At 58.1% G+C, this 57,671-nt stretch carries 41 protein-coding genes, 1 tRNA gene and 1 pseudogene (1 of these 43 running past the window's edge); 16 read left to right on the top strand and 27 right to left on the bottom strand.

Annotated features, from left to right (window positions below; all coding sequences use genetic code 11):
* From gnpA to G1C95_RS11745, 4 genes are all read right to left on the bottom strand, one after another.
* Window positions 1–1,301: the 5' portion of a 1,3-beta-galactosyl-N-acetylhexosamine phosphorylase gene (gene gnpA / locus G1C95_RS11760; protein ID WP_169173144.1), read on the bottom strand. The gene continues 970 nt to the left of window position 1, outside the view; only the first 1,301 of its 2,271 coding nucleotides appear in the window; the start codon lies at window positions 1,299–1,301; the stop codon falls past the left edge of the window.
* Window positions 1,302–1,601: 300 nt separating this feature from the next.
* Window positions 1,602–2,564 carry a carbohydrate ABC transporter permease gene (locus G1C95_RS11755; RefSeq protein WP_169173143.1) on the bottom strand — a complete coding sequence of 321 codons (963 nt, stop codon included), beginning with the start codon at window positions 2,562–2,564 and terminating at the stop codon, window positions 1,602–1,604.
* Window positions 2,561–3,535, bottom strand: a complete 975-nt coding sequence (locus G1C95_RS11750) for a carbohydrate ABC transporter permease (protein ID WP_169173142.1) — start codon at window positions 3,533–3,535, stop codon at window positions 2,561–2,563. Before G1C95_RS11750 ends, G1C95_RS11755 begins: the two co-directional genes overlap by 4 nt.
* A gap of 196 nt (window positions 3,536–3,731) precedes the next feature.
* Window positions 3,732–5,048 carry an ABC transporter substrate-binding protein gene (locus G1C95_RS11745; protein WP_169173141.1) on the bottom strand — a complete coding sequence of 439 codons (1,317 nt, stop codon included), beginning with the start codon at window positions 5,046–5,048 and terminating at the stop codon, window positions 3,732–3,734.
* 266 nt (window positions 5,049–5,314) lie between these two features.
* Here G1C95_RS11745 and G1C95_RS12830 point away from each other — a divergent pair.
* From G1C95_RS12830 to G1C95_RS11735, 3 genes and pseudogenes are all read left to right on the top strand, one after another.
* Window positions 5,315–5,903: pseudogene (locus G1C95_RS12830) on the top strand (serine dehydratase beta chain); the annotation flags it as partial.
* A gap of 104 nt (window positions 5,904–6,007) precedes the next feature.
* The gene (locus G1C95_RS12825; RefSeq protein ID WP_417852282.1) at window positions 6,008–6,913 is read left to right on the top strand and encodes an L-serine ammonia-lyase; all 906 of its coding nucleotides are present in this window, start codon (window positions 6,008–6,010) and stop codon (window positions 6,911–6,913) included.
* Window positions 6,914–7,147: 234 nt separating this feature from the next.
* Entirely contained in the window at window positions 7,148–8,617 is a 1,470-nt protein-coding gene (locus tag G1C95_RS11735) for a right-handed parallel beta-helix repeat-containing protein (protein ID WP_169173140.1), read from the top strand.
* Here G1C95_RS11735 and G1C95_RS11730 read toward each other — a convergent pair.
* The 10 genes from G1C95_RS11730 to serS form a co-directional block, all read right to left on the bottom strand.
* On the bottom strand, window positions 8,614–9,093 hold the full coding sequence (locus G1C95_RS11730; protein WP_335341432.1) for a hypothetical protein: 480 nt from the start codon (window positions 9,091–9,093) through the stop codon (window positions 8,614–8,616). The genes G1C95_RS11735 and G1C95_RS11730 overlap by 4 nt on opposite strands.
* A 55-nt stretch (window positions 9,094–9,148) precedes the next feature.
* Window positions 9,149–10,018: a class C sortase gene (locus G1C95_RS11725; RefSeq protein WP_335341431.1), complete on the bottom strand. Its 870-nt coding sequence runs from the start codon at window positions 10,016–10,018 to the stop codon at window positions 9,149–9,151.
* Window positions 10,019–10,094: 76 nt separating this feature from the next.
* Entirely contained in the window at window positions 10,095–11,531 is a 1,437-nt protein-coding gene (locus G1C95_RS11720; RefSeq protein ID WP_169173138.1) for a Cna B-type domain-containing protein, read from the bottom strand.
* A 210-nt stretch (window positions 11,532–11,741) separates the two neighbouring features.
* Complete coding sequence (locus G1C95_RS11715; RefSeq protein ID WP_169173137.1) at window positions 11,742–13,412, bottom strand: isopeptide-forming domain-containing fimbrial protein; 1,671 nt, start codon at window positions 13,410–13,412, stop codon at window positions 11,742–11,744.
* Window positions 13,413–13,483: 71 nt separating this feature from the next.
* A complete protein-coding gene (locus tag G1C95_RS11710) occupies window positions 13,484–17,320 on the bottom strand; it encodes a SpaA isopeptide-forming pilin-related protein (protein WP_169173136.1) in 3,837 nt (1,278 codons plus the stop codon).
* 527 nt (window positions 17,321–17,847) lie between these two features.
* Window positions 17,848–19,176, bottom strand: a complete 1,329-nt coding sequence (locus G1C95_RS11705; RefSeq protein ID WP_169173135.1) for an ATP-binding protein — start codon at window positions 19,174–19,176, stop codon at window positions 17,848–17,850.
* 287 nt (window positions 19,177–19,463) lie between these two features.
* The gene (locus tag G1C95_RS11700) at window positions 19,464–20,618 is read right to left on the bottom strand and encodes a PfkB family carbohydrate kinase (protein ID WP_169173134.1); all 1,155 of its coding nucleotides are present in this window, start codon (window positions 20,616–20,618) and stop codon (window positions 19,464–19,466) included.
* A 7-nt stretch (window positions 20,619–20,625) separates the two neighbouring features.
* A complete protein-coding gene (locus G1C95_RS11695) occupies window positions 20,626–21,681 on the bottom strand; it encodes an ADP-ribosylglycohydrolase family protein (protein ID WP_240947553.1) in 1,056 nt (351 codons plus the stop codon).
* A 142-nt stretch (window positions 21,682–21,823) separates the two neighbouring features.
* Window positions 21,824–21,908, bottom strand: a tRNA-Ser gene (locus tag G1C95_RS11690).
* A 68-nt stretch (window positions 21,909–21,976) separates the two neighbouring features.
* Entirely contained in the window at window positions 21,977–23,263 is a 1,287-nt protein-coding gene (gene serS / locus G1C95_RS11685; protein ID WP_169173132.1) for a serine--tRNA ligase, read from the bottom strand.
* 125 nt (window positions 23,264–23,388) lie between these two features.
* Here serS and G1C95_RS11680 point away from each other — a divergent pair, with 125 nt between their 5' ends.
* The 4 genes from G1C95_RS11680 to rpiA all read left to right on the top strand — a co-directional run bounded on the left by G1C95_RS11680 (window position 23,389) and on the right by rpiA (window position 28,483).
* Window positions 23,389–24,561, top strand: a complete 1,173-nt coding sequence (locus G1C95_RS11680; protein WP_169173131.1) for a diacylglycerol/lipid kinase family protein — start codon at window positions 23,389–23,391, stop codon at window positions 24,559–24,561.
* A gap of 81 nt (window positions 24,562–24,642) precedes the next feature.
* Window positions 24,643–26,316 (top strand): phosphoglucomutase (alpha-D-glucose-1,6-bisphosphate-dependent), encoded by a 1,674-nt coding sequence (gene pgm, locus G1C95_RS11675; RefSeq protein WP_169173130.1) that lies wholly within the window; start codon window positions 24,643–24,645, stop codon window positions 26,314–26,316.
* 189 nt (window positions 26,317–26,505) lie between these two features.
* The gene (locus G1C95_RS11670; RefSeq protein WP_240947554.1) at window positions 26,506–27,489 is read left to right on the top strand and encodes a ribonuclease H family protein; all 984 of its coding nucleotides are present in this window, start codon (window positions 26,506–26,508) and stop codon (window positions 27,487–27,489) included.
* A 295-nt stretch (window positions 27,490–27,784) separates the two neighbouring features.
* A complete protein-coding gene (gene rpiA / locus G1C95_RS11665; protein WP_169173128.1) occupies window positions 27,785–28,483 on the top strand; it encodes a ribose-5-phosphate isomerase RpiA in 699 nt (232 codons plus the stop codon).
* A gap of 76 nt (window positions 28,484–28,559) precedes the next feature.
* Here rpiA and G1C95_RS11660 read toward each other — a convergent pair whose 3' ends face one another.
* Complete coding sequence (locus G1C95_RS11660; protein ID WP_004268639.1) at window positions 28,560–28,649, bottom strand: 30S ribosomal protein bS22; 90 nt, start codon at window positions 28,647–28,649, stop codon at window positions 28,560–28,562.
* 134 nt (window positions 28,650–28,783) lie between these two features.
* Window positions 28,784–29,422 carry a hypothetical protein gene (locus tag G1C95_RS11655; RefSeq protein WP_169173127.1) on the bottom strand — a complete coding sequence of 213 codons (639 nt, stop codon included), beginning with the start codon at window positions 29,420–29,422 and terminating at the stop codon, window positions 28,784–28,786.
* Window positions 29,423–29,543: 121 nt separating this feature from the next.
* Here G1C95_RS11655 and radA point away from each other — a divergent pair, with 121 nt between their 5' ends.
* From radA to G1C95_RS11620, 7 genes are all read left to right on the top strand, one after another.
* Window positions 29,544–30,974: a DNA repair protein RadA gene (radA, locus tag G1C95_RS11650; RefSeq protein ID WP_169173126.1), complete on the top strand. Its 1,431-nt coding sequence runs from the start codon at window positions 29,544–29,546 to the stop codon at window positions 30,972–30,974.
* A 35-nt stretch (window positions 30,975–31,009) separates the two neighbouring features.
* Window positions 31,010–32,482 carry an adenosylhomocysteinase gene (locus G1C95_RS11645; protein ID WP_169173125.1) on the top strand — a complete coding sequence of 491 codons (1,473 nt, stop codon included), beginning with the start codon at window positions 31,010–31,012 and terminating at the stop codon, window positions 32,480–32,482.
* Window positions 32,479–33,867: an amidohydrolase family protein gene (locus G1C95_RS11640; RefSeq protein ID WP_169173124.1), complete on the top strand. Its 1,389-nt coding sequence runs from the start codon at window positions 32,479–32,481 to the stop codon at window positions 33,865–33,867. Before G1C95_RS11645 ends, G1C95_RS11640 begins: the two co-directional genes overlap by 4 nt.
* Before the next feature lie 25 nt (window positions 33,868–33,892).
* Window positions 33,893–34,402 carry a cupin domain-containing protein gene (locus G1C95_RS11635; protein WP_169173123.1) on the top strand — a complete coding sequence of 170 codons (510 nt, stop codon included), beginning with the start codon at window positions 33,893–33,895 and terminating at the stop codon, window positions 34,400–34,402.
* Window positions 34,403–34,674: 272 nt separating this feature from the next.
* The gene (locus G1C95_RS11630; protein WP_169173122.1) at window positions 34,675–35,547 is read left to right on the top strand and encodes an ABC transporter substrate-binding protein; all 873 of its coding nucleotides are present in this window, start codon (window positions 34,675–34,677) and stop codon (window positions 35,545–35,547) included.
* A 20-nt stretch (window positions 35,548–35,567) separates the two neighbouring features.
* Window positions 35,568–36,458, top strand: a complete 891-nt coding sequence (locus G1C95_RS11625) for an amino acid ABC transporter permease (RefSeq protein ID WP_169173121.1) — start codon at window positions 35,568–35,570, stop codon at window positions 36,456–36,458.
* Complete coding sequence (locus tag G1C95_RS11620) at window positions 36,455–37,303, top strand: amino acid ABC transporter ATP-binding protein (RefSeq protein WP_169173120.1); 849 nt, start codon at window positions 36,455–36,457, stop codon at window positions 37,301–37,303. The genes G1C95_RS11625 and G1C95_RS11620 overlap by 4 nt, the downstream gene beginning before the upstream one ends.
* An 80-nt stretch (window positions 37,304–37,383) precedes the next feature.
* Here G1C95_RS11620 and ribF read toward each other — a convergent pair whose 3' ends face one another.
* The 8 genes from ribF to G1C95_RS11580 form a co-directional block, all read right to left on the bottom strand.
* Window positions 37,384–38,514, bottom strand: coding sequence for a bifunctional riboflavin kinase/FMN adenylyltransferase (gene ribF / locus G1C95_RS11615; RefSeq protein ID WP_169173119.1), 1,131 nt, complete (start codon window positions 38,512–38,514; stop codon window positions 37,384–37,386).
* Between the two features lie 201 nt (window positions 38,515–38,715).
* A complete protein-coding gene (locus G1C95_RS12450; RefSeq protein WP_205832834.1) occupies window positions 38,716–42,885 on the bottom strand; it encodes a DUF4978 domain-containing protein in 4,170 nt (1,389 codons plus the stop codon).
* 102 nt (window positions 42,886–42,987) lie between these two features.
* Window positions 42,988–45,051, bottom strand: coding sequence for a glycosyl hydrolase 115 family protein (locus G1C95_RS11605; RefSeq protein WP_169173118.1), 2,064 nt, complete (start codon window positions 45,049–45,051; stop codon window positions 42,988–42,990).
* A 64-nt stretch (window positions 45,052–45,115) separates the two neighbouring features.
* On the bottom strand, window positions 45,116–46,153 hold the full coding sequence (locus tag G1C95_RS11600; protein WP_169173117.1) for a LacI family DNA-binding transcriptional regulator: 1,038 nt from the start codon (window positions 46,151–46,153) through the stop codon (window positions 45,116–45,118).
* A 115-nt stretch (window positions 46,154–46,268) separates the two neighbouring features.
* Window positions 46,269–47,195: a carbohydrate ABC transporter permease gene (locus G1C95_RS11595; RefSeq protein WP_169173116.1), complete on the bottom strand. Its 927-nt coding sequence runs from the start codon at window positions 47,193–47,195 to the stop codon at window positions 46,269–46,271.
* Complete coding sequence (locus G1C95_RS11590; RefSeq protein ID WP_205832833.1) at window positions 47,185–48,096, bottom strand: carbohydrate ABC transporter permease; 912 nt, start codon at window positions 48,094–48,096, stop codon at window positions 47,185–47,187. Before G1C95_RS11590 ends, G1C95_RS11595 begins: the two co-directional genes overlap by 11 nt.
* A gap of 99 nt (window positions 48,097–48,195) precedes the next feature.
* The gene (locus G1C95_RS11585; RefSeq protein ID WP_169173114.1) at window positions 48,196–49,506 is read right to left on the bottom strand and encodes an ABC transporter substrate-binding protein; all 1,311 of its coding nucleotides are present in this window, start codon (window positions 49,504–49,506) and stop codon (window positions 48,196–48,198) included.
* A gap of 213 nt (window positions 49,507–49,719) precedes the next feature.
* Window positions 49,720–50,754 (bottom strand): LacI family DNA-binding transcriptional regulator, encoded by a 1,035-nt coding sequence (locus tag G1C95_RS11580; protein WP_169173113.1) that lies wholly within the window; start codon window positions 50,752–50,754, stop codon window positions 49,720–49,722.
* Between the two features lie 171 nt (window positions 50,755–50,925).
* Between G1C95_RS11580 and G1C95_RS11575 the strand changes: the two genes are divergently transcribed.
* Together G1C95_RS11575 and G1C95_RS11570 are read left to right on the top strand one after the other, a co-directional pair.
* A complete protein-coding gene (locus G1C95_RS11575) occupies window positions 50,926–51,747 on the top strand; it encodes a YesL family protein (protein ID WP_169173112.1) in 822 nt (273 codons plus the stop codon).
* Window positions 51,748–51,829: 82 nt separating this feature from the next.
* Window positions 51,830–53,143, top strand: a complete 1,314-nt coding sequence (locus G1C95_RS11570; RefSeq protein ID WP_169173111.1) for a glycoside hydrolase family protein — start codon at window positions 51,830–51,832, stop codon at window positions 53,141–53,143.
* Here the strand turns inward: G1C95_RS11570 and truB are convergent.
* The 3 genes from truB to infB all read right to left on the bottom strand — a co-directional run.
* Complete coding sequence (gene truB / locus G1C95_RS11565) at window positions 53,132–54,178, bottom strand: tRNA pseudouridine(55) synthase TruB (RefSeq protein ID WP_417852281.1); 1,047 nt, start codon at window positions 54,176–54,178, stop codon at window positions 53,132–53,134. The two genes, G1C95_RS11570 and truB, sit on opposite strands and share 12 nt — an antisense overlap.
* A complete protein-coding gene (gene rbfA / locus G1C95_RS11560) occupies window positions 54,175–54,750 on the bottom strand; it encodes a 30S ribosome-binding factor RbfA (protein ID WP_169173109.1) in 576 nt (191 codons plus the stop codon). The genes truB and rbfA overlap by 4 nt, the downstream gene beginning before the upstream one ends.
* A gap of 142 nt (window positions 54,751–54,892) precedes the next feature.
* Window positions 54,893–57,671 (bottom strand): translation initiation factor IF-2 (gene infB, locus G1C95_RS11555; protein WP_240947552.1); only part of this gene is annotated, 2,779 nt, incomplete at its 5' end.

The following is a 57,671-nucleotide window of genomic DNA, read 5'->3' as shown; positions in this document are numbered from 1 at the left end:
GCCACGCCTCCGGTGCGCTCGTGCATATCGCGGAATTCATCGGCGATATGGGTCACGGTGTCCACAAACTTCGGGAATTTGGCTGCTAGGCTCAGGTAGCCGCCATAGCCCATGCGGGCGATCGGCGAGCGCAGGATCGCGCGGCGGGCCTTGCGCCAGTTGTCAAGGCCTTCGATGCTTGGATCGTTGCCCTCGTAGAAGGTGTCGGGGAAGAAGTATGGCAGGAAGCGGCCTTCGGTGTATTTGACACCGGGAATATCGGCGATCATACGGGTGGTGGTGCCGTCGCCGATGGAGCCGACCACGGCATCAAGTCCGAGTTCGTCGAAACCATCCTTATATGGTTCGGTGCCGATCCACTGGTCGCCGAGGAACATCATGGCTTCCTTGCCAGCGGCGTGGGCCATATCGGCCATGATCTTGACGTTTTCACGCACGAATCCGGAGAGGAAGTCGATCCAATCGCGCTGGGCCTTGCGCGGCACACGCCAAGCGGAGTTGTAGGCGCCGCCATCCACGAAATCCTCCGGGCGCAGGCGGTAGCCGTACTTGGCTTCGAAATCGTCGAGCGACTTGGGGCTGACGGTGCAGGAACAACCGAACCAGTCGACCACCTTTTCGCGGTGTTTTTCGTCGAAGAGCAGCGTGAACTGGTAGAAGAAGGTGGTGAAACGCACCACGTCAACCTGAGGGTTGTTTTCGAGCCACTGCTTGAAAGTGTCCATCACGAAGCCGCGTGTGGCGTCGTGGTAGATGTCGAAGGGGATTTCGTGTTCCTTGTCGCCCCAATCGTTGGTCAGGTGGTTGTACATTTCCACCGGATCCCAGATGATGTAGGCAAGGAACGAGACCGTGTATTCGTGGTAATCGGTCACGCCGGCAACATGCACGGTGTCGGTTTCGGGGTTGAGGCTCCAGCAGGCGGGGTCCACAACATCACCGGTGGTGCGGTCTACAACTTCCCAGTATTTCTTGGGGTCGGCGTCACGGTTGGGCTTGAGCTGCTCTTCATAAAAGGATTCCATCAGCGGGATATCCGCCTTGCCGCCCTCGGCGAGCACACGATTGGTCAGCAAATAAACCTGCGGCGTCTCGTCCATGTGGAGCGTGATCCACTCGTTGTGCGCGCGGGTGGGGAAATATGCGGAATAGATCTTTTTGCCGAGGGCGAGCACGGCATCATCCAGATGCGTGCCGTCAGAGTTGCGGATGGCGTCCGCACCCCACAGGTCGGCGAGTTCTTTGGTTTTTTCAGCGAAGTTCTCTTCGCTGGGAAGGGTGAAACGACCGGTTGACGTCATGGAGACTCCTTTGTACCCGTTATGCATGAATGGCCGCGCACTCATCGCGCTGTGCCCAATCATATCATTTTGTTAAGACTATTTACTTGAATTTGGCGACACTCGCACACGACCATGTCGCGTCATTGCAACACAGCCATACCGCAACAAACGAAACGCCTCGAACGCAGTCGCACGTCCCCGACTGCACAGAACGCTCGACCTTGCTCGAGGCGAAGACCATCATCGGCACCGGCGCGGAGCCAGCCAAACCGAACGAACGAATCGGTCAGCCAGCTCCACCCGCGCGCCCAATCAGGATCAGCCCTTGACGGCACCGGCCGCCAGACCGGCCTGCCAGTAGCGCTGCAAACCGAGGAACAGCACGATCACCGGCAGCACGCCGAGCAGTGCGCCCATCATCAGAGCACCGCGATCGTTGAACGTGGCCAGCGAAACCATGCCGTAAAGACCCAAGGTGACCGGCTTCAAACTGTCGGACGACACCATCATCAACGGCAGCAGGAAGTTGTTCCATGTTGCGACGAACAGGAACAGGAAAATCGTCACCATGGCAGGTGCCAGCAGACGCAACACAATGGTGAAGAAGATCCTCGCCTCACCCGCGCCATCGATGCGCGCGGCTTCCAGCAGTTCGTCGGGCACCGAGGTCTGCGCATACACACGGCCCAGGAAGAAGCCGAACGGGCTCACGCAGCACGGGATGATAATCGACAGCATCGTGTTGGTCAGGTGCAGGGAGTGGAAGATGGAGTACTGCGGGATGGTCAGCAGTGCGGCCGGCATCAGCATGCAGCCCATGATGATGCCGATGGCGACGTTCTTGCCGCGGAAGTTGAACTTCGCGGTGGCGTAGCCGGCCATCACGGCCACGATGGTGCCCACAAAGGCGGAGACGCCCGAGTAAACCAGAGAGTTGAACACCCAGCGCCAGAACTGGCCACGGGTCCAGCCAAGCAGCTTGGAATAATTCGTGGCGATCGCATCAGGCAGCTGATCCAGCCCCACGGCGAACCACAGGCCGTTGGAGCCGGTCATCTGCGAGGGCGTTTTGGTGGAGGCGATAATCGCCCAGTAAATCGGAAACAGGAAGTAGATCAGCGCGGCACACAGCACCACAATGGTGATGATCTTGACCAGCAGCGAGGGCTGCATGGAGCGGGGCAGATCGTTCTTGGCCGCCTCGCGACGCTTCTCCAGCTGACGTTCGGCCTTCTTACGCGCGCGCTCGGCCTGCTTGGCGCTCATGGTTGCGGAGCTCATTGTTCGTTCACCTTCCTCTCGATAAGGGCGTAGGCCATGGCCAGCACGCCTGCGATCAGGGCCATAACGATGGCGATGGCCGACGCCGGTCCGTCACCGGACGGGGTGATGGTGCCCTGCGAGGTGTTCATGGCCATCATCATCGGCGTATAGGCCTTGGAGATGCCCGGATCGGAAATCTGCATAACCTGAGGCTCGTTGAACAGCTGGATGGTGCCCACGATGGACAGCAGCATGGCAAGCAGCGCGGCGGAGCGCACGTTGGGCAGCTTGATCTTCATGGCGATCTGCCAGCCGTTGGCACCGTCGATGCGCGCAGCCTCGTAGAGATCGTGCGGAATGGCCTGCAGCGCGGCGAGGAAGATCAGCATGTTGTAGCCGGTGAAGGTCCATGTGGTGATGTTGGCCATGGAGGCGAGCACTACATTGTCAGCGAAGAAGTCGACGTTGATGCCCAATGCAGCCAGGCCCTTGACGATGGGCGAAATCTGCCCGTTGTAGAGGTAGACCCAGATGATCGAGGCCACCACGCCGGGGATGGCGTAGGGCAGGAAGTATCCCAGACGGAAGCCGGTGATGTGCTTGACCACGAAGGAGTCAACCACCATCGCCAAGGCCAGGGCGGCGATAATCATAATCGGCACCTGGATGACGGTGTAAATCAGCACATGGCCCACGCCTGTCCAGAACTGCCCCGAAGTAATGACGTACTGGAAGTTCTCCAATCCGACGAATTTGTTGACCAGTTCACCGCCACCATAGGCGCCACCGCCTTCGGTGACCTGACGGAAGAAACTGTTGTACACAGCCCAGATGATGGGCAGGATGAATACGAATGCGAAAAGCAGACCGAAGGGGGCCATAAACGCCCAGCCGGTGCGGTTCTCGCGTTTGGCGGCCAAAGACGCCTTCGGCTTGGCCGCGCGGCGCTTCGCCTTGCCGGCCGCGACCGTTGAAGTTGTTGCAGTCATGATTGATACGCCTGTCTCTTAAAACAGCGGAAAGCAAACATATGCAGGGCACGTCACGCACATGCCCCATGCGCAGGGAGTAAAAGAAATCTCTGCGGATACACGAAAGGCCGGAGATTGCCCCGGCCTTTCGCTCAAACGATGCTTCAGCATCGGACGCTTACGCGTGGGGAGGGGCCCACTTGCAAGCTATGTGTTACTCCTTGACGGACAGGTTGAGGTTCTTCAACGTGTCCACGGAGGTGGTCTGCGCCACGGAGAAGACGTCGGCGACCTTGCCGGAGCCGTCCACAGCCTTGGCGGCGGTTTCCTTCATCGCGGCACCCACAGCGGAGAAGCCGGGCATGTAGGTGAAGTCGCCCATGTTGTCGTTGGCGGTAGCGAACTCGGCCATGATGTCCTGGCCGCCGAAGAACTCAGACCACTTCTGCGGGGTCTTGGCTTCCTCAGTGGTGGCGGCCACAACCAGGCCCTGGGAGACGAGGTCTTCGACCTGGGTGTTGAACCAGTCGAGGAATTCCATGGCCTCAGCCGGATGCTCGGAGCCCTTCAGCACGGCCACACCGGAACCACCGTCGGGGCCGGTCTTGCCCTTATTGCCGAACCAGTCGCCAAGCTGGGCAACCTGCCATTCGCCGGAACCAGTGCCACCGGAGGAATCCATGAACAGCGGGGCCTCCCAAGCGGCGGCCACAGTGCCGATCAGCGAGCCATCCTGCAGGGAAGCGTCGAAGGACGGATCCCAACGCGGATTGGTAGTGGTGGCCTTGGCGTCGAGCAGCTGCTGATAGAAGTCAGCCACAGCCTCGGAACCGTCGGTCTCGGTGTTGACTACCCAGGAGTCGCCTTCGACCTTGTACCAGCCTTCGGAAGCACCGGCCAGACCGGAGAGCATGTTGCCGGCCTCATCGGCCTGGTAGCTCATGATGTACTTGCCGGCGGCCGCAGCGGTCTTGGCGGCGGCGATAAAGTCGTCCTTGGTCTGCGGAACTTCGGTGATGCCGAGCTTATCGAACTCAGCCTTGTTGTAGAAGTAAACCAGCGGGCCGGTATCCTGCGGCAGACCGTAGGTCTTGCCACCCACCTGCATCAGCGAGAACGGGCCGGAAGCGAAATCATCCTGATACTTGGCGGCCTCATCGGTCACATCCTGCAGCAGGCCCTTGGTGAAGACCTCGGGGACCTCGGCGTAGCCGACCTGCGCCAGATCGGGGGCGTTGCCGGCCTTGACGTCGGTTTCAAGCTTCTTGATCATATCGGAGGCATTGCCGTCGAACTTGGTGGCCGTAACCTGAATGTTCGGATGATCCTTGTTCCACTTGGCCACAATGTCCTTGACCAGCGTCATGCCATCGCTATCAGGCAGACGGTGCATGTACGTAATGTTGACGACCCCTCCATCGGACGAGGGATTGTCGGTGTTGGCGGTGTCGTTGCCGCAGGCAGCAAGACCAACACCCATCATGGCGACAGCCGCCAAAGAGGCAATGATGCGCTTGTTGTGCGATACCATAATCTCTATCTCCTTCGATTGTGCGCTGCCACTTCGGCGTGACAACTGTGAACGATATTATTGCGAACTTTCTTAAATGTCAACCTTGCTAACAAATTCAGCGCGCCCCGTTGCAACGCCTAAGATTCGGCCAGCGTTCGCCACACACCCTGCAGCGTAATTACGAAACAAAGTTTACAATTAAGAAATAGATAGACTGGCAACTGTCGGCGAGCACAGATTATTCAGCGCTGCGCCACTGCAACAGCACCACTAACGGAGGCATGATGTTTAGCGTGCTCGATATGTTCACCATCGGCGTGGGACCTTCTTCTTCGCATACGGTCGGCCCGATGGTGGCCGCTCATGATTTCGTCGCCTCACTGCAGCGCGATCATTACCTGCCGCAGGTCAGCCGTGTGGCGACCACGCTTTATGGCTCTCTGGCGCTCACCGGTTTGGGGCACGGCACTGATCGGGCCATTATGGCCGGGCTTGAAGGTAACCTGCCGGCCACTGTGGATACGCAGCATATGTTGCGTATCCGCGAAACCTGCGCGCTGGATAATACGCTGAACCTCGGCGGCAGTCTTGGTGGCGATCTTGGCGCTGGTCTTGGCTCTGACGACGGCCACAACAGCGACCTTGGCAACAATTCCAACAGCAATCTTGAGACTGCTGATCAGAGCTCCCCCGGCGCTCATCGCATAGCCTTCAACTATGAGCGCGACATGACATTTGAAATGTGGCAGCGCATGGCCGCCCACCCCAATGGCATGCGTTTTCAAGCATTCGACGCGGATGGCCGTCTGCTGAGCGAACAGGTTTGGTATTCGATCGGCGGCGGTTTCGTGCGCCAAGGTAAACCGGATGATCCGATCATCGGCATTCATGATCAGCCGCCCGCAGGTACCAGCTTTGCCGACGTTGCTGATGCTGCTGACACCGACGCAGCTGATACTGGCACAGCTGGCGACGCCATGACGGCCGCGCCATATCCATTCTCTTCCAGCGACGAGCTCATGGCGTTGTGCCACACGCACAATATGAGCATCGCCGATATCGTGTGGGCCAACGAAACGGCCACCATGCCAGCCAAACAGGTGAACGACCGAATCGACAATATCTGGCGTGTGATGCGCGAATGCGTGAACCACGGCTGCACCTCGCGCGAGGCCACGCTGCCCGGCGGACTTGACGTGCCCCGGCGCGCGCCAAAAATGTACCGTCGTCTCGCCTCGAACTCCGACGTGCTGCGCCGCAATTCCCAGCGCATCGACGCGGTGCTTGAATCCTCCGACGCCGCATGGGTGAACCTGTTCGCACTGGCCGTCAGCGAAGAGAACGCCGGCGGCGGGCGCATCGTCACCGCACCCACCAACGGTTCGGCCGGCATCATCCCTGCGGTGCTCCATTATTATTGGCACTTCGTCGCCAACGCGAACATGCAGGGCGTGCGCGAATTCCTGCTCACCGCCGGTGCCATCGGATACCTGTTCAAACGCAACGCTTCCATCTCCGGTGCGGAGGTCGGCTGCCAGGGCGAGGTTGGTTCGGCATGTTCGATGGCGGCGGCTGGACTGTGTGCGGTGATGGGCGGCACTCCCAGCCAAGTGGAAAACGCGGCCGAAATCGGTATCGAGCATAATCTGGGGCTGACCTGCGATCCGGTGGGCGGGCTGGTGCAGATCCCCTGCATCGAACGCAACGCCATGGCCGCGAACACCGCCATCAACGCCGTGCGCATGGCCATGCTTGGCGACGGCTCGCACATCGTCACCCTTGATCAGGCCATCGCCACCATGAAGCAGACCGGCGAAGACATGATGGCCAAATATAAGGAAACATCCAAAGGAGGTCTCGCCGTCAACGTCGTGGAATGCTGATGCGACGCAGAGCTGGTGACATACAGCCGCACTAACAGCAGTACTATCTGCGACATCGGCATCATCCGCAGTACCGATACCATCCAAAGTACCGATACCATCCACAACCCACGGCTTACGAATCGTCGCGTAACGCAGCTTGTCCCGATTGTTCCCGACTCAGCCCCTAATCGCCCTCGACCAATCGCAGCTCTCTATATCCAAACTAACCAGTCATACGCAAAGGAGCGCCCCATGACCATCTATTATGTTTCTTCCCTCACCGGCAACGACGCCAATCCCGGCACTGATTCAAATCTCCCGTTCGCCACGCTGTCTGCGGTGAATGCGCTGACGCTCCAACCCGGCGATCAAGTGCTGCTGGAACGAGGTTCCATATTCCAAGGCCAATATCTGCATCCCACCGGTTCGGGCGCGCCCGGCCAGCCGATTGTGATTGGTGCTTATGGACCAGCGGATGCGCCGTTGCCGTCCATCCAAGCGGATGGTAGTGGCGTATGGCATCAGGATTACCACGCGCCAATCGGCGGCGCTCCGCACAAGAACAAGGGTGACGTGTCCACGGCACTGCTGTTGCGCGACATGGCGTGGGTCGAAGTACGTGATCTGGACATCACCAATCGTCGCATCGACGATGCTGACGGACTGGCCTATAACGATCTTGCCGTCATGGACCGCACCGGTGTGGCCGTTATTGCCGAAAACGCCGGCACTGTGCAGCATGTGGTGCTGGAACGGCTCAACGTGCACGATGTGGACGGCAATGTCTACAACAAACACATGGCCAACGGCGGCATCTATATGATGGCCCACTTCCCCACCGATCCGGCAACGGTCGAATCGAATATCGCACGCTTCGATGACGTTACGGTGCGCGACTGCCAGGTGCGTCAAACGTCGCGCTGGGGCATCGCCGTTGGATACACCGCATATCTCAACTACATTGACGGCGGGCAGCGCGACCGCCTTGGGCAGTGGACCAACAAGTTCGACTATGGCGACGGCACCATCGCTGACGCGACGATTGCGCGCTATGGTGCTACGAATGTGCTGATCGAAGACAATGTGGTCGAGGATGTCGGCGGCGACGCAATCACCGTGATGTATTGTGACAGGCCGATTATTCGGCATAATATTTCGCGGCGTGCGGCGAGGCAGATTTGCTCCGATATTTATTCGGCCACCGATGACGGGCGCGTGGCGGCGGCAATCTGGCCATGGCGCTGCAAGAACGCGCTGTTTGAATACAATCAGGCCTACGACACGCTCAATGCCGAACGCGGCAACGGCGACGGGCAGGCTTGGGACGCAGACTACGGTGATGGCACGGTATATCAGCACAACTATTCGTCGGGCAATACGGGCGGCACCGTGATGTTCTGCAATGAGATGGCCGTGAATTCGGTCTTCCGCCATAACGTGGCGCGTCATGATCTGATGGGCGCGATCGATATTCCGCGCAACCCGGATGCCCATGTGCACGACAACGTGTTTATCTTGGGCCCGGACTGCAATCCGCTGCGCGATCAGGATAATCGTGCCGACGGCGTGGCCCTGATCGAGCGCAACGTGTTCATCAATGATGAGGCTGGGGCAGGCGGCGATGTTGTTCCACGCACAGCCAACTGGCATCCGACCGGATCGCATGTGACCTGGCGGGACAACCTCTTCGTCGGTTTCGCCGACGAGCCGCAAGGCAATTAATAAGCCGGATCGCCTTCCGTTTCTTCACCGGTATACCCCAACGCGGCAAGCTGTTGGCGCAGTACAACAACTTGCCGCTCAATATCTCGGACCCGTGTAGCAAGTGCTTTTCCTGTGGTGTCGTCTAATTCATCCATATTGGGGTTGACTGTTGTGTTGTTGGTGTTGTTGTCGGTTGTCTGGCCGTCGGTTTCGCTGTCGGTGTCCTGGCCGAGGGCGCGGCGCATGATCGACTCGTCATGCCGCCACCGGTTCACGCAACGCTCCACACGCTTGGCACCCACCAGCTTCGGACCCAAACCCACCGAACGGAAAATCGCCGACGCACGCTCACCCGCGCAATACCGGCGCATACACTCCACCTTGAACCCGTCCGCATACACGATCCGCTCACGCGACACCGAGGCCACCACCGGCAAGGACGCCAGATACGCCACCACACCATCACTGAACACACCACGCCCAAACGACGACACTTTTACACCATCCTTCCAAAACCCATTTGGTACGTTTATTGTATCGCGGCGCTTATCACACCGTGTTCTTTGGTTGACGTTTCGTATGCCGCTTGTGTCTGGCCGCCAATATGACGGCCGCCACCGCGGCCAATACCAACAGCGCACCGGCAACGGCTACGACCTGGAGGATCATGTTGTCCGGCGAGGGATACGACACATCATCCGCGACGCTTGGGTTGGGGATGCGGTGCCCGCGCACGAGCAGACGATGCGAGTTCACCCCGTACGGCGTGCACGTCACCAACGTCGCATAATCCTTCCCCGGCACGATATCCAAGTCGTCCAATTCGTCCGGCAAGACCACGCTGACATGGTCCACCTCATACGTGTACGTCCCGTCCAGCACATGGAACGCGAACGTGTCACCTTCCGCCAGCTCGTCCAGACCGGTCAGCAGGCGCGCGCTCGGCAAACCCGTGTGCCCGGACACCACCGCATGCGTGCCCACGCCGCCCACGGGAAGCGAACTGCCCGGCAGATGACCCACAGCGATCTGCAAAACCGCGTCATCCGTACCGTGATAGATAGGCAACCTGACCTTCAATTTCGGAACGGTCACGTACCCCATAATCCCCGTACCGGTTATGTCCAGCACGGACTCATACCGCTTGAGAGCCTCCTCGTCCCCGTTGGCGCGCAGCAGGTCGTTCCAACGAGCCGACTGGTTTCCCTCCGCCGACTCCAACAGGCGCTCGTTATACGCATGAGCCTCCTCCAGCAATCGTTCGCGTTCGCGCGCAGTCATGTCATCCGCCCGCTCGATGTACGAGGCCACCGCATACGACTGATGCAACCTGTTCCACCAATCCGATACCGACGGATACGCCAACAGCCCAATCCCCGCCACCAACAACACAACGAAAAACACCACCAGCAGACGCAAACCCCAATCAACACGCCTACGATGGCAAGGATTATTCTTGTACATTTCCTGATAATTTACAAACAATACAGAAAACTCACATTAGAACAAACCCAACGCATAATGCTACAAAAATGGCCAAATAAGCAACTGACAACAATACATTCAACCACACCTTCCCAGCATTCTCCTTATCCTTACTAGCAATAAACTTGATAAAGCCAGGCAAAGCGTTAAGTATCGGAAGAATACACGCATAAATAACCTTGCCTATACCAAGACCCGTCACTTGGGTGGCATATATCCAGATGGTTAACACCAATCCCACAATCGCAAACAATAGCGGCATCCAAACATAAAGGACACGCTTCTTTACGCACTCATGCCCTATCCACAACAATGACAAATTCCAAATCGCCAGAAATGCTGCAGCGACGAATGGCGGCAACGCCACAACAAAATCTTGGGTCAAACACCCCATAAGCACAAGCGCCACATATAGGAAAAATACCAATACACCAAATGAATAAATCCAAACCATACGGCCATCAATAGATAGGCCCTTTTTAACAAAGATTTTCATTGTCACACCACAACCAATCAATCCAAAAATTATTACAACAGCACGAACAACATCAGCACCGGTTTTGCTGATTTCATCTGGAGAAGGCGGCGTCGTGGGAGGATTCTCCGATGGCGGATTCTCACCAGGCGTCGTCGTCGGCGGGGTATACGTGTTGGTGATGGTGTAGGTCAGACCTTCACGGTCGATGATGACCGTGTAACCGTCCGGCACACTCTTCTCCACCACGCTCCACTCGTGGCCCGGATCAAGACCCGTCCAGATATGCGCCCAGTTATTGGACTCGTCGAGCACGACCTCGTCGCACACTTTTCCATCCCTGAGCAACTGGACGACAACCTGCGACGGACGCTTGTGCTCCGAATCGTTGCCGTCATTCCAAACCTTGACGACCTTGATCTCGATATCCTTTTCGGGAGGAGTCGACGGTGTAGTCTCGCACTCGGTCTTCGGCTCGACCGTCACGTTGACGCCTTCGACCGTATTATCCTTGTCCGTGCTCGTCGGCAGGGAAACCAGCAGAGCACCCGCATCGCACGACAGATCGCCATCCTTGTACGAGCCGTACACCAGCAGATACAGGCCATCCGGCAGATCCGAGAACGTATACTCGCCATTCGCATCGGTCTCGCCCGAAGCCAACGGCTTGATACCGTCGCGCTGCGCGTACGAGGCGAGCGTATTCGCCAAATCACGCAACTCGTTCTGGCCCATGGTGGTCAGGTCGGGCCAAGCCACCTCATAGTTCTTGAAATCCTCGGTTGGCTGGGCCTGCCAATCCTTGGACCATGTGGCAACTCGGTATAGGTCGACCTTCACACCGGGCACGGGATCACCGTCATGCTTGTATTCGAACGTGATCGACCCGGAACCGGTCACGGCCTGGTCATCGGCATGGGCGACATTGCCCAAACCCGCTACACACAACAGGGAGGCGAGCAACGCGGCCATACACGCAAGCCACCCCCGCAGTCTCCTGGAACCAGCAGCCATCGAAACCCTCTCCCTCAACAATATGAAAAACTTGGAATGTGCCCTCTTCCCATGCCGAACCATCATCGTCCAGCACGGGAAGAGAGCGAACGCCCCGTCATAACCCCGACGGGACAAGGGGTTCAATTATTGCGATATGTGGCGAACCATGTTGGTTCAGTATTTGGTTCAGCGACGGCTCTGACGCTTACGCAACGTCACAGCCAAACCAAGACCCGCAAACACAACCACGGCAATACCAGCCGCATATAGGATCATGGTGCCCATGCCACCCGTGGACGGCAGACTCGAACCCGGCTGGTTCACCAACTTGTTGCTCATATTGGAGCTGCCCGTCAAATCGACCGTGGGAGTCTTGTCAGGATTAAGCTTGTGCTTTGCGACAATGGTGATCGTGCGGGTCGGAAGCCCATCGTAGCCGGGTAGGGGCGAGGTCTCCTTGAGATAATAGGTGCCCGCGTCAAGCCCCACGATATCGAACGTGCCATCGGAACCAGACTTCATCTCCACGCCCTCACCATTCGCCTGATCGGCAATCGGCGAGTAGGTGCCATCCGTATTCTTGGACAGCTTGATCTCTTGGGTCGCATCCTTATCCGAGTAAAGTCTGAACCCGACGTTCGCCAGAGCGGTATCGTCTCCGGTGTCTTCAGTGCCCTTGCCATCCATCTTGGTGTTGGCGATTTTGAAGGTGTAAACATACACGTCCGGCCCCTCGGTCTTGCCAAGACCATCACCGTTCGGATTGTTGGAGTACTGCAGGGAGACGCCGTTCTTATTGGTCGTGGCGCTACCGGTGGTGTCAGTCACCTGCGCGTCCTTGTTCAGGTGCGCGTTGTAGATGACCTCGATGGTCGCGCCATCAGTCAGATCCGGCTTTTTGCCACTCTCACCCGTGACGCTCTTGATGTCATTGATGGTCAAAGTCCAACTCGTGCCATTCGCGCCGGCGTCCGTGTTGTCGTTGATGGTCTTCTGGTACTGGTTGTTTGCTTCACCAGCAGACACTGCGATGCCGTCGACCTTCACGCTAGCGATGTTCTCGAAGGTGATGCCCGTGGACATCGTATCCGTGAACACGACCTTATAGGTCGGGTAGGCATCCCAGTTGTTGTCGGCGGGCAGGTTCGCGGTCAGCTTGAACTGGAAGGACTGGTTGATCGCATGATCGGCGGTCTCACCCCACCCATCAGTGCCGGTGTTGCCTTCCTCCTGCTCACTGGTGGCGCCGTCCTGCTTGGTGTCATGGACCTTCTTATCCACGGTCGGAGTCTCGGACTTCGGCTTCACCGTGACGTTATCGACCACATCGAGGATGTACGCGGAATTCGCATCATCCTGATCAGCCAGATTGGAATCATCCTTCACCAGGTAATAACCAGCGGAAAGGCCCGAAATAACATACTTGCCATCGCTCGGCACAGTCGCCTCCCCAGCAACGGTACCGAGATACCCTGCTGCGTTGCCCTTGCCGCCGATGAGTTCGGCGAACTCACGCACCACGCCCTTGTTCGCAGCAAGATAATCGGCGACATCCTTCGCCGTCTTACCCTCGGCACCATTCAAATACTTGGCGATCAAGGCCGTACGCCCAGCCTCGGTGATGCCGCTGCCCCACTGAATATTGCCAAGGGACGGATTCGCATCGTCCGAACCATTGCCGCCAAGCGTACCCGAGAAAATCTGATACGCCTTATAACTATGACCCGTCTTCTCATTCTCAATCGTGATCGAATACTTCGCATCCGCCATCGCGGTGCCGGCGAACACCACGCCACCGGCAAACAACATGGCCACAGCGGCAATCAACGCCGTCAAGGCCCTATAGAACTTCTTCATCTCATTTCCTTTCGCTGATATTGACATGAAGCATTACAAACATCGAAAAACATGAACTCAGGCTGCGAAGCCTAGGAAATACGCCCGCGCGACCTCCTTGCCCTCGCCACATCCCGCATCGCAATGGACAAACCACCCACCGCGACACTCACCGCAAGCAAACCGCCCACGACAAAACCAGAAACACCAACACCACCCGTCTCCGGCAACGCCACGTCACTGGTTTTCTTGTTCTTGACGTAGAAGAAATCACCTGAGTGGTAGCGATTGCCGTTAAAACCTTCCGGAGCGATTACCGGATACCGTTCCTCGTCATCGTCAACAACCATGAAGTAGTAGGCGTCATTTGATGCGATTTCATATCCATCGGGCGCTTTGGTTTCTACCAGCTTGTAAGCGATATTGAAATTCGGCTCATCAGCCTCAACCGTTTTGGCATCATGGATATCCACCTTGCCGTTACTGTCACTGATCAACGGAGCCGTATTAATCTTGCGATACCCATCAGCACCACTGTCAGAGGCATCTGGGTCGTACCGATACAACTCGAATTCGGCACCTGCAAGGAAATCACCTGAATTATCAGCATCTACCTTGTATAGGCTGACTCCGAACGTTGTGGCGTGGGCACCACTATTCTCAATTTCAACCTGCTGGTTATCCTTTGAGGCAGTTTTGCCAAGAATAGACGCACTATTGTTGATTGTGCCGTTGCTTCCCAATTTATCCGCCGACAAGCGATATGTATATTCGACAACCATTGCGGTCTTATTGGGAACAGTAATGTTTAGCGTTTCACGATACTGTTGTGCACTCGTATGATCGCTGTCGTAAGTGTAGGACGGTTTATCGTTAAGTAGGTCTCCCTTGCATGGAATGTTGACGTATTCCAAAGTGCAAGAATCCCATGCGTTACCGCTATTGTTCTTCGTCACGCTTTCGTCGTACCCATACAACTTCACGCTGCCAGGCACCAGCGTCGCTTCGATTCCCGCTCCACTGTTAGGGTCATTCCCGTAGCTGGAATACGACAACACATCCTTCACTGTTAACGTCTCAGGCGCACAGGATCCAGACGTATTGCCGGAAGCATCATCACCTGTTGCATCATCGGCATTTTCGGAAGTCAAGCACTTAGCATCAGGGTTTATCGTGACCCAGTAGGTAATTTCATTGCCATCTTCCTTGCTTGACTGCTTGCGGACAACGTTCTTGAGTTCCTCTGAATCGACAACCTGGGTCTGCGAATCTGACTTGGACTCGTCCTTGCCGTTCACTTGATACTGCACTGTTGCGGTATTGCCATAGACACGTTGCACAGCCTTGTCATCGCTGCCCGGGAACTGATCTGCATCAATGGCAGCATTAACACCAAGGTTGATGGTGCCATTACCTATAGCTTGCAGGAACGCTGCAGGTAAAGTAATCCTGATTGTCTGATCTGACTGGGCTGCGTTCAGCGTATACGATTTGCCATCAGCACCGGTCACCGTGACGCTACCATTGCCCGCAAACGCCACCGAATCACTATTTTGCAGGTTCTCTGAGGCAATCGTCAGGCCACCGGTAATGGTTTTTGACTCAGAGCCACCCCACTGATTTTTCACCTTGATTGTGCCCTGATCGGTATCGTCCAGTAACGTCAGCCCCTTGGGCAGAGTCTCAATGACAGTCACATCATTAACGCGTGCACCGCTCTGCACCTGAACAGCGATATTCCATGACAGGAAATGCTTTACTCGGGTGGTATTCGTTGTCACTCCCAGCGGCGAACAGTTATTTTGGTCTTCATTCGCACCGCAAGCATAATCATGCTGAGTTTTGTCTCCCGAAGCAGAAACGTCGGTTTTCTCGATGGTGGTTTCTCCGACTTCTTCCTCAGGCTTATAGTTCAGCGACGGATTGGTAGACAAACCACCAAGAGTGCCCTTGTTGCCGTAGTTAACTCCCCATTCGCCGACATTCGCGGGCAGAACGCCTTGTGACTCGTAATTAAACGAGACTTTCGTCCCCTTCGGAATAGCTAACGTATCGGATGACACAGTGAAACCTATAGCCTTATCAGTCAAATCACCAGTGCCATAGGTAAAAGCAACCTGAATATTGCTGTCGCTGGCAGCGGTGATCCCCGCCGCCCTAAACGCATCAATCACCGATTGCTTCAGCGCCTCCAAGGACGTCAACATGACATGTTGACCGTTTTGAGGCTGCTGCAGTTCGTCAACGTACTTCCACGGTGCGGTGATGTTGGCGTTCCGCGCATCGATGCCTACTGACCATGACATGGCGATTGTCTTAGAGTCCGGCTGCACCGGTTTAATATCACCGGTTTTTGTCAGGCCATTACCATCCTTCCAAATGTCACCGCTGCTGGAGCAGCCGTCTTGCCAAGGATTAGTAGTGCAATCATCCGGACCATTCGGTGGCGTCAGTATAGCGGTATTGCGCTCGTTATTTGCTTGACCATTGAAACTGGTTTTGTAGGTGATAGTGTACGTAGCTTTGGTGTTACTATCGCTTGCATTGCTACCAAACGTGTAAGGCAATATCGCAGTAAAAGACTGTCCATCGGACGGCGTGATGGTTACGTCGCCTTCAATCTTCATGCCGTCACCGAGAATGTCGCTGAGCGTGTAACCATCGATGTCGTATTGTTCTTTATTCACCGTAATGGTCCATGTGCGCAAGCCGTTGTCGTCAGGGTCGGAGCCTTGCTTACTTACGGAAGGTTTCTGCTCGAATGAAGTATCCACGCTGTGCTCATCGTGATAGTCCTTGCCGGAATCCACGCTGGCCTTGTTATTGACGGTGGTTTTGCCATCGGTGGGCAGGTTATCCAACTTGGCGGTGTAAGTAATGATGTATTTATCACCGGGATCCATCTTCGGCAATGTGAGGTTGAACTCCGAAGCCCCATCACTAGGAGCAGTCACCTGAACTGGCTGGCCATCCTCATCGGTAACAGTAAACGCTCCAGAGCCGTCAAACTGCAACGGATTGCCGTCTGGGCCTGTCATCACGTCCTTAAACGACACGTCTTCCTTGGTGCCGTACTTGCTGCTAACCTCCACCACATAGGTGACAGTGCCTTTCGTATTGTCCTGACTCTGCACCCGCTTAGATACGGTGACGTCATACTTATTTTTGATGATTACGGTATGGTCTTGTCCGCCAGGCACAGGAATCTCAAACTCGTCGTCCTTATCTCCAGCGTTAAAATCGACGGATCCCTCGAACGACAACGAGCCATCAATTTCCTGACCGTCACCGGCAGGCTCTGCCCAGTTCTTCTTGGCAAAATCATCATTGAAATCAATAGTGATCAGCCCTTTGGCAATGGTGTATGTGCCGACTTGTTCGTTATTCTGCATAACCTTGCCGGAAACCGCATTGGTTTTCACTGTTTTGGGCAACTCAAACACCATTGTGGTCGTGGTTGTGCCATCAGCCATTTTCAGGCCATCTTCGGGAACTGTATATTCCAAGCCGAAATACAAATCGTCGCCCTCATCCACCGAGGAATCACCTTGGCTGAGATCAACGTCTTGCCATTCGCTTTCTCCCTGAGCCTTGTGTTTCACCACCATATTGGTGCCCCATTGGCCGAAATGCGGGTAATCTTTCGCCTGCTCCGGAGTCATTGGAGTATCAGATTGCGCAGTAGCTATCGGTTGACCGGCTTGACTATCAGCTTGAGCCACCGCTTCGGCTTGAGTCGTCGCTTCAAGACGGGGGAATCGACCCTTACTAGGGCGTGCCTCATTCGTCTGTGCTGCGGAAGAGGAATTAGCTTCAGGCGACTCCATGGCCAAGGCCGTACCAGTCGTCCCCGTGCCCAGCAATAGTGCTACGGACACAGCAAGCGCCATCAATTTGTGACGCAAGTTTCCATGCCGATCATCGTTCATACCAGCTCTCCATCTTCCAATGCCTGAATCCCGTTATTCGCGTATCACATCGGAATTAATCACTGCATAAACAGATACCCCCCCCCGGACGCCTTTTTCAGAGGGGTGTTTAGGGGGGGGGTGACGAAGTTTTGAGCTGCAATCTCCATTAATCAGCTGCTGAAATCACCATAGAAATAATGGTTCGCGTATCACATGCGCCGCCGCATGTAGCTATATGTCTGGCGTCATTAAGACACCACTACGCGCTTATTGTCTGCGACACATACATAGTGCCTTCAGTGGCCCCGAATCCACATGTGGACTGAAAACCACGCTGACTGTGTTCGCAGCGTGGCTGTGAATCCACATGTGGCGTAAATGCCACACTGAGAGCGTGAGCGTGGTTATAACGCCATGCCGTGGAGCAGATACCACGCTCACGAAACGCTCAGCGTGGTCTTAAGACCACATGTGGACTGAAAGCCACGCTCAGATATTCAGTTTCGAAACAGGCCCATGTGAGCCTTCATGACGCATATGCCGCATTACAGAAAACACGTCATATAAGTGGGAACGCAAGTGATGGCCCCATCTTTACGAAGATCCTTAGTATGCACAAGATACTGCTTACCAACACGTGAATGGAACTTGATGGCAAAGTCATCTAGTGATGCATGCGTTCGATAATTCGATGACTTAACCTCGATAGGGCAAATCTTCTTACCATCGGGTACAATGAAGTCAATCTCATAATTACGATTTGCTCCGTCCTTGGGCCAAGTGTGATAGAAGAGGCCCTTGCCTTGGGAAGTAAGCTCCTGTGCAACAACGTTTTCATAGAGCATTCCCAGATTTGCGGATAACTGGTCGGATAGGAGTTTCTTATACACAATGTTGTCAGTGAACGACGCATCTTTGAATGCAAGCGTCACGAAAAGACCTGTGTCAGCCAGATATAATTTGAACTTCTCCAAATCGATACTTGAAGACAAACCTATATTGGGATCATCTACATGATAGGAAACAAGCACTGTTTTTGAATCGCGGAGCTGCGCAATCTCTTCAAGAATGTCTTTTGCTCGATAGTTCGCAAGAACACTCGACACTTGATAGCGTGAAGATTTTTTCGCAAGCTGCGCCGGTATCGCATCGAAAAGCATAGACAACATTCCTGAGGGACTAATCTTGTGAAAGTCCTCTTCATACAAATCGATAATTGTGCGCTTGACCGTATCTACATCCATCAGATTGTTCGTCTGTAGATATGCCTCGACAGCTTGAGGCATACCCCCAACAAGCATATATAGGCGAAAATCTCGCATAAGCTTACGGTTAAGCTGATCCCCCAGAGGTGTTCGAGAGTTGAATGCCTCGCGCAGCAACGGGACAGTGCTGTTATCGCCACGCGCCCAGGTGAATTCTTCGTAATCCATCGGACGCATCTGCACTCGCTGCTCTTCACTCGGGATAAGGATGTCCTGAGTATTTTTGCGAATCGAGATGAGAGAGCCGGTCTCGATGTAGTCATATCGACCATCTTTGACAAGTTTCTTGATCACCTGCCGTGCCGACGGACACAATTGCACCTCATCGAAGATGATAAGAGATTCCCGCTCAAATAGCCTAGCCGCATAGCGTAGCTGCAACTGCAGGAAAAGATAGCTCAAATCAGAGATGTCATCGAAAAGCTCACGAACATCACGAGGCGCCTCTGCAAAATCAATAAGAATATAACTACGATATTCTTTTTTGGCGAATTCCTCCACAACGGTCGATTTGCCCACTCGCCGCGCCCCCTCAACGAGCAGTGCCGTCCTGCCATTGGACTGAGCCTTCCAATCAAGCAAAGCCTGATATATCTTCCTCTTAAACATAGCCGCACCCTCATTTCCGCAGTTCGCCGTAGCAGGTTTTACCGCATTTCCGCAGTACAATGAAGTCCATTTTACCGCATTTCCGCAGTTCGATATAGTGCGATTTACCGCATTTCCGCAGTTCGCGGAGTTTGAGAGCACTGTTCGACAGTGCTTAATCGCGCTTAATCACACTCAAACGCGCTTGGCCGCAAAGCGACAGGACAACGAGGATCTCTGGTTATTGAGCCGAACCGTCGAAGGCTCGGCGTTCAGATTCTTCGAGCGTGGGACAGGTCGCCGGCACCTTAAATCGAGAAATGATTCGCGCACAATGCCTCAGCTTCTGCGCGTGTGGGGCAGGTAGCGGGGCCGTGTTTGGTGACGGATATGGAGGCGGCTGCGTTTGCCAGCAGCACAGCCTCGCGCAGTGAGCGGCCGGAGGCGAGTTCGGCGCATAGCACACCCGTGTGGCAGTCCCCCGCACCATTGGTATCCACCGCTTGCACTGGGAAGCCAGCTACCAGCGCAGCGGGGCGGCCGGGCTCGTCAACCACCCACGCGCCTGCTGCCCCAACACGCACGATTAGTGGCGCACCCAGCAAGGTAGCAAGTCGGGTAACCGACACAGCATTGATGGTATTGACCGTGTCGCCGGAATTGACAGCATTAACCGCAGCATCGGCAGCGACATCGATAGCATCGGCGGCATTGACGACGTCACCGGAATTGACAGCAGCACCTGCACCTGCACCGATAGCGTCATCAGCATTGACAACATTGGCAGCAGCATCGGCAGTATCGCCATTGCCGATGCCATTCGGAAGCTCACCCATATCCACGGACTCACCCATGCCCAATCGTGCGGCCAGCAATCCGGCCTCGCGTCCATTGCAGGACCAGATTGGACGATACGCCACCAATTGAGCGAAACGCTCGTTATCCACTTGCCCGATCACCGGGGACGGGTCGAATACCGCGGTGAATGCTCGATTACTAGGCGAAGTTCGTTCCAAAAATGCCGACAGCCCATCCGCAGTATGGTGAACAAGCGTATAGCCGCTGATATGCACCACATCACCGGAGCGGGGATGTATGCCATCGAAGGTATGCACGCCTCCGGCTGCTTCGGCACCGCGCGTGGAGATAAAGGTGCGTTCGGCCGCCTGATCCGTCAAAGCCACACAGAAACCGGTGTCTCGTAGCTGATCAATAGGCCCATCATGCCGGATGCCATCGGCAGCGAGCGCATCGGCGACCATACGCCCCCACGGGCCGGTGCCGATGATGCCGCCGTGCACCGCCTGCGCACCCATGCAACGCGCCGCGTGAAGCGTGTTGTAGCTGGCACCTACCCGCATGGCCGTGCCATCGGCGAATAGGTCTTCGCCGGGCGAAGGTACACGGGATACCTGCATCGTGACATCCACGATGATCTGCCCCAAAGAAATAACAGTGCCCATAATTCACTTACTCACTATCTTGGCTAGCTGAACTAGCGGAACCAATATGCGCGGAACGCAGGGCACACAGCGCTTGCGCCACGGGCGCGGGGTCGAGCCCATTGTCCTGCTGCAGTTGGCGGAGTACTTGCGCAGCAATCGCTTGATCAAAGGCATCACTGCCATACTGCGCGCCCAGCATTGCGCCGGCCATGGCGGCCATGGTATCGGTATCGCCACCGAGCGAAGCGGCAAAGCACAGCGCGCGCATAGGATCGGTGGCAAACCGTGCGGCGATGGCGAAGGCGCACGGCACTGATTCGTTCGCTTCCACGCTGGTGCCGATTTCGTATCGCAGCATATGGGCGAAACGCTCGTCGTCCACGTGCCGTCCCTTTGAATCCAGCCAATCCATCAGACGTTCGGTGCGGACCAGTACGGAAGCTTTTGCCGACCAATACCCTTGCGCAGGGTGATCGTTCACGAACGATATGGCGGATTGCAGAGGATTGGCGTCACCTTCCAAGGCATAACTGACAGCAGCAGCCACCAGCATGGTGCCTTCGATGCCCTGCGTGGTGTTGTGGGTTACATAGCACGAACGGCGCGCCTCCTGTGCCAACGATGCACCGGGCGCGAAGGCGATGCCTACCGGTGTGGCGCGCATGGCACCGCCGTTGGTGGTGCCGAAACGTCCGGTGAGTTCGGGGCTGACTCCTTCAGCCAGTGCTTTCAGTGCGGCCTTGGTGGAGGGGCCCAGCAAGTCAAGCGATCCCTTGGCTCGCATGGCATCCTCCCAAGCGAGCAGATCATGGGCATAGGCGTTGTTGTCCAAATCGCCGCGATCCGCAATCAGCCGTTGGGCAAGCAGGAAGGCCTGTTCCGTATCGTCGGTAACGGCACCGGCTTTCATACTGGGCGCGATGGGTTGTTCAGGCACGGCGTCGACCAGGCAGGTGATCGGCCCGCCGTAATAATGGGCAATATCGCGCGGCGACATGCTTTGCGTAGGCATGCCCAGCGCATCGCCGATGGCAAGTCCGGTCAGAGCACCAATCGCGCGCTGTTCAAGAGTGGTAGTCATAAGCCTTTCAATCCCCATCGTCTCAGTCTCTGCGTATTCCAACGTCAATTTCAACCAACGTTCCAGCACAGCAGCCTTCGCAACGCAATACACAAAAACCGGCAAACCGTAGGGCTGCTGCCAACGATTTGCCGGTATTCGGCGGACAGAGCGAGATTCGAACTCGCGGAGGGTTGCCCCTCAACGGTTTTCAAGACCGTCTCTTTAGACCGCTCAGACATCTGTCCTTTTCGTGCGCGTACACGCACGAAGGTTCATTGTAAGTGTTCCCTCTGACGAGAGGACACGAACGAACTCAGGCCTCCCACTTCGTCGGCTCGATGACCTCGCGGCCGCCCATGTAGGGGCGCATGGCCTTCGGGATTTCGATGGAGCCGTCGGCCTGCTGGTGGTTTTCGAGGATGGCGACCAGCCAGCGGGTGGTGGCCAGCGTACCGTTCAGCGTGGAGACTGCGCGGGTGGAGCCGTCTTCGGTACGTTCGCGGATGTTGAGGCGACGGGCCTGGTATTCGGTGCAGTTGGAGGTGGAGGTCAGCTCACGGTAGCGGCCCTGGGTCGGCACCCACGCCTCGCAGTCGAACTTGCGGGCAGCGGAGGAGCCCAGATCGCCGGCGGCGGTGTCGATGATGCGGTAGGGCACCTCGACCTTGGCGAGCATCTCCTGTTCCATGGCCAGCAGGTGCTCGTGCTCCTTGTAGGAGTCCTCCTGCTTGGTGTAGACGAACATTTCCACCTTGTCGAACTGGTGCACGCGGATGATGCCGGAGGTGTCCTTACCGGCGGCGCCGGCCTCGCGGCGGTAGCAGGAGGACCAGCCGCAGTAACGCAGCGGGCCATTGGACAGGTCGAGAATCTCGTTCTCGTGCATGCCGGCGAGCGCCACTTCGGAGGTGCCGACGAGGTACTGCTCATCGGGTTCGCGCAGACGATAGATTTCGTCGGCGTGCGAGTTGAGGAAGCCGGTGCCGCGCATGACTTCGGGGCGCACCAGGGTGGGGGTGATGGCCAGCGTGAAGCCGTGCTCTTCGGCCTGGTCGACGGCCATGGTGAGCATGGCGATCTGCATGCGGGCCACCATGCCGCGCAGGAAGTAGAAGCGGGAGCCGCCGACCTTCACGCCGCGCTCCATATCGATGCCGGCCACGCCGCGGCCGAGGGTGAGGTGATCCTTGGGCTCGAAGCCTTCGGCGGCGAAGTCGCGGATTTCGCCGACCTTCTTGACCACCACGTAGTCGTCCTCGCCGCCTTCGGGGGCTTCGGGCTCGACCACGTTGGACAGCTTCCACATGGCGGTGGTGTATTCTTCGGCGGCCGCGTCGGCGGTGGCCTTGTATTCGGAGACCTTGGCGGCCAGTTCCTTGGTTTCGGCGATGAGCTTCGCCTTTTCGTCGGCTGGTGCGGCGGCGACCTTCTTGCCGATTTCCTTCTGCTCGGCGCGGGCCTGTTCGAAGGCCTTCAGGGCTTCACGGCGGGTGGCGTCCGAGGAAAGTACCTCGTCGACGAGCTCAACCGACTCGCCGCGCTTGCGTTGGGATTCCTTGACGATATCGGTGTGTTCACGAATGAATTGAATATCAAGCATGGCTCATAGCCTACCGCCGTAAGCCGACACGCACGGCGTGCATTGCCCGGAACAAGTGCAGGAAATGTTCACGTCGGGCGAAGCTGGGGCCAAGGTGGCCTGCAGACTGACAACAATAGGAAACTATGCCTCATCCTGCACTTATTGTTGTTCTTGTTGTCGTGGCCATTGTGGTCGTGGCTGCCGCCATTGCTTTGGCTGGCCGGCTGCACCGTCGCCGTAGGCTGGCCGCAGCGTTGAACAAGCGCAAGGATGATGAGGTGCATTACGCGTTTATCGTCAATCCTTCAAAGCCGCAGGCAGCGGCGCAACGGTTGCATATCGAGGAGTTCTGCCGTACCAAAGGGCTGACGAATATCCACTTTTATGAGACACAGCTGGATAAGGACGGTCGCGCCTGCGCGCTGGAGGCATTGGACGCAGGTGCCGACGTGGTGATTGCGGTGGGCGGCGACGGCACGGTACGCACGGTGGCTTCCGCCGTTTCCGGCACCGGGCATGCGCTTGGCATTATTCCGATCGGCACCGGTAATCTATTTGCCCGCAATATGGGCATTCCTGTGGACGATATTGATGCGGCGCTTACCGTGGCCACTTCCCACGGCTCACGCTTGGTGGATATGGGTCGCCTCACACTGCTTGACCACCCCGAAGAAGATCACGGCCACGCCTTCCTGATTATCGCCGGCATCGGATTCGACGCGGCGATGATCGACGACACCGACCCCGAACTGAAGGCCAATATCAGTTGGCTGGCATATTTCGTGGGTGGCGTGAAGAACCTGTTCGCCCCGCGCTACCGCGGTGCCCTGACCATCACCAGCAGGGACGGCTCGACACATTCCATCAAAAACCTTGATTTCCGCACGGTGATGGCCGGCAACTGCGGCCAGATTCCCGTCTTCTCCCTGATGCCGGCCGCCTCCTATGACGACGGCCTGCTTGATTTCGAAGTGATTGACACCACTGGTGGCATCTTAGGCTGGGCCAACTTGTTCGGCGACGTGCTGCATCAGACCATCACCGGCAAGCCGGAGCAGAATCCGCTTTCCACCAATTCCACCGTCGAACAAATCCAAGGTGTTAGCGCCGAAGTGCTGTTGGAGAAGCCCGCCAAAGCGCAGGTGGACGGCGATATGCTGCCTGAGACACGCCATATCCGTTTTTCCGTTGATCGCCGCGCGTTGATTGTGCGCGTGCCTGCCGCCTCGGCACTGGAAAAAACCGCGCAAGCCGCCGCTCAGAACGCCACCAGCGACTTCGCAGAAACCACAGCTCTTCTTGAACCGATACGATAACGACACATTCTCACACAACAACGCACAAAAAACGACATTTCGTTACACACCGCATCCGAAAAGTCGAGTACAATCGGGTGCATGGTAGCAACAAATGCGGGCATGCCCGCCACCCCAGCAGATCTGATCAATGTCGATGAGGTTATCGGCAAGTACTATGACCTCGTCCCCGATCCAGCGGTCGCCGAACAGCGTGTTATCTTCGGCACCTCCGGCCACCGCGGATCGTCCCTGAAGACCTCGTTCAACGAGGCCCACATCGTCGCCATCACCCAGGCCATCGCCGAATACCGCAAGGCTGCCGGCGTGACCGGCCCGCTCTACATCGGTCGCGACACCCACGCCCTGTCCGAGCCGGCCCAGAAGACCGCCATCGAGGTGCTGGTCGCCAACGGCGTGCACGTGCGCGTCGATTCCCGCGGCGACTACGTGCCCACCCCGGTCGTCTCTCAGGCAATCCTGACCCATAACCGTGCCGCCGACGGCACCCAGCGCTTCGAAGGCGAAGGCCTGGCCGACGGCATCGTGGTCACCCCCTCCCACAACCCGCCCACCGACGGTGGCTTCAAGTACGACCCCGTCACCGGCGGCCCGGCTCCGGCCGAAACCACCAACGCGATCGCCGCTCGCGCCAACGAGCTGCTCGCCGACTATAAGAACATCAAGCGCGTGCCTTACGAGCAGGCCATCAAGTCCGACCTGGTGGAAGGCTTCGACTATCGCGACCACTATGTCTCCGACCTGGCGAACGTGATCGACTTCGACCTGATCCGCTCCTCCGGCGTGCGTCTGGGCATCGATCCGCTCGGCGGCGCTTCGGTGAACTACTGGCCGCTGATGAACGAGAAGTACGGCACCAACATCGATGTGGTGCGCCCTGAGGTCGATCCGACCTGGAGCTTCATGACCATCGATCATGACGGCAAGATTCGTATGGATCCCTCCTCGCCGTATGCAATGAAGGGCCTGGTCGATTCCCTCAACGCCGGCGCTTGGGACAAGTACGATCTGGTCGGCGGCACCGACCCGGATGCTGACCGTCACGGCATCGTGTGCCCGAACTGGGGAGTCATGAACCCGAACCACTACATCGCCGTGTGCGTGGAATACCTCTTCGGCGGCAACCGCCCGGGTTGGCCCGAAGGCGCCGGTATCGGCAAGACGCTGGTGAGCTCCTCCCTGATCGACCGCGTGGCCGCCTCCATCGGCGCCAAGCTGGTCGAGGTGCCGGTGGGCTTCAAGTGGTTCGTCGATCCGCTGTTCAAGGGCGAAGTCGCCTTCGGTGGCGAGGAAAGCTCCGGCATGAGCTTCCTGCGTCGCGATGGCCGCGTGTGGACCACCGATAAGGATGGTCTGATCCCCGACCTGCTGGCTGCGGAAATCACCGCCAAGACCGGCAAGAACCCGGCCGAACTGCACAAGGATCAGGTGGCCCGCTTCGGCGAAAGCTGGTACAAGCGCGTCGACACTCCGACCACGCTGGAGCAGAAGGCCAAGTTCGCCGCCCTCACCGGCGACGACGTGACCGCCACCCAGCTTGCCGGCGAGGATATCACCGCCAAGCTCACCGAGGCACCGGGCAACGGCGCGAAGATCGGCGGCCTGAAGGTCACCACCAAGGACAACTGGTTCGCGGCCCGTCCCTCCGGCACCGAGAACATCTATAAGGTGTACGCCGAATCCTTCGTCTCCCCCGAGGCGCTGGACAAGGTGCTCGACGAGGCCACGGTCGTCGTCGACAAGGCACTGGCCTGATCTGAAACTCAATCACCGTTCATGGGAGGCTCCTCTGGGGCCTCCCCTTTTTGCATTGCTTCATATCGCTTTATTGCTTCGTATCGCTGCTGGCGGTCAATTTCGCGCCCCGCCCGTAGGGTGGTGGGCATGACTGACGAGATTGTGGTTTCCACGGACGGCTCTGCACTGGGCAACCCCAATGGCCCTATGGGATGGGCCTGGGCCGATCATGCTAAGAATGCGGGTGCCGGCAATATGCCCGGCCACGAGCATGATGAACATGGCTATGACGCCGGCGGCGCCACCAATGGCACGAATCAGATCGGCGAATTGTGCGCGGTGCTGATGGTATTGCGTGCGCACCCCGGTTCTGAGCCGCTGCTTATCGAATCCGATTCGCAGTATGCGATCAACTGCTCGACCACATGGGTTAATGGGTGGAAGCGCAACGGTTGGAAGAATTCACAGAAAAAACCGGTCAAGAATGTTGAATTAATTAAGGCCATCGATGCCGAAATCTCTCGTCGCCCCGGCCCCGTGAAGTTCAAATGGGTGAAGGGCCATGCCGGCAACGCGGGCAACGAGCTGGTGGACGAGCTTGCGCGCACCTATGCGGGCGATTGCCGTTCGGGCGCACGCGACGGCTATCTACCGATCGAGGGGTGGCAGTCGCTGTTGGGCTCCGAGTACGCCAAGGGAACCGATGTGCCGGCCGACGTGCAGCTGGTGCTTGACGGCAAAGCCGATGCCGACACCCTGGTCCCGCCTGCCGCACAGCATACGGAATCCCGCTCCCGATCCGTTGCCGACCTGCTCGCCGAGCCGGAGGGCGTGCCGGATTATCCTTCCCAGCAGCAGGAAGACAAGCCCTCACAACCTTCGACCCAACCATCGTCATCGTCCGACGTCGCATCGAAATCCGGCACCGCCACATCAGACAAGCCCACATCACCGAACGAATCCGCATCGCCGTCCGACGCCGGTTTGCCCACCTCAACTGCAGCACCATCAGCTTCCACACCGGCATCGGGACTGACGGTTTCCGGTTCACTCCGCTTCTCCCCCGCCCCCAAAACCAGCCCGTATTACAACGGGCAGCCCATGCCCATTACCGGATTTATCCGCGTGGAAGGCTTTGTGGACGGCGACGGCAATATGACGCTTGAAGCGGCACCGTTTGTTCGTGGCTGAGTTGCGATTCAGTAGAGGCTGAGTTGCGGCTGCTTGGTGATTCAATCGCCGAGCGGTCCCTTTCCTGAACCATTCCAGCCTGTCCCGTGTTCCAGCTACTACAACCGTCCCGACCATCCCACACGCACCAATAAGCGCACATATTCGCACATAAATCGGACACGATGGCACTACATCGTTCACAACATCTTCAATACGAGTTAGGATAAGGATGGACTGCGCGGACACCGCAGTTGCTGTTGCAAGTCCGCGCAGGTGCGCAGAACAGCGTGCAAGGTAAGGTAAGGAGACCATCATGGATAAGGCGCAGCAGGACGCCCTGAAGAAGGCGGCCGGCATCGAAGCCGCCAAGCTCATCGAGAACGGCATGATCGCCGGCCTCGGCACCGGTTCGACCGTCAAGTTCCTCGTGGACGAACTTGGCCGCCGTCATCAGGAGGAAGGCCTTGAATTCACCGGCGTGACCACCTCCCGCCGCACCCAGGCCCAGGCTGAAAGCTACGGCATCAAGATCGTGGACGTTGACGACGTGGATCACATCGACATCACCATCGATGGTGCCGACGAGGTCGATTCCAACTTCAACGGCATCAAGGGCGGCGGCGCTGCCCTGCTGTGGGAGAAGATCGTGGCCATCAACTCCAACAAGATCGTGTGGATCGTGGACGAGTCCAAGGTGGTCGACACCATCGGCAAGTTCCCGCTGCCCGTCGAGGTGATCCCCTTCGGTGCCGGCCATGTGATCAAGAAGCTTGAGGCCAAGGGCTACAACCCTGTGCTGCGCCTTGACGCCGACGGCAAGGAGGTGCGCACCGACGAGAACAACTTCGTGGTCGACCTGCACCTGGAGAAGATTGAGCATCCGACCGATCTGGCCGAGGACCTCATCAATATGGTGGGCGTTGTGGAGCACGGCCTGTTCCTCAACATGGTCGATAAGGTGATCGTGGGCGACCCGAACGGCCCGCGCGTCATGACCAACTCCAACAAGTGATGCGGTCTCACAGGTAAACGAAAACCCCGGCAGCGAATGCTGACCGGGGTTTTCCATGCCTTGATTGCAGGTAAGACTACTTACGCTGGTGGCGGGTCTTACGCAGCAGTTTGCGGTGCTTCTTCTTGCTCATCCGCTTGCGGCGCTTCTTGATGACGGAACCCATCTGAAGCCTCCATTCCGATTAATCGTAAAAGTTGCAACTTGCACAATACTACACACATTGCGCGACAGCATCATCGGTATGTCTTAGCGAGACAAAGCACCCGACATATCCACACAACATATGCAGCACATCCGTCACATCGGGAACTGCTGATAGAAGCGATTGACCGCTTCCTTCGTACCAGTGGCTTGGAATACCACGGTATCGTTCTGCCAGATGGCCACGGACTTGCTGTCATCGTTGGCATCGGCCTTGACCACATACGCACCGGTGGTATTGCCGGAGACCTTCACATTGCCGGAGGCTTGCTCTTCGCCGGTTTGCGCGGCGACCAACGCATCGTATTGGGTTTTGGCATTGTCTGCGGACGACCACTGCGCGGCAATCAACGTCACATCCTTGGCGGTGTCGCCGGTGGAATACACCAACGTGTATTCCTCAAGCGGCGAGGACGAGCTCCAGTTGGTGGAGGCGTCGGCCTTGGTGCGCGCATAATTGAGCACACTGTCCGGCATAGCCTTGAGTAGTTCGGTGGCATCGTCCGGCAGTGCGGTGGCATCGATGGTCGGAGTGGTCGGCTCACTGGACTGCTGGTTCTGCGTCTGGCTTTGGCTTTGGCCCGTCTCAGCAGTGGTGTCATTCTTCTTGATGGCCCAGCCAGGCCACACGAAGGCGGAAAGCACCGCCAGAACAATCACCACCGCAGCGGCGACGACCACTGCGATCAACTTGCCATGGGACTGCGTAGTCGAAGAATTCTCAGCGTTAGACATGCCCTTGATTCTCTCACAGCCTTGTGACGCTGGCCCCAATTCACAGGGCCATAAGCGGCGCGGATGGGTGAATATTCTGTGAATCGGGCGAACCGCACTGAAACGGGTTAGGCTTGGGAGCATGGCGAAATCAAGCGTGCAGTATGTGTGTTCCGAATGCGGTTGGAGCGGTCCGAAATGGGTCGGGCGCTGCCCTGAATGCAATCAGTGGGGCACGGTGGAGGAATTTCACGAGGCTCGGCCGTCCGCCGGCACACGTACGGCGGCACCGGGTCGCACCTCGCGCACGCAGTCGACCATAGTGCCGCAAACCGCTCGCGCCGCAGCCAGGCCAATCACCGAAGTAGGCACGGAAAGCGTGCGCCGACTGGCCACCGGTTTTACGGAATTCGATCGTGTGCTGGGCGGTGGCGTGGTGCCCGGTTCGGTGACGCTGATAGCCGGCGAACCTGGCATCGGCAAATCAACGCTGCTGTTGCAGACGGCCGGCAATATCGCACGCCAAGTGGCAAGTAGCGGCGGCACAGTGCTGTATATCTCCGGCGAGGAATCGCAGGCGCAGGTGCGGTTGCGCGCCACACGCATCGACGCCGTGGAATCGAACCTGCTGCTGGCTTCCACCACCGATTTGGCCACGGCTTTGGGATTGATTGAGCAGAATCGCCCGGCACTGGCGATTGTCGATTCGGCGCAAACCATTGTCTCCCAGGAGGTCGATGGCATTTCCGGTGGCTCCACGCAGGTGCGCGAGGTGGCGAGCGCGCTGATTGATACCGCCAAAACCTTGGATATTCCGGTGTTTCTGGTGGGTCATGTGACCAAGGATGGTTCGATTGCAGGACCTCGCACGCTGGAGCATTTGGTGGATGTGGTCTGCCAGTTCGAGGGCGATAGTGAAACCGCCCTCAGGATGCTCAGGGCGATTAAGAATCGTTTCGGACCGACCGATGAGGTGGGCTGCTTCGATATGAGCGGCGAGGGCATCGAAGAGGTGACCGATCCGGCTGGCTTGTTTTTGTCGGAGCCCGGTGGCGATGCCGCTCAGCCGGTAGAGGGCACATGTGTGACCTTCACGCTGGATGGTCACCGCAGTCTGCCAATCGAGGTGCAGGCGCTGGTCACCAATTCCGTTTTGCCTACGCCCCGCCGCGCGGTCAACGGCGTTGATTCAAGCCGCATCGCCATGCTGGTGGCGGTGTTGTACCGCCATGGCAAGCTTAATCTCTTAGCCAATGACCTGTATATTTCCACGATTGCCGGTGGGCAGGCCAAGGAGCCGGCCTGCGATCTGGCCATTGTGGCCGCGTTGGCGAGCGCCGCGCAGCGCACGCCGATTGCACGTACCACTTGCGCCATCGGCGAGATTTCCTTAACCGGGCAGGTGCGCCCGGCACCGCGTATGGAGCATCGTCTGCGCGAGGCGGCACGTTTGGGCTTTACTGTTGCCGTGGTGCCCACGCCACGCAAGGCAATTGATATTCCGGGCCTCAAACTGGTCGAAGTCAGCACCCTCGCCGACGCACTCAACGCCCTCGGCCTTTCCCGGCACTGATACGACTGCGTTTGCCACGCCCTATGATGGGGCGTATGACTGAGCAGCCTTCGACTTGTGATTTTGCCGCGTGGGCGTGCGCGTATTCGCAACGCACCAATCGTTCCCTTGCGGGTGCACGTTTTACGCCCCCGGCCAACGCTGACCAACAATTCGTCGCGCAGGCCCGACAATGGGGCATGGTGTGTGATGATACGGACGCAAACAACTCACTGGCAATCCATTCGCACCCCTTCACGATATCCGCCACCGACCCGGCAGAGCAGATTCCTGACGCACGCGCATTGTCAGGTTTGGAGGCGATGGAACATGCGCATCGTCATATGCCGGTGCTGCGCGGGTTGATGCGCACGTTGATTGCCGATGGCGTGGATTTCACCGGCGCGCGAATCGCCGTCTGCCTGATTCTGGAGCCGAAAACAGCCGTATTGCTGCGCGAACTCAAGGCGGCCGGCGCCATTGTCGGGGTATTCGCCGACCCTGCCGACACCGATCAGCGCGTGGCCGACCAGTTGCAGCGCGAAGGAATTGTTGTTGAGGCCGATACAACATGGACGGCCGAGCAAACGCATCAGGGCGCGCTGCGACTGCTGGACAGGATTCGCCCCAACATCATTATCGATGATGGTGCAAGCTTCGCCCGTTTGGCTGCGGCGGAATGTCCGGAACTGATGAAGCAGCTGATTGGTGTGGCCGAGGAGACCACCAGTGGCGTGCGCGCCTTCCAAGCGATGCAGGATGCCGGCGCATTGGATTTCCCGGTAATCGCCGTGAACGACAGCATCCTCAAAACCGGATTCGACAATACCCATGGCACTGGCGAAAGTTGCGTCACCACCATGCAGGAAATACTGGGCGCGCACGCTTTCGACGGCGCGCAGGTGACCGTAATCGGCTATGGTCCGGTCGGCAAAGGCTTTGCACTGCGCGTGCGAGCGTTGGGTGCGCATGTGATCATCTGCGATACGAATCCTGTGGCCGCCTTGCAGGCAGTATTTGACGGGTTCGCCGCACAGGATATCGATGATGCACTGCCCCAAGCCGATATGGTCGTCTCCGCCACCGGCGCGCGCCATACCATCACTGTGAACCATATGCGGCGCATGCGCACCGGTGCCGTACTGTCGGTGATTGGCGGCATCGCCAACGAAATAGCCCTTGATGATATTCCTGGCTTCCGCCATCAAACCGGCTGCGCGCATCGCACGCTCGCAGTGCCGAACGGCCCCATATTGACGCTGCTATCGGAAGGCGACGGCGTGAATTACACGGCCGGCGGCGGCAATCCCATCGAAATCATGGATTTGAGCTTTGCCGTGCAGGCGAGCGCCGTAGCATATCTGCTTACTCATCGGGGCGCGCTGGAACCCGGACTGCACCGTCTGGATGAGGTCACCGATCAACGCATCGCCACAGTCGCGCTCGAAACGCGCGGCTACCATGCCAGCCATGCCGTGGCCGACAACGGGTACGATTGGACACTCACCCGATTCAAGGAGACGCTGTGACCACCGATTCGTTCGACCAGTTGTATGCGGCCGCCCATCCCGCACCATTGCAGGAGGTAACGCTGTATAGCGCGCCACTGATCATCCCCATCACCGGGCCGGTGCTGCTCGATGGTGCCGTGGCGGTCAGCGGCAGTCGCGTGGTGCATGCCGGCACCCGCCGCTGGGTGCTGGATACGCTTAAACAGGATATGGCCCAGGGTGGGCGTATCGAAGAACATCATTGGCACGGCGTAATAACTCCCGGTCTGATCAATGCGCATACGCACCTGCAATATACGAATATGGCCGACGTGGGCCGTGGCACCTACAGTAGCTTTCACGAATGGGAGGAGGGCTTCAACCCGGTATACGCGCGGCTGTGCGAAACGGGATCGTGGAAGGAATCCGCTGAAGAGGGCGCACGTATGCTGGTGCAATCCGGCACCACTGCGGCGGCCGATATCGTCACCAATCCGGAGGCGGCCGGCGCGCTTGCCTCGCAGGGTATGCATGGCGTGGCCTATTGGGAGGTGATGGATTGGCGCAACAGCGATTGGAAAACCGAGGGCATCGCCGAGCTGGTGACCCATTTGGGCCATATGCGCCAGGAGGAACTGCCCAGCATCGGCATCAGCCCGCATGCCCCCTATACGTTGGAAACCGCACCATTCGTGGATTTGCCTGATATCGCCCGTCAGCTTGATATGCGCTTGCATATTCATCTGGCCGAAACCCCGATGGAGGCCGGCGAACGCGATACCAGCTTGTCCACGTATTCGGCGGTCGAATGGCGCGATCAGGATTGGACCAGCTATCAGGAGCTTAAGGAGGCCGGCAAGGGCGCGTCAGCCATCCAGTTCCTTGATCAGCTTGGCTCGCTCGGCCCCGACGTGCATATCGCGCATGGCGTGTGGGCCGATAAGGAGGATCGTCGCATCCTGCGCCAGCGCGGCGTGGGCGTGGCGCTTTGCCCGCGTTCGAATCGCATTACGGTGACCGGGCGAGACGCACCGATCCGCGATTATCTCGAAGAGGGCAATCTCTTGGCCGTGGGCACCGATTCGCTGTCCAGCTCCCCCAGTCTTGATGTGTTGGAGGATGTGGCCATGCTCTATGACCTCGCGCGCGAACAGGGGTATACGAGCGACGATTTGACCCATCGTCTGATTCGTATGGTGACGCTCGGCGGCGCGGCGGAACTGGGTATGCATGTGGGGGCCGGCCGTATCGGCCAGATCAACGCAGGCGCCACCGCCGATCTTGCCTTCTTCGACGTGCCGGTGTACGTGGCCACGCCGCGCGGCATCGAAGACACATTGGAAACACTGGTGCGCCACGGTGCCGGCACAAACCGAGCCACGGTAATCTCCGGTCGCGTGGTCTACAACAATAACGCCTTCTAATTCGCGGCAACTGAAAGGAAGCAGTATGAGTATTGCATTGGAGGATATGAGCGATTACGCTCGCTCCGTCGTACAGCGGCTGGGGCTTGAGGCGCATCCCGAAGGCGGCTGGTACACGCGCGACTGGCAATCGCCGCTCGCCTACCGCGCCGACGATCCCGCCAGCGGCCTACATGGTCGTCCACTGGCATCGCTGATTTATTTCCTGCTGCCGCGGGGAGACGCCAGCGCTTGGCACAAGGTGGATGCCGACGAAATCTGGCTATGGCATGGCCCAGCACCGGTGACATTGGAACTCGGTGGTAACGGCGAGGCACCTGCAGCGGACGAAACCGCACGCACACGTGTGACATTGGGAGCCGGCATCACCGCAAACAATGTCGCCAATGCTGCAAACAATCCCGACATCCCTGTCGTCGGCCATGCCGTGGTACCCGCCGGCGTATGGCAGCGCACGGTACCGGGCAGCGGTGACGCACTGGTCTCCTGCGTAGTCAGTCCAGGGTTCACCTTCGACGGCTTCACCTTGGAATAATCGGCAACGCCGCGCGGCACATCCACCGGGCAAACATCTGGCAAACATGATGCCACTTTGCTGACCCCACGCATATCGCGTTCAACCCACCGCAACTATCTCCTACGGCACCAAGATTTTGGCAAACCAACGGATCCATATGATTGATGCATAACCAGCTATCGGCAATAGCAATAACTAAAGTGACGCGACCGCATCATCACAGCGTTATAATCACCACTGATTGCCAACTTTGTATTGCATTCGCAACAAATTTTTGGAAAGAGAAGACCATGACACAACATCGTTCCCTGCTTCGCACGCTGGCCGCCGGCATCAGCGTCGCAGCGCTCGCCTTCTGCGCCGCCTGCGGCTCCGATTCCGCCGCTAACTCCAACAGCACCGACAACTCGGCCAACAGCTCCGACATCACCCAGCAGACCGTCAAGCCCGGCAAGCTCACCATCGCCACCGGAGACCCGGCCTATGAGCCGTGGGTGATGAACGACGATCCCGCGTCCGGCGAGGGCTATGAGGCTGCCGTCGCCTATGCCGTGGCCGACAAGCTCGGCTTCGACAAGGACGATGTGGTGTGGACTCGTACCACCTTCGACACCGCCATCGCCCCGGGTGCCAAGGACTGGGATATGAACATCCAGCAGTTCGGCATCACCGACGAACGCAAGAAGGCCGTGGACTTCTCCTCCGGCTATTACAAGGACACCCAGTCCGTCGTGGTCAAGAAGGACAGCAAGTACGCCGGCGCCAAGTCCTTGGCTGATCTCAAGGGCGCGGTGATCGGCGCGATGGTGGGCACGCAGGGCTACACCATTGCCAAGGAGAAGCTTTCCGACGACATTCAGACCTTTAATGATGACGCTTCGCTGGCGCAGGCGTTGGACGCCGGCCAGATCGATGCGCTGGTGACCAACACCGTTGAGTGCATTTACATGGTGCAGTCCGAGCAGATCAAGGATGCGACCGTGGTCGGCCGTATCGCCGGCTCCGAAGACAAGGATGGCCTGGGCATCGTGCTGCCCAAGGACTCCCCGCTTACTGCCGCGACCACCAAGGCCGTGGACGAGCTCAACGCCGATGGCACGCTGAAGAAGCTGCAGGATAAGTGGCTGGCTGAGTACACCACCGATCTGACCGAGCTCAAGTAAGCCGGACAATCCATACGATTATGAGCGCACCAACATCATCTGCCGCTCCCCTCGACCTCGCTGACGGTTCCGCTGCCGTTAGCGAGGTCGAGCGTTTCCGCCGCGAGTACCGCCGCAAGCAGCAGCTCAAATCCGTGATTACCAGTCTGGTCAGTACCATTGTGCTGGCGATTATCGTGGTCACGGGCTTGAAGCTCTCCCCCGGCTGGCCGCGTGTGAAGGAAACGTTCTTCTCCGCCGAATACTTCGTCTCGTCGTTCCCTGAAATCCTGGATGGCCTGTGGCTGAATCTCAAGGTTCTGGTCGTCGCCGTAATCGGCGTGGCCATCCTGGCCACCCTAATCGCCCTGGTGCGTACCAGCACCAATCCAGTGCTGTTCCCCCTGCGTGCTTTGGCGGCCATCTATACCACGGTGATGCGCGGCATCCCGATGATCGTCATCCTGTATCTCATCGGCTTTGGTATTCCTGGTCTGGGTTTGTTTGGGCGCATCGATCCTTCGATTCTTGGCACCATCGCCGTGATTATGGGCTATTCCGCCTATGTGGCCGAAGTGCTGCGCGCCGGTTTCAACGATGTGCACCCCTCGCAGCGCGCCTCCGCGCGCTCGCTGGGCCTGACCGCCGGGCAGACCACGCGCATGATCGTTATCCCGCAGGCGCTGCGCAAGGTGGCACCTGCGTTGATGAACGATTTCATCTCCATGCAAAAGGACGTTGGCCTGATCTCTGTGCTGGGTGCGGTGGATGCGGTGCGCGCCGCGCAGATCGAGGTGGCCAGCAGCTACAACTTCACCCCCTATGTGGTGGCCAGCCTGCTGTTCATTCTGATGAGCGTGCCGTTTATTCTGCTTAATGACTGGTATGCGGCGCGACTGCGCAAACGTGAGCTGAGTGGAGGCACGGTATGAGCGATCTCATCAATTCCGCAACTACTGTGGATCAGCCTAAGGGCGGCACTGCGGCATCGACTGCGAACACGGCTGTATCCACGTCGGCCGCTCAAACGGCTCAGTCAAGCGCGCCCGCTGTGTTGCGTTTGGATAATATCCGTAAATCCTTTGGTTCCACGCAGGTGCTTAAAGGCATTTCCTTTGAAGTGCGTCAGCATGAGGTTGTGGCGTTGCTTGGCCCTTCCGGCTCTGGCAAGTCCACGCTGATGAAATGCGTGAATCTGCTGGAACGCGTGGACGATGGCCAGATTTGGCTGGGCGACACCGATATCACCGATCCTCGCGCCGATCAGGATAAGCTGCGCGCGCGCATTGGTGTGGTGTTCCAACAGTTCAATTTGTTCCCGCATATGTCAGTGATCAAAAATGTGACACTGGCCGCGCGCAAGGTGCACCATTGGAGCAAGGATCGCGCCGAGGCTCGTGCGCTGGAGCTGCTTGATCGTATCGGCATGCGTGCCAAGGCCGGCGCCTACCCCGATCAGCTTTCCGGCGGTCAGCAGCAGCGTGTGGCCATCGCTCGCGCGTTGATGACCGATCCTGAACTGCTGCTGCTTGACGAGATCACGTCGGCGCTTGACCCGATGCTGGTGGGCGAAGTGCTCACCATGGTGGCTGAGCTAAAGAGTCAGGGCACCACGATTCTGATGGCCACGCATGAGATGAGCTTCGCTCATGATGCGGCTGATCGTGTGGTGTTGCTGCGCGGTGGTGTTATTGCCGAGAACGGCACGCCGCGCGAAGTGATGGACGAATCGCAGAACCCCGAAACCAAGGAGTTCTTCTCCCACTTCCGTCACTGAATTCGCTATATCAACAACGCAAGAAGGCCGCCATCCTATAGGGATGACGGCCTTCCGTTTTCAATAGCATTGAAAGCGCATCAGGCGGTTAGACGCTTGGTTTCTTCGACGTTGCGCTTGAGCTCGGCGACCAGTTCGTCGGGGCCGTCGAATTTGACCTGCGGACGCAGGAATCCTACGAATTCCACGCGCACATGATGCTCGTACAAGTCCAGCCATTCGCCGTTATCAGTGATGGCGTAGGCTTCGACCACGCGCTCATGCAGGCCGGTTTTCTCGCTGAACGTGGGCTTGGTGCCAATGGAGATGGCCGAGGGCCAGCGCTTATCTCCATCAATCAGCCAACCGGCGTACACGCCGTCCACGGGCAGGTAGCCGGTCACATCATCGCCGAGGTTGGCAGTCGGGAAGCCAATGGTGCGACCGCGTTCCTCACCGTGCACCACCGTGCCTTCAATGGCATGCGGACGCCCCAGAATCGCGTTCGCATCCTTCACCCGGCCTTGCGACAGCAGGTAGCGCACATTGGTGGAGCTCCACACACGCACAGCCTTGGCCTGGTGTTTTTTGCTCCATGCGCGGCGCTCCGCCTTGGTCATCGCGGCCAAGGGATCGGCGGGTTCGCCCCACGTTGTCGGCATCGTCGGCTGGGCGTCCGGCGGCACGCGCGTCTCGCCGGGCCCACGGTCATCCACCACATCCAGTTCGAAAACACCGGTGGCGGCGGCCAGATTGGCAATTGCTTTGACATCGCCCTCACGATTGTTGCCCATGGCAGCATCCTGGCCGAGCACCAATGTACGCATGCCCAGCTTGCCCACCATCTGGCCCAAGAAGAAGCGATACGATTTCGCGGCGAAGGCCAACGTGTAGCGCACCACCAGCACATGGTCGATGCCCAGTTCCTCCATATGGCGCAGGCGTTCATCCACCGAGGTCAGCGCTTGTGAATCCACCATATCGGCCGCAGGCTCTTCGCCGTTATGCGCTGCGGCGTAGCGGTGCACCAAACCGGGACGCGGGTCGAATACCACCGCCACGGCAAAGGCGTCGGCCTTATGAGCCAATTCCACCACGCGTGAGATTACGGCACGATGCCCGAGATGGAATCCGTCGAATACGCCTACGCTCACCACAGCTTTACGATCGTTGCTCAGCGTGGGCCATTCGACCATGCCTTGCTCGTCAGGCGTCAATCTGGTGATATCCATAACTGTTGTCCTTGCGATAAAACGTTGTCGGATCAATCAATATCCGCTCTCAAACCGCCGTCCACTCTAGCAGCAGCCGGCTATCGCACAGGATTATTGCCTGTGAATACAACTCTCATATCATGTGTCTAAACCAATAAGACGGCCGCCATCGTCCTTGCAACGATGACGACCGTCTCAGCGATGAAGCGTCAGAACTGACTAGCGACGATACCTAGCTGCACAACGCACGCATATACCAATGACGCATAGCGACATACTGATTACAGCGATGATTGCAACAGCAGCGCCAGTATTGGCGACGCCATGTTTGCCGCTGGCCGTCGAATCCTTATCACCGCCCTGAACCTCATCAGTAGATCCAGGTTTACTCGGGTCGGTCGGATTCACCGGGTCGGTGGGATCGGTCGGGTCAGTCGGATCGGTGGGATCGGTCGGGTCAGTCGGATCGGTGGGATCCGTCGGATCGGTGGGATCCGTCGGATCGGTCGGATCGGTCGGATCCGTGGGATCCGTGGGATCGGAACGCTTCTCCAGCGCATCGATGGCTGCATACACCGCATCAGCCGCGGACTGCACCATATCCTGCGTCAGTTCACGCTCATCCATAGCAAGTACGACGCGTCCTGCAGCAACCGCCTCATCCAGCGCGTTCCACGATTCCTCGGTGTAATCGGACTTGTTCAATGCTTCCGCCGCCGCGAGAGCTTCACTCAGCGCAGTGCGGTCGACAATCGTTACCAGATCCGAAGTGGACACCACCAGATTGTCAATCGTCTGATCGCCGCTGACTCCTGCGGTGTAATAGTTCACCGCGTACAGCTTCGCCAGATTCTTCGCGGTGATGGACAGCCCCGTCGCATGAACGTCAACCGAACCGCCGCTGATGGAGATATCCGCCGTTTGCTTGGCGAAATCCAAATGCACCGATACCGCGTAGGTTGTGTTCTTGTCCAATTCGCCGGCGACCGTCCACGTAGGTTCGGCATCGCCGGCAACGCCGGAACCATCAGCGCCTGCATCCGCCTTTGCAACCACGGAGTAGCGCAACTGGTCTCCGCTGCTCTTATCGGACGACAGGATCGCGAAAACGAGGCGTCCATCCGAGTCGTGGAATTCCAACGACACCTTGCCGGCATCGCCGACTTGTGTGGCGTAGTCGAAGGAGATATCCACGCTCTTCTGAGCTGCTATGAGATCGGAGAACGCCGTGGATGCATAGGTTTTGTCTCCCATCGACCGTGTGACGGTGAGTTTTCCGCCGGAGATTGCGGCACCGGCGTCAAATCCAAGGTTGATGGGGTCGGTCTGCTGGTCGAAGGTCTCGCACATCAGTACGGTCGTGTCATCGCCGCTCGGGCAACTGAATGGCTCTCCGACGAGTTCGAAATAATCGATGCCGGTGATGTATCCCGTGCTGCTGTCATTGCGTCCGGACACCTGGTACTTGACCGTATGCTCGCCAGCAGTGAGTTCGATGGACCGAATCGTCTCCTTGTTCCACGCGGCACCTGACGAATAGAGATCATGGCTTCCCACTTTCACATCGTCGATGAAGACATCCACTATCGCGCGGTCGGCACCCTTACGGAACATGGTCGCAAGATCGTAAGTACCATCGGCAGGCACAGTGAACTGATACCGGATGTAGTCTCCTTCGGCATTGGCCATATGCTTGTCCCATTTGCCTCCGGATGCGCCATCGTCGTAGCGTTCGATGGCATCAGTGCTGTCGATTTTGGAGCTTTCCGCCTCAAATCGAGTGGTGGGTCCCGCTTCCGGAATGCGTTCGGTGGTCACAACCCTCGCCACATCGCCTGCCGGTACGGTGACGATAAGATCGTCACCGTCTTGCGTGACTTCGGCATCCGATTCCTTCACCCATTCGTTGTCCGTTTTGCCGTTTCCGTTGGTGATGTCGTCGTCGCCCGCATCCGCATCATAGGATCCGAGTTCCACGCTGGCGGTTTTCCCCGCAAGTCCGGATAGCCGGAACGTGGATGTCTCCGTAGAGCCCAGTGCAATTTCGTTGTTGGCACGTTCGATTACGAAGCCGCGCGACGCGGTCCCATATGTTCCTCCCGAAACGACGTTGTAGGAGATGTCAACGGAACGAACTTGGGCGTTCGCCGCGCCTCCCCCGCTTGTGGACCCTGTGGGATTGAGGAAGGTGAGCGTTGAGCCGCCGGCAGCGTCCGCATTGCGCGTGGCCAGGTCATAACCGACTTTGTTGTATAGGTGGTTGACGACGCTCACACGTGAGATTTTCTCCGCGAACGTCATCGCACCGGCGGTGCCGCTGCCCGTTTTCGCATCGGCGGGACGTTCCGTGCGGCCACAGGGCTCGGCGGTGTTGAACGAATCATACAACGCATCGCCATCGAACGAGCAGGCGTTATAACCATTGTGTAAAGCACCTCCGGCGATTGTGGCGAATTTCTTCTCCGCCGCATTCGTGGTGTTCATGCCGTCCTCCATGACGACGGGGAGATTGTCGCCCTTGTCGACATTGAACCAGAATCCGCCGTGGCCAATCTTGTACATTTCCGAGGGACCGGGGCCATAGGTATCCAATCCAACGAAATCGAGATTGGTGCCCACGCCGTTGGAACGCATCTTTTCGTTGATATCCACCAGATATGTAGGCGCACCAAGCTGATGGTTCACACGCGTCCATACCGACAACGAACTGTTCTTCACGCGCTTGCCGAGATAGTCGTTGTAGTACCACACTTCGTATGTGCGGAATTCGGAGTCGGTGGATACCTTATAGCCGCCATGGTCGGCATCGCCTTCGTTACGCCACTTATCGCGCAGGGCCAGAGAAACCGGGGATCGGGAGAACGATGCGGTCGCCAAGCCGTCATTGTTGTTTACTGATTTGATCGGGCTGCCGTTGAGCGAACCATTGTATGGTTCGTTCTGGGTCTGGATACCGATCAATGTGTCCGCATTCGGCAATGTGGCGGTGTGGTCGCAGATCGCGGCGAGCATATCGCCTTCCTTCTCCATCAGTGCGCTGTCGGCGCGATCGCCGAGGAACACATACATCTGGTTGGGGTCACCGATCTTTTTCTGGAACAGCGGCGTGCCCAAGGATCCGTTGTAATTGACCATGCTCGAGTCCTGGTCGACCGTGGTCATCTGATAGTTGTGGAACACGTAGAAAGGCACACGGAAATCGGAGGCCAAGCCAGTGGAGTCAGATCCGAACCAGATGACTTCGAACTTCAAACCGTATTTGGTGGCGTAGCCGAGCAGCGTGTCATAATACGTCCAATCAATGCTGTCCAGACTCGCGTCGGAGAAGAACAGGCGCGGACGCAGTGGCTGGGTCAGCCAATTCGTGTTGCGGCCGGACACTCCTTCATCTCCGTCATCTCGGGTGGAGCTTGCAGTGTCGAAGGAGATCGTCTCGGCTGCGACATCCGCCTTATCCTCACGAGTCGGATCGGTGGATGAGGCGAGCGCGAAGCTGACGCTGGTCCGTCCTTCGGCACGCGCTTGCGCCACGGCGTCGGTCACATCGATGTCGTAGAAATACGTGCGTTTGATCTGATCCCATTTGGCCAGGGTGCTGGTCGGCTGAATGACGTCGCCCTGCGCAGTGGTGATCTCGGTGCCGTCGTAGGTTGCACCTTGACCGAAGGCTTTGTCGAAAGTCATATCTTGGGCGTCGGAGGCATCATCAATCGTATACACATTGAGTCCATGCGTGTAGTACATGCCTTGGGTTTGGCCGAACTCGGTCTGACGGTCGTCATAGCTGTTCACGTACACGCGAATCTTGGAACCATCCACATTGCCCACGGTTTGGGGAATATCGAATTTCAGGAACCCCACCTGCTGTTGTGAGGAATCCCCCTCGACCCAACTGGTTTGGAATCGGTCGAGGTCGGCGGCGGAGCCATCGGCGGCAAGGGTGGCCGATTGAGTCTGCTCGGCCTCGGTAACGATGTCCTTCTGCAGGTCGGACCACAGGATTTGCACATTCACCGTGTTGTAGCCGTCTTCGGCAACCTGCTTGAAAATCGCTTCCAAACTGCGTTTGTTCGGATCGGAAGGATCGTTTTCGGACAGGGGCACATCCACGCGATAGCCGATCTGCGTCAGCAATTTGTCCGCACGAAGCTGAATGCCGTTGTACCAGTATGGCTGGCCATCAACAAGCAACACCTGATCTTTGTCATAGCCGCTGCCCTGAGAGGCATATACCACTTGGGAATGGGGCGTCTGCGCAGCAGACGCGGACGGCACTGCAGCTAACGACGCCAGTCCCATGGATAATGCAATGAAAGCAGCGCCCAACAGTTTGGTTCTGCCGCGCGACCTCGCGCGTTTCACGCCATGGGGATACATTGAAAACACCATATGCACTCCTTTATGTTTATCGGTGTATTCCTATCGCGCGATTCCGGCTGACATCCGCACAGATGAACCGTCCACGCACAGCTTGTTTTTTGTTATTCTTTGTTATTCCTGCCATGCGGTTTTCATGGCTTCGAAAATCTCCTGATCGCTTTCGTGGTTTTCCATGTTCATAATGACCATGACGTCCTTTTCCCACTCGGGATAGAGGAAGTCACGCTTCCACTGGTAATAGTGGGGGCCGTCTCCGATGGCACGCAGCTGCCCCATCAGCGCCTCGCATACCATCGCGGTCTGTTTGACATCCGTCAGGCAATCGTTGCGCCAGAAGTTGCGCCATTTGCCGTGCTCACGTGAACGCATTGCTGCATTCGCGGCCAGGAACGATTCACGGGCTAAGCCGGCATAGTAGAACGCATGCTGCCAATCGCCTTCGAAACCAGCCAGTAGCGCACGGCACAGGCTTGCCGCGCCGGCTGAGCAATGCCGATATACGGTGATATGCAGCAGGATTGAATCGCGCAGTAGTCGCGCGGCACGCGGATGGTCGGCTTCCAGAGCAGCCGTCGAGGCTTCCAATTGGCAGGAGAGACGACGGTATCGTTCCGCAGCCGGTTCAACCAGCGACGCATAGTATCGCACCTGATCGGCCAAGCTCGTCGCCTCAATATGCCCGGCTTCGCACATCCAACGCAGCTCCGAGTCTGCAGCGGCACGGTCGCGCATGAATTGCACCGCCAGCATGCGCGGCACATGGTTGAGGAATTGTTCGCCCGCGCGGTCGTCCCATGCAGGACCGTAGGCGATTGACTCTTTCCGGTAGCCTTCGATGCCGGCAACGCACGTATCTACTGCGGCATCGCCGTAATATGCGGCCGCATATTCCCGTTCGAATGCGTCGACATCCACCTGTCCGTCGCGCCACATTCGAGCGATGAGATCCAGCATGAACGCATGTGGTTTGACATTCGACGAGTTGATAATCCACAGGTCATTGCCGCCGTTGTTCAGCACCGACTGCAGCTCATCGACGATATGACGGGGATCAACGCATAGCGGGGTGATATGGTTCGCGGCCTGCAGATCATAGAAGCTTGCGTGATAGTAGATGCCATTGCGACCGGAATCCGCAGCCGAGGGCATGGCGTCGATGCGCGGATTCCAATTGCCTTGCCGCCGCGACACCATACGGCCGAAACCGTTATCCGACCAGATTTTAATCACATCATCAGGGAAGTGCAACAGTCCCTTGCGATACAAATCCATTGCTTCGCCATACAAGTACACGCTGCAGGGTGCTTCAGGATTGGCCTCACGCACCAGCTCATACTGGCGGCGAATCACTTCGCTCATCACCTGTCCGCGCGATTCATCGGTGTCATACCGCGGATCGGCCGCCCAAAACGGCGAATCACCCTGACCGCGGAAGCCAAGCGTCCATATGGTGCGGCCGTCATGCCCCGCTTCGATGGCTTCACGCCACAGCGCTTCGAACCGTTCCTGCTCTTCAGGCCAGCGGGCCCGCACGCCGGGGTATGCTTCGCTGAACATTGTGGCACCCAGCGGTGTCGCATGATGCTGATTAATATATAGCCCCATCGCTCTGGCCATCGCCAGATGCGACTCGCCTCGCTGCCCGGATCCGGGAATCACCGTGTTGCCACCAAGGCGCAGAATCGTCTCGAACACGCGCCGCCATGGCAAGTTAGGATCGTTGTTCACTGACCAATCCTCAAGCAGCACCTCGTCGTTGACGAAGAATCCCTTGTATCGCACCGCGTCGCCGCCGGCCTTCGGTTCCAGCACCGTGGCATCGGGCACAGTGATCGAATCAATAGGCTCGATATGTTGGTCGTTCCAGAACCACAGATCCTTCACTCCCAGCAATTCACGGCTGATGGCATACAAGCCATAGACCCAGCCAAGGTCGTCGCCGGCCTCAACCACCAAATCACCGTCTGCGACATGCACACGATACCGTTCGGCCGGCAGTTCCTCATGCTTAAGACGGATAGTTGCCCCGGCGGTGAAATTCGCCGCACTGCCGCAATCGCACGAACCGAATACGTTGGCAAGATCACGTTGAATATCCTCAACCGCGTATTGCACGGAAGCCGGCGCATCGTTAGGGACGATGACGGTGGTTGAGTGGTTCAGCACAATGTTCATATGCCATTCCTGCTTTCCAAGACGGTCAAAAGACGATCAAAAGACGATCAATCGGCCACAAGATTCAAAGGATGTTTGACGAGGTCAGCGCAGACGGTGCCGCCCCCGTCGAACCGCGCACCATCAGTATTTCGGGCACCACGACGCACTTCGGTTGACTACCGCGTTCACTGCGCGCGCCCCTCAAGCGCTGCGTCAGCAGTCGTACGGCGGCTGTTCCCAACCGCTCGTGCCGGATAGATACGGAGGTCAGTGCGGGGCGCATGGACGAGGCAAGCACGGAATCGTCAACACCAATAACGCTGATGTCTTCAGGAACTCGTTTACCGCGTTCCATCAAACGTCCCAGCACTCCGGCCGCCATCAAATCGTTGAACGCCACCACCCCAGTGACATCAGCGTCCAGCAACAGCTCGTCGGCGGCATTGACCCCTCCGGTATGCAGCGGTTCGAACGGCCCCAAAACCACACCTTCGAGATTGTAGCGCTGCACGGCACGTTCGAAGCTTTCACGCCTCCTGCGGTTGGTGAAGGAATGCTCGAACGCACCCAGATAAGCGATACGACGATGGCCAAACGAGGCCAAGTGACAGACGCACTGCTCAATACCGGACTCATCATCGACAATCGCGGACGAGAAACCGTCGCAGGTGCGGCTGACCAGCACCGTGGTGTTCGGGTCGAATGTTGCCGCCAGTTCCTGTTCACTCCACCGCGACGACACCACAATCAGACCGTCACTGCGATTGCGTAGAGCGATCAGAGCATCATCACGCCCGGCCACTCCATCGATGTCGCTGATAAATACGTCAAATCCTGAAGCATTGGCATAGGAGAAAATGCCAGCCAGCAAATCATTGAAATAGTAACCGCCCAAATCGGTGACCAAAACGCCAATGGACAGACGTTCCTGCTTTCGCTGGCTGTGGGTTGACTTCGCTACCACTGCGGTGGGAATTTTGTCATACGCGTTGCGCGCAGCATAGTCGAGAACGGCCGATCGTGTGGAATTGCGGACTTGGCCACCGTTGAGCGCGCGGGACACCGTGGATACGGATAATCCGAGTTCGTTGGCGATATCCGTCATTGTGATGCCGCTCATGATGTCGATCCTTTCCTTGCCGATAACGACGCCCGGACGCACGCGGCCGGCGTCAATCTGATGTACAGATATGGACGCCGGCCGCATCCTCAGGGGCCGCATAGGCGCACATAGGTTATTTCAGACCAGTGGTGGCCGATCCTTCGATCAGGAATCGCTGACCGAAGAGGAACACGACGAACACCGGGATCAGCGAAATCGTGCTCATGGCGAACAACGGTCCCCAGTTGGTGCCGGAAGTTGCGTCGGCGAAGTTACGCAGGGCGACTGCAACGGTCAGGTTCTGCGGCTTGGTCAGATACAGCAGCTGGGTGAAGAAGTCGTTCCACGTCCAGATGAAGGAGAAGATGCCGGTGGTGGCCAGGGATGGCAGCACATTGGGCATGATGATCTGCGCGTAGATGCGGAACGGGCCGGCACCATCGACTTTGGCCGCTTCGTCCAGGGACTTCGGGATACCGCGAAAGAACTGCACCATCATGAAGGTCAGGAACGGTTCGGTGGCGAGGAACTTCGGCAGGAGCAGCGGGACGAAGGTGTTCAGGAAGCCCAGTTTGGACCAGATGATGTACTGCGGGATGATCATCACGTAAATCGGCATCATCAGGGTCATAAGCATGTAGCCGAACGCAATGCCTTGGCCACGCCACTTCAGGCGGGTGAAACCGTAGGCGGCCAGCGAGCAGGTGAAGATGTTGCCGATGATCGCGCCGACGGTGATGATTAGCGAGTTCAAGAGATAACGGCTGAACGGATAGGCCTGGGCGTTCCAGCCTTCGCTGTAGTTGGCCCAATCCCAGTCGGAGGGGATCAAGCTGATGTTGCGGAAGATGTTCGCGTCATCTTTCAGCGAGCTGGACACCATCCACAGCAGCGGGAAGATCATTACGAAGCCGACTGCGATGAGCAGCACATGCTTGACGACCGCGACCAGACGGGCTTTGAGCACGGGATCCATGCCGTTTTTGTAGGCGACCGGCTGGCCGTGCCCGGAGGCGAGGGCAGCGGTGGCGGAATTCATGGAGGCAGTATCAGTCTTCATAGTGCACCCACTTCTTGGACAGGGCGAAGTTGAGCAGGGTCAACAAGCCGACGATCAGAACAAGCAGCCAACCCAGTGCGGCGGCGTAGCCCATGTTGCGGGCTGAACCAAACGCCTGCTGGTAGAGGTACAGTGCGTAGACGAGTGTGGAGTCGACCGGGCCGCCGGAGCCGCCGGAGACCACGAAGGCCTGGGCGAAGTTCTGGAAGCTGTTGATAATACCCATCACTAGGTTGAAGAAGATAATTGGGGTGAGCATCGGAACGGTGACGTGCAGGAACTGCTTCCACTTGCCACAGCCATCCAGGGAGGAGGCTTCGTACAGCTCCTGGGGGATCTGGCGAAGACCGGCCAGGAAGATGATCATTGAGGAGCCGAAGGTCCACACGTGCAGCAAGATCAGTGTCCACAGGGCGGAGTTCGGGTCGCCCACCCACGAGTGTCCCATGGTGTCGATGCCGAACCAGCCGAATACCGTGTTGATGATGCCTTCCGCGCCGAATACCTGACGCCACAGCACACCGATGGCCACGGAGCCGGCGAACAGGGAGGGCAGATAGTAGACGGAACGGTAGAAGCTCAATCCGGAGACGCCTTTGTTGAGCAGCACGGCGATGGCCAGTGCCAGCATCAAAGCCAGCGGCACACCCACGATCACATAGATGAAGGTGACTTTGAGGGATTGCAGCAGTCGGGTGTCCGTCAGCATTTTGGCGTAGTTGTCCAATCCCACGAACTTGGGGTCGCCGATGAGACGGTACTTGGTCAGGGACAGGAAAATCGAGATGATCATCGGTCCCAAGGTGATGAAAATCACGCCGAGGAACCAGGGAAGCATGAAGATATGCGCCGCGCGTTCCTCACGTCGCACCGCAATCGGTGCTCGTTTGAACATAGCCATGTGAATGATCCTTGTGTACAGAGGGGGTGCCACGGCCGACCGGAAGATATGGCGTACCATCGGCCGTGGCTTATGGGAGGAAAGTCAGACGAGTGGGAATCACTCGGTGACGGCGGCGTCCAGTTCGGACTTGAAGGTCTTGGCAGCGTCTTCGGCACTGGCCTTGCCGAACATCACGGACTCGTGGGCGCGAGCATAGGAGTCGGTGATCACGGTGGAGGCACCAGCGTTCATCGGGATAAAGGCCTGGGTGTTGACTTCCTGGCTCTTCTCCACCCATTCGGCGAAGCGCTTGTCACCGTCGGACAGCTGCGGTTCAATCGCCTTGGCCATATCGGGGTTGGCCGGCACGCCACGATCGAGACCCATGATCTTGGCGGCGTCCTCGTTGTTGACCAAGTAATCGATCAGCTTGGCGCAGGCTTCAGGATGCTCGGTGTTGGCGGAGACGGAGACAAATGTGCCCTGCTTGGTCCAGCCGCCACGGTCCTTGGCCTGGGTTTCGCCCGGCCAGAGCACCGGCTTCAATTCATGACCGGCGGCGGATTCGAAGTTGGCCAGCTGGTTCATGGAGATCACCGACATGGCGGACTTGTCAAGTGCCAGCGGAGACTGTTCGGGCGTACCACCTGCGGACTGCAGTTCCTGGGCCTGATCCGGAGTGTTGGTGGCACCTTCATCGATCAGGCTCTTTTCGAAAGTGAACCAGTCGGCGAGGGTGTCAGCGTCAAAACCAACCTGCTCATCACCCTTGACGCCGAAGGCCTCGTCATTCTGACGCAGCCACAGGCTGGCCATCTGTTCGGTCATATCGATGCTGAAGCCCACAGCCTCGCCACCAGACTTTTCGGAAATTTCCTTGGCAGCGTTCGAGAAATCATCCCAGCTCCAGGTTTCGTCATCGGGAACTTCGACGCCGTACTTCTCGAACACAGTCGGGTTGATAACCAGGCCGTGACCGGAGACACCGAGGGACACACCATACTTCTCACCATCAGCACCAGTTGCGCCGGCGAAGGTGTCGTCGGAGAACTTGCTCAGATCAAGATCATCCAGAGTGCTCAGGTCAAGCAGCGAGCCGGTATCCATGTAATCGTTCATGAACGGATCGATCATGGTCATCACATCGGGCAGATCATCGGCGGCGGCAGCGGTGGAAAGCTTGGTAATGTAATCATCGTAGTTGGAGGTTTCGGTTTCAACCTTGATGTCGGGGTTCGCCTCCATGAAGTTATCAATAACTTCCTGCTGCATCTTGGCACGGGTGTCGGAACCCCACCAGTTGAAGCGAATGGTCACCTGACCGCCGTCGCCATCCTTGGAGGCGGTATCAGAGCCACAGGCCGAGACGGCGAACAGCATGGCACCGGCCAAACCGGCAGCAATCGCCTTCTTGAACTTGAACGTCATTTTTCACTCCTTTGTTGCATTGTCGGAGACTTTTCACAACCATGTGTGCTTGTCTTCCACTGAACGTCGTCCAGGTCATCGATGCCCGGTCGAATCGTCCTGCAAACAGGATACGCAAATAACGCAAAGATTGCAAATTACCGCAAAGTTTTTGCTGCAATCGGCGTGTTGCGGCAGAATAACGCCAACACGCCGATAGCGGCATAGCCTTTGCTACTGGCGCACAGGGCCAGTGGATGCACGCAACGTGAACGCTTCCGGGAATGCAATATGCTCGGCGCTCCACGCAGACATCCCCTGATCGATCAGGGCCAGATTGCTTAATAGCATGGTGCAGGCCGTATGCATCATCCGCCCCTGGCGGCTGTCCACCGCAGTCAACGCCGGACGCGAAATGGTGGCGATGCTGCTATCCGACATCGATACCACGCTCACATCCTGCGGCACCCTCACGCCGCGCTCCACCAGACGGTTAACCAGACCGCAGGCCAGCATCTCGTCATGAGCCAATACTGCGGTGACATCAGGCTCAACCAGCAAGGCATCAGCGGCATTCAGCCCGCTGGAATAGGTGGTTTCAAAACCATGGAGCACCACCAGCTCCATACCCAGCTCCTGTGCTTCATGCTCGATGGACTCCGCTTTTGTGCTGTTGGACCAGAACGAACCAGACAAACTGGTATACGCCACGCGGCGGTGCCCCAGCGACGCCAAATGGCGCAACGCCAGCCTCACGCCGCTGTTCTCGTCAAGGAATACCGATGAAAATCCCTCGACTTTGCGCCCGACAAACACCGTGCGCATAGGATCGCAAATCTCGCGAATCGCCCGATCCGTCAGCGGTGACGACAGCAGCAGCATGCCATCGCACTCCCCCGCCAGACGCGCGACCAATTCCTCGGCCGGGGCGTCTGGTTCAAGATCAATCAACTGCACGCCATAGCCAATGCGTTGCATGGTTTCGGTAACCGCCACCAGCGTAGACATCTCAAAGAAATCAGCCAATTTGCTGACCGCAAGTCCGATACGTTTGGAAGAAGCACGAGCCGAGGTCTCCACCGTTTGGCGGTGCGCGCCATCGGCAGAAGTGGTCTGCGATGCCTCGATGTCATACCCCAACTCACGAGCCGCAGCCACAACCTTGCGACGGGTTGATTCCCGCACCGGTTTGCCGCTTAAAGCCCGCGAGGCCGTCGACACCGACACCCCAACACGATCGGCGATATCCTGCAAAATCGGCTGCCCCATAATCCTTATCCAATCATTGACATCGTTGCTGTGTTGCTTTCCACTGTTCCCCGTCCGCGAGACAACATCAACATAGAAAAATCCCGCAACTCACCATTTTTTGCATTTTTTGCTTTTTTGCTGCAAAATAGTGCATGGTTCAACGACGATACAACGCAAAAGGTGGCCCAGATGAATATCGCACAACGCTTCAACGACATTTCTCGCGTACTGATTGCGTTCCTGCTGCTTGACCTGGCATTGCTAGTCGCCATGGCACCATGGAATATCGTCATGCTGCTTACCGACGGATTTGCCGCGTTGCCGCTGCCGGCAATCGCCGCCATAGCCGCCGGCGCTTGGTGCCTTGCCGCACCCGCTATGGCGGCGGCCTTTGCCGCATATCGTGACGCTGCCACCATGCGCAACGGCGAATATGACGCCGAACGCGATCGTCGCAACAAACTATACCGTTCCACTGCCGCCATCGCCGACCCGTATTGGTCACCGGCGGAAGATCATCGGACGCTGCGCCCCTACATACGCACCTACCTGCACCTCGCACCGAAAGCATTCACTCTGTCGGTAATCTACGCCATTCCTCTGGCGATCCTTGCTGCCGGCGCTTGTGCTTTTCTGGCGCAGAGCGCACCATGTGCGGCAGTGATGATTGCCCTGCTCGCGTTCACCATGGTTGCACACTTGGTGTCGCTGAACGCCATGGTGGAATTCCCCAACGCACGATATTCGGCTCTGGTGCGCACCGGTTTCGTGTTCGCGGCACGCAGGTTTCCGTTCACGGTGCTTGCTCTGGCCATTCTGGTGCTGTACCTCTGGCTGCTGCTCCAATGGCCGTGGATTATGCTGCTGTTCGGCACCGGACTGACATTCTTCTTCCTGTATCACACAGTCGAACAGATTACCAAACCTGTGCTGATGCAGATGATCGCTGAGGAGATTGCGCCAGAGCAAGCCGTTGCCGAACAGTCTGTCCCAGCACAAACCACCGTCTGATATCTGATAGTTCTCTTCCCTGTCACCTCCCCATCGGTGTACTGCATCAAGTATGTCGATCATTACGAAAGGATTCATCACCATGCCCAGTTGCGAACAGCCCGTCATCATCAACGGCGTACCGTGGTTCGACGACCAAGGCAATATCGTCAACGCTCACGGCTCCTGCGTTGTGCAGGATAACGGGCGCTGGTATCTGTTCGGAGAATACAAAACCGACGCCGAGAACGAATTCAACGGCTTCTCCTGCTATTCCTCGCCGGATCTCGCACACTGGCATTTCGAACGTATGGCATTGCCGGTGCAGGAGAACGGCTCCCGGCTTGGCCCGCATCGTGTCGGCGAGCGTGTCAAAGTCATGCGCTGCCCTTCAACTGGTCAGTATGTGATGTTCGCGCACTCCGATGATCTGCGGTATATGGATCCGTGCATTGTGGTCGCCGTCAGCAACACTATCGACGGCGAATATCAGGTGCTGGGCCCGCTGACACATGACGGAGAGCCCATTCGTATGTGGGATATGGGCACATTCCAAGACACCGACGGCACTGGATACCTGATGACCCACGAAGGCAATATCTACCGGCTTGCTGATGATTATCTGTCGGCCGCACAGCTGGTGGCAAGCAATATCGCACCCGGTGGCGAATCGCCTGCCATGATGCATGCTGGCGACACATATTTCATCATGTTTTCCAATAAAACCAGCTGGGATCGCAACGATAACTACTATCTGTCCGCGCCGTCGCCATCGGGCCCTTGGACCAACCGTGGCCTGTTCTGCCCGGAAGGCACATGCACGTGGAATTCGCAGTGCTCGTTTATTTTCCCGCTGACGCTGGCTTCCGGCGAAACGCACTATATCTATACCGGTGACCGTTGGTCGTACCCGCATCAGGCCAGCAGCGCCTCCACGGTATGGATGCCCATCCATGTGGACGGTGACACCATATCCATTCCTGAATACTGGCAGGCATGGAATCCGCTGACCGCTCGCCCAGTGCCGCTACCGGGCAATGAGCGTGCGATTATGATGAACACATCATATGAACGCACCACGCTGCACGTGGCTTTCTCTGCGGCAGACGACGAGCGCATGGCACTGCTGGCCAATACAGATCGAGATGGCGGATACGCACAGGTCACCATTCAACACAATGCGTCCGGCCGCACAGTATTGTCGTTGCCGGTGGATCTGTATTCGCCCACACCGTTCGATGGCATAGTGCTGGTTACACCGGCGCTCCATACCGGCGATTACACGCTTGCTGTACGCGTCAGAGGTGATGCTTCCGTGTTCTACAAAAAAGACGGCACACGGCTGGGATCCACCGGCACGCGCGTACGCATCACCGGCATCCAAACCATAGCGTCGCCACATTCATCAACGAGATGACGGAAATACGGTGACAGGTTTGGCTTGGGTACGGTTGGCGGGTGCGATCAATGCGACAACATCACCGGTTTGCGGCACGATGGCGGCAGCCTGTTCCACATCGAGATGACGGGTGATGCGTCGACCGAAACGCAGTTCGGCGGCCTCTTCGGCGGTGATTTCCACCACCGGCATGGCACCGCGCACGGCGTCGGCCATGGTAAGGGATTGAGAAAGTACTTCTCCGGGCGCATCCAGCATGCATTTGTTGCGCGTGATGGTCTCGCCCTCACGGTTGGTAAAACTGTAGGATTCGGCATGGGCGTGCACAACACGCGTTGCAACGCTATCGTCGGCGAAGTCGAAGCGGCCGATGCGCGTGCGGCGCAAACGGGTCAGGTGGCCGCCGACACCGAGGCACTCCCCCAGATCGCGGGCCAATGCACGAATATAAGTGCCGGATGAGCAGCTGACGCGCACATCCATATCAATTACCGGCACTGATATTCCAGCCACGTTGACAGCAAAGTCATGGCGCATGTCAAGCACTGTGAACTCACTGATGGTCACTGGGCGGGCCTTCAGTTCCACGTCCTTGCCTTCGCGGGCCAAATCGTAGGCGCGCTGGCCGTTGATTTTAATGGCGGAGAATGTGTTAGGCACCTGTTCGATATCGCCGGTGAACCGCTCACGAATCATCTGCTCGATAGTCTCGCGGCTCAGGCTGGCGATTATGTCGGCAACTGCGGGCTCATGAGCGTTGGAATCAGCCGATTCCGGCTCGATGAGGTCACCCTCAGCATCATCCGTGGTGGTGCGCTGGCCGAGACGAATCGTGGCCTCATAGGTTTTATCGTGTTCGACAATGGTGGCCAGCAGTCGGGTGGCATTGCCGAATCCGATAATCAGCATGCCGGTGGCCATCGGATCCAAAGTGCCGGCATGACCGACTTTTTTGGTGTGCAGAGTCGCTCGTACGGCGGCCACCGCATCGAAGCTGGTCACGCCCTGCGGCTTATCGATAATCAGCAGACCGGAATCAGCGGATGTCATCACGCATGTTCCGTATCGGACGCATCGTCGGACTCATTGGAATCGTCGGAATCGTTGGAGTCGTCAGCATCATCCCAATCATCGGACTCATCAGACTCGTCAGCGTCGTCTTCGTCTTCATCCCAATCGTCATCATCGGGCTCGTCGTCATGCTTGTAAGGATCGGCATCACCGGCGTATTGAGCGGTGGCGCGAGCCTTGGCGAGTTCGGCGTCACGCTTGCGGGCCAGGGCGAGAATATCTTCGATTTCGTGGGCTTCGCCGGGCACTTCATCGAAGATGAATTCAAGCTGCGGGGTCAGGCGCAGACCGGCCTTGGCACCGACCTGGGAACGCAAATGGCCCTTAGCTTGGGCGAGGGCCTGCTTGGCGCGCTTGCGTTCACCTTCTTCCTTGCCTTCGTGGCCGAGAATGGTCCAGTAGATTTTGGCGATTTGCAGATCGTTGGTCACGCGCACTTCAGTGACGGTGACGCCGGCCAGACGACGGTCGTGCAGCGCACCTTCAATCGACGAGGCGACAACGCGCTGGATCAGGGCGGCGATACGCGCCGCGCGAGGGTTGGTTCCTGCCATGGCAATCCTGTTCTTAATCGTTGCTCAGTATGTGCTTTGAATTTGTATGTGTATGTCTATTGTGCCGCAGATGTGGCGAACGCCCGCCGCCGAAACCGGTAGCGGGCGTTCCGTCGCTTGCATTCTTGCGGTATCGCGCAAACTACTTGCGTTCGATCTCGCGCATCTCGAAGGTCTCGATGATATCGCCCAGCTCGATGTCGTTGAAGGAGCCGAGGTTGATACCGGCCTCGTAGCCTTCCTTGACGGAAGTGACATCGTCCTTGAAGCGACGCAGCGAGGAGATTTCCAGATCGTTGACCGTGGCCACGCCATTGCGCAGAATACGGCACTTCGTTCCGCGCTTGACCTCGCCGTCCTGCACCATAACGCCGGCGATGTTGCCGAACTTGGAGGAGCGGAAGATTTCGCGGATCTCGGAGTGGGAGGTGGTGACCTCTTCGTATTCCGGCTTGAGCATGCCCTTGAGGGATGCCTCGATGTCTTCGATGGCCTTGTAGATGATCGAGTAGTACTTGATCTCCACGCCCTCGCGCTCGGCCAAGTCGGCGACCTGACGGTTCGGACGCACGTTGAAGCCGATGATAACGGCCTTGTCGACCGTGGCAAGGTTGACATCGTTCTGGGTGATCGCACCGACGCCGCGGTGGATGACCTGGATGCCGACCTCGTCGGACACCTCGATCTTCATCAAGGAATCCTCGAGCGCCTCGACGGAGCCGGAGGAATCACCCTTGATGACGATGTTGAGCATATCGACCTCGGACTCGGCGAGCTTCTTCTTGAAGTCCTCGAGCGAGACGACCTTACGACGCTTGGCCAGCTGTGCGGCACGCTCGGTGGCCTGACGCTTCTCAGCGATCTGACGGGCTGCGCGATCGTCGGAGGCCACCAGGAACAAGTCGCCGGCGGTCGGCACGGAGGTCAGACCCAGCACCTGCACAGGAGTGGAGGGGCCGGCTTCCTTCATCTGATTGCCGTTCTCGTCCAGCATGGCGCGCACACGGCCGTACGAAGTGCCGGCCACGATGGCGTCGCCCACATGGAGCGTACCGGACTGCACGAGCACGGTGGCCACGGCACCGCGACCCTTGTCAAGTCGGGCTTCGACGGTGGCACCGCGGGCGTCCATATTCGGGTTGGCGCGAAGATCAAGCTCGGCGTCGGCCGTGAGCAGCACGGCTTCGAGCAGCTTGTCGACATTGGTGCCCTGCTTGGCGGAGATGTCGACGAACATGGTGTCGCCGCCGTACTCTTCCGGAACCAGACCGAATTCGGTGAGCTGGCCACGCACCTTGTCGGGGTTGGCGCCTTCCTTATCGATCTTGTTAACGGCCACAACGATCGGCACATGCGCGGCCTGCGCATGGTTGATGGCCTCCACGGTCTGGGGCATCACGCCATCGTCGGCAGCAACCACGAGAATCGCCACGTCGGTCAGCTCGGCACCACGGGCACGCATGGCGGTGAACGCCTCGTGGCCAGGGGTATCGAGGAAGGTGATCTTGCGGGCTTCACCCTCAAGGTTCACGGTGACCTGGTAAGCACCGATGCGCTGGGTGATGCCACCGGCCTCGCGGGCGATAACGTTGGTCTTGCGAATCGTGTCAAGCAGTCGAGTCTTACCATGATCGACATGGCCCATGACGGTGACCACCGGCGGACGAGGCTCCAAGTCCGCGTCATCCTGCAGTTCCTCTTCGTCCAGGTTGATGTCGAACTGCTGCAGCAGCTCCTTGTCCTCTTCCTCAGCGGAGACGAGCTTGATATTCCAGCCGATCTCTTCGCCCAGGATCTGGAAGGTTTCCTCATCCAGCGACTGGGTGGCCGTGGCCATCTGACCCAAGTGGAACAGCACGGTGACCAGCGCGGCCTGATTGACGTTGATCTTCTCTGCCAGATCGGCCAGCGAAGCACCCTGACGCAAGCGGATGGTCTGGCCACCGCCGTTGGGGATGCGCACGCCACCGATGGTCGGTGCTTTCAGCTCCTCGAACTCCTGACGCTTCGCCAGACGGTTCTTACGTGCCTTCGAGGACTTGCCGCCCTGACGTCCGAATGCGCCTGCGGCACCGCCGCGGCCGCCGCGACCACCGCCGCGGGCCGGACCATTGTTCGAAGCGCCGCCCTGGAAGTTATTGCCGCCGGCACCCTGGCCGCCGCGGAAACCACCGCGTGCGCCGGCACCTTGGCCTGCACCTTGTGAGCCGGAGCCGGGACGATTGTGCCCCCACTGGCCCGGACGCGGAGCGCCCTGACCGCCGCCTTGACCGGGACGGCCGCCGCGGAAGCCTCCACGACCCTGGCCCGCGCCCTGACCGGGACGGCCGGGGCGGCCGCCGCGACCGTTTTCGGCGGTCGGACGAGCCATCGGGTGCGGACGCGGAATGTCACCCGGAGTCGGGGTGTGCATGCCCTGCTTGCGGGAGAACGGGTTATTGCCCGGACGCGGGCCCGGCGTATGCGGGCGCGGAATGGCATTGGCGTTGTCGCCGTTGCCGGAAGCATTGTGGTTGGGAGCACCGTTGCGGCCGGCACCCGGACGCGGGGCATTCTGGCCACCGCGATTGCCTTGATGCTGACCAGGCTGACCAGCGCCCGGACGGCCCTGGTTGGAACGGCCCGAACGGCCGCCATTATCGCGATCGCGCTGCTGGCCATGGCGGCCCGGAGCGGAGGGACGAGCCTGCGGATTGTGCGGACGAGCACCCGGAGTTGCGGAATGTGCCGCAGCCTGTGCGGCCTGCGGCGCACTCCGCCACTCCTGCGCCTCCTCCGCACAACCCGCAGGCCCGTCCCCCCGCTCCGGCCCCCCATCGCCACCGCCGCGACCGCGAGGATGGCGTCCGGACGGGCCCTGCCCACCCCGCCCGTCCGTCGGCCGACCCGCCTGCGGCCGCCCGCTGCAACCCCCGGCGCCA

Origin of the sequence: Bifidobacterium oedipodis, assembly GCF_012932425.1 — a bacterium.
GTDB classification, from domain to species: domain Bacteria; phylum Actinomycetota; class Actinomycetes; order Actinomycetales; family Bifidobacteriaceae; genus Bifidobacterium; species Bifidobacterium oedipodis.
This window is presented reverse-complemented; position numbering and strand designations above follow the sequence as displayed.

Coding starts and splice junctions, on each gene's coding strand:
- G1C95_RS11755 (WP_169173143.1), bottom strand. CDS start 2,564: ATGAGCTCCGCAACCATGAGCGCCAAGCAGGCCGAGCGCGCGCGTAAG.
- G1C95_RS11750 (WP_169173142.1), bottom strand. CDS start 3,535: ATGACTGCAACAACTTCAACGGTCGCGGCCGGCAAGGCGAAGCGCCGC.
- G1C95_RS11745 (WP_169173141.1), bottom strand. CDS start 5,048: ATGGTATCGCACAACAAGCGCATCATTGCCTCTTTGGCGGCTGTCGCC.
- G1C95_RS12825 (WP_417852282.1), top strand. CDS start 6,008: ATGACGGCCGCGCCATATCCATTCTCTTCCAGCGACGAGCTCATGGCG.
- G1C95_RS11735 (WP_169173140.1), top strand. CDS start 7,148: ATGACCATCTATTATGTTTCTTCCCTCACCGGCAACGACGCCAATCCC.
- G1C95_RS11720 (WP_169173138.1), bottom strand. CDS start 11,531: ATGGCCGCGTTGCTCGCCTCCCTGTTGTGTGTAGCGGGTTTGGGCAAT.
- G1C95_RS11715 (WP_169173137.1), bottom strand. CDS start 13,412: ATGAAGAAGTTCTATAGGGCCTTGACGGCGTTGATTGCCGCTGTGGCC.
- G1C95_RS11710 (WP_169173136.1), bottom strand. CDS start 17,320: ATGAACGATGATCGGCATGGAAACTTGCGTCACAAATTGATGGCGCTT.
- G1C95_RS11705 (WP_169173135.1), bottom strand. CDS start 19,176: ATGTTTAAGAGGAAGATATATCAGGCTTTGCTTGATTGGAAGGCTCAG.
- G1C95_RS11700 (WP_169173134.1), bottom strand. CDS start 20,618: ATGGGCACTGTTATTTCTTTGGGGCAGATCATCGTGGATGTCACGATG.
- G1C95_RS11695 (WP_240947553.1), bottom strand. CDS start 21,681: ATGACTACCACTCTTGAACAGCGCGCGATTGGTGCTCTGACCGGACTT.
- serS (WP_169173132.1), bottom strand. CDS start 23,263: ATGCTTGATATTCAATTCATTCGTGAACACACCGATATCGTCAAGGAA.
- G1C95_RS11680 (WP_169173131.1), top strand. CDS start 23,389: ATGCCTCATCCTGCACTTATTGTTGTTCTTGTTGTCGTGGCCATTGTG.
- pgm (WP_169173130.1), top strand. CDS start 24,643: ATGGTAGCAACAAATGCGGGCATGCCCGCCACCCCAGCAGATCTGATC.
- G1C95_RS11670 (WP_240947554.1), top strand. CDS start 26,506: ATGGGATGGGCCTGGGCCGATCATGCTAAGAATGCGGGTGCCGGCAAT.
- rpiA (WP_169173128.1), top strand. CDS start 27,785: ATGGATAAGGCGCAGCAGGACGCCCTGAAGAAGGCGGCCGGCATCGAA.
- G1C95_RS11660 (WP_004268639.1), bottom strand. CDS start 28,649: ATGGGTTCCGTCATCAAGAAGCGCCGCAAGCGGATGAGCAAGAAGAAG.
- G1C95_RS11655 (WP_169173127.1), bottom strand. CDS start 29,422: ATGTCTAACGCTGAGAATTCTTCGACTACGCAGTCCCATGGCAAGTTG.
- radA (WP_169173126.1), top strand. CDS start 29,544: ATGGCGAAATCAAGCGTGCAGTATGTGTGTTCCGAATGCGGTTGGAGC.
- G1C95_RS11645 (WP_169173125.1), top strand. CDS start 31,010: ATGACTGAGCAGCCTTCGACTTGTGATTTTGCCGCGTGGGCGTGCGCG.
- G1C95_RS11635 (WP_169173123.1), top strand. CDS start 33,893: ATGAGTATTGCATTGGAGGATATGAGCGATTACGCTCGCTCCGTCGTA.
- G1C95_RS11630 (WP_169173122.1), top strand. CDS start 34,675: ATGACACAACATCGTTCCCTGCTTCGCACGCTGGCCGCCGGCATCAGC.
- G1C95_RS11625 (WP_169173121.1), top strand. CDS start 35,568: ATGAGCGCACCAACATCATCTGCCGCTCCCCTCGACCTCGCTGACGGT.
- G1C95_RS11620 (WP_169173120.1), top strand. CDS start 36,455: ATGAGCGATCTCATCAATTCCGCAACTACTGTGGATCAGCCTAAGGGC.
- ribF (WP_169173119.1), bottom strand. CDS start 38,514: ATGGATATCACCAGATTGACGCCTGACGAGCAAGGCATGGTCGAATGG.
- G1C95_RS12450 (WP_205832834.1), bottom strand. CDS start 42,885: ATGGTGTTTTCAATGTATCCCCATGGCGTGAAACGCGCGAGGTCGCGC.
- G1C95_RS11605 (WP_169173118.1), bottom strand. CDS start 45,051: ATGAACATTGTGCTGAACCACTCAACCACCGTCATCGTCCCTAACGAT.
- G1C95_RS11600 (WP_169173117.1), bottom strand. CDS start 46,153: ATGAGCGGCATCACAATGACGGATATCGCCAACGAACTCGGATTATCC.
- G1C95_RS11595 (WP_169173116.1), bottom strand. CDS start 47,195: ATGAAGACTGATACTGCCTCCATGAATTCCGCCACCGCTGCCCTCGCC.
- G1C95_RS11590 (WP_205832833.1), bottom strand. CDS start 48,096: ATGGCTATGTTCAAACGAGCACCGATTGCGGTGCGACGTGAGGAACGC.
- G1C95_RS11585 (WP_169173114.1), bottom strand. CDS start 49,506: ATGACGTTCAAGTTCAAGAAGGCGATTGCTGCCGGTTTGGCCGGTGCC.
- G1C95_RS11580 (WP_169173113.1), bottom strand. CDS start 50,754: ATGGGGCAGCCGATTTTGCAGGATATCGCCGATCGTGTTGGGGTGTCG.
- G1C95_RS11575 (WP_169173112.1), top strand. CDS start 50,926: ATGAATATCGCACAACGCTTCAACGACATTTCTCGCGTACTGATTGCG.
- G1C95_RS11570 (WP_169173111.1), top strand. CDS start 51,830: ATGCCCAGTTGCGAACAGCCCGTCATCATCAACGGCGTACCGTGGTTC.
- rbfA (WP_169173109.1), bottom strand. CDS start 54,750: ATGGCAGGAACCAACCCTCGCGCGGCGCGTATCGCCGCCCTGATCCAG.